This is a genomic window from Pseudomonas sp. 18175, assembly GCF_050432925.1.
GTDB lineage: Bacteria > Pseudomonadota > Gammaproteobacteria > Pseudomonadales > Pseudomonadaceae > Aquipseudomonas.
In genome coordinates this window covers 1-56489 of sequence record NZ_JBKFTO010000034.1, presented here as the reverse complement: position 1 = coordinate 56489, position 56489 = coordinate 1, and the positions used below count along the sequence as shown (strand labels likewise).

The 56489-nt window shown below is 61.7% G+C and carries 54 protein-coding genes and 1 pseudogene (1 of these 55 running past the window's edge); 23 read left to right on the top strand and 32 right to left on the bottom strand.

Annotation, left to right across the window (positions count from 1 at the left end; genetic code table 11):
* The 13 genes from gbpA to gspM all read left to right on the top strand — a co-directional run.
* On the top strand, positions 1–575 hold the end of the coding sequence (gene gbpA / locus ACLD1Y_RS29700; RefSeq protein WP_429481225.1) for an N-acetylglucosamine-binding protein GbpA. Its footprint begins 886 nt before the window's first position; the window shows 575 of its 1461 coding nt (coding positions 887–1461); its start codon lies beyond the left edge, outside the window; it ends in the stop codon at positions 573–575.
* 86 nt (positions 576–661) lie between these two features.
* Positions 662–1198 carry a cytochrome b gene (locus ACLD1Y_RS29695; protein WP_429481224.1) on the top strand — a complete coding sequence of 179 codons (537 nt, stop codon included), beginning with the start codon at positions 662–664 and terminating at the stop codon, positions 1196–1198.
* A gap of 38 nt (positions 1199–1236) precedes the next feature.
* Positions 1237–1701, top strand: coding sequence for a type II secretion system protein N (locus ACLD1Y_RS29690; protein ID WP_429481223.1), 465 nt, complete (start codon positions 1237–1239; stop codon positions 1699–1701).
* A gap of 4 nt (positions 1702–1705) precedes the next feature.
* Positions 1706–3571, top strand: a complete 1866-nt coding sequence (gspD, locus tag ACLD1Y_RS29685; RefSeq protein ID WP_429481222.1) for a type II secretion system secretin GspD — start codon at positions 1706–1708, stop codon at positions 3569–3571.
* Positions 3568–5016 (top strand): type II secretion system ATPase GspE, encoded by a 1449-nt coding sequence (gspE, locus tag ACLD1Y_RS29680; protein ID WP_429481221.1) that lies wholly within the window; start codon positions 3568–3570, stop codon positions 5014–5016. Before gspD ends, gspE begins: the two co-directional genes overlap by 4 nt.
* 2 nt (positions 5017–5018) lie before the next feature.
* Positions 5019–6224, top strand: a complete 1206-nt coding sequence (gene gspF, locus ACLD1Y_RS29675) for a type II secretion system inner membrane protein GspF (RefSeq protein ID WP_429481220.1) — start codon at positions 5019–5021, stop codon at positions 6222–6224.
* On the top strand, positions 6225–6668 hold the full coding sequence (gene gspG / locus ACLD1Y_RS29670) for a type II secretion system major pseudopilin GspG (RefSeq protein WP_429481219.1): 444 nt from the start codon (positions 6225–6227) through the stop codon (positions 6666–6668).
* 4 nt (positions 6669–6672) lie between these two features.
* Entirely contained in the window at positions 6673–7134 is a 462-nt protein-coding gene (gene gspH / locus ACLD1Y_RS29665; RefSeq protein ID WP_429481218.1) for a type II secretion system minor pseudopilin GspH, read from the top strand.
* Positions 7124–7516, top strand: a complete 393-nt coding sequence (gene gspI, locus ACLD1Y_RS29660) for a type II secretion system minor pseudopilin GspI (protein ID WP_429481217.1) — start codon at positions 7124–7126, stop codon at positions 7514–7516. The genes gspH and gspI overlap by 11 nt, the downstream gene beginning before the upstream one ends.
* Entirely contained in the window at positions 7509–8057 is a 549-nt protein-coding gene (locus ACLD1Y_RS29655; protein WP_429481216.1) for a type II secretion system protein GspJ, read from the top strand. The genes gspI and ACLD1Y_RS29655 overlap by 8 nt, the downstream gene beginning before the upstream one ends.
* Positions 8054–8899, top strand: a complete 846-nt coding sequence (locus tag ACLD1Y_RS29650; protein WP_429481215.1) for a type II secretion system protein GspK — start codon at positions 8054–8056, stop codon at positions 8897–8899. Before ACLD1Y_RS29655 ends, ACLD1Y_RS29650 begins: the two co-directional genes overlap by 4 nt.
* Before the next feature lie 2 nt (positions 8900–8901).
* On the top strand, positions 8902–9999 hold the full coding sequence (gene gspL / locus ACLD1Y_RS29645; protein ID WP_429481214.1) for a type II secretion system protein GspL: 1098 nt from the start codon (positions 8902–8904) through the stop codon (positions 9997–9999).
* Positions 9996–10442, top strand: a complete 447-nt coding sequence (gene gspM, locus ACLD1Y_RS29640; RefSeq protein WP_429481213.1) for a type II secretion system protein GspM — start codon at positions 9996–9998, stop codon at positions 10440–10442. Before gspL ends, gspM begins: the two co-directional genes overlap by 4 nt.
* On the opposite strand, the gene ACLD1Y_RS29635 is transcribed toward gspM, so the two are convergent.
* Positions 10439–11659 carry an MFS transporter gene (locus tag ACLD1Y_RS29635; protein WP_429481229.1) on the bottom strand — a complete coding sequence of 407 codons (1221 nt, stop codon included), beginning with the start codon at positions 11657–11659 and terminating at the stop codon, positions 10439–10441. The genes gspM and ACLD1Y_RS29635 overlap by 4 nt on opposite strands.
* A gap of 172 nt (positions 11660–11831) precedes the next feature.
* Here ACLD1Y_RS29635 and ACLD1Y_RS29630 point away from each other — a divergent pair, with 172 nt between their 5' ends.
* The gene (locus tag ACLD1Y_RS29630; protein WP_429481212.1) at positions 11832–12890 is read left to right on the top strand and encodes a LysR substrate-binding domain-containing protein; all 1059 of its coding nucleotides are present in this window, start codon (positions 11832–11834) and stop codon (positions 12888–12890) included.
* Between the two features lie 107 nt (positions 12891–12997).
* Here ACLD1Y_RS29630 and ACLD1Y_RS29625 read toward each other — a convergent pair whose 3' ends face one another.
* The 20 genes from ACLD1Y_RS29625 to ACLD1Y_RS29530 all read right to left on the bottom strand — a co-directional run bounded on the left by ACLD1Y_RS29625 (position 12998) and on the right by ACLD1Y_RS29530 (position 30475).
* Positions 12998–13417: a hypothetical protein gene (locus ACLD1Y_RS29625; protein WP_429481211.1), complete on the bottom strand. Its 420-nt coding sequence runs from the start codon at positions 13415–13417 to the stop codon at positions 12998–13000.
* A 26-nt stretch (positions 13418–13443) separates the two neighbouring features.
* Complete coding sequence (locus tag ACLD1Y_RS29620; protein WP_112193065.1) at positions 13444–14670, bottom strand: beta-ketoacyl-ACP synthase; 1227 nt, start codon at positions 14668–14670, stop codon at positions 13444–13446.
* Positions 14670–15398 (bottom strand): 3-oxoacyl-ACP reductase FabG, encoded by a 729-nt coding sequence (fabG, locus tag ACLD1Y_RS29615; RefSeq protein WP_429481210.1) that lies wholly within the window; start codon positions 15396–15398, stop codon positions 14670–14672. The genes ACLD1Y_RS29620 and fabG overlap by 1 nt, the downstream gene beginning before the upstream one ends.
* Positions 15395–15856, bottom strand: a complete 462-nt coding sequence (locus tag ACLD1Y_RS29610; protein WP_429481209.1) for a 3-hydroxylacyl-ACP dehydratase — start codon at positions 15854–15856, stop codon at positions 15395–15397. The genes fabG and ACLD1Y_RS29610 overlap by 4 nt, the downstream gene beginning before the upstream one ends.
* Positions 15853–17019: a beta-ketoacyl-[acyl-carrier-protein] synthase family protein gene (locus ACLD1Y_RS29605; RefSeq protein WP_429481208.1), complete on the bottom strand. Its 1167-nt coding sequence runs from the start codon at positions 17017–17019 to the stop codon at positions 15853–15855. Before ACLD1Y_RS29605 ends, ACLD1Y_RS29610 begins: the two co-directional genes overlap by 4 nt.
* Positions 17016–17498 carry a hypothetical protein gene (locus ACLD1Y_RS29600; protein ID WP_429481207.1) on the bottom strand — a complete coding sequence of 161 codons (483 nt, stop codon included), beginning with the start codon at positions 17496–17498 and terminating at the stop codon, positions 17016–17018. Before ACLD1Y_RS29600 ends, ACLD1Y_RS29605 begins: the two co-directional genes overlap by 4 nt.
* On the bottom strand, positions 17495–18229 hold the full coding sequence (locus ACLD1Y_RS29595) for a class I SAM-dependent methyltransferase (protein ID WP_429481206.1): 735 nt from the start codon (positions 18227–18229) through the stop codon (positions 17495–17497). Before ACLD1Y_RS29595 ends, ACLD1Y_RS29600 begins: the two co-directional genes overlap by 4 nt.
* Complete coding sequence (locus tag ACLD1Y_RS29590; RefSeq protein WP_429481205.1) at positions 18226–19473, bottom strand: NAD(P)/FAD-dependent oxidoreductase; 1248 nt, start codon at positions 19471–19473, stop codon at positions 18226–18228. The genes ACLD1Y_RS29595 and ACLD1Y_RS29590 overlap by 4 nt, the downstream gene beginning before the upstream one ends.
* A 33-nt stretch (positions 19474–19506) precedes the next feature.
* Positions 19507–21819, bottom strand: a complete 2313-nt coding sequence (locus ACLD1Y_RS29585) for an MMPL family transporter (protein ID WP_429481228.1) — start codon at positions 21817–21819, stop codon at positions 19507–19509.
* Positions 21809–22492: an outer membrane lipoprotein carrier protein LolA gene (locus ACLD1Y_RS29580; RefSeq protein WP_429481204.1), complete on the bottom strand. Its 684-nt coding sequence runs from the start codon at positions 22490–22492 to the stop codon at positions 21809–21811. The genes ACLD1Y_RS29585 and ACLD1Y_RS29580 overlap by 11 nt, the downstream gene beginning before the upstream one ends.
* Complete coding sequence (locus tag ACLD1Y_RS29575; protein WP_429481203.1) at positions 22489–22914, bottom strand: acyl-CoA thioesterase; 426 nt, start codon at positions 22912–22914, stop codon at positions 22489–22491. Before ACLD1Y_RS29575 ends, ACLD1Y_RS29580 begins: the two co-directional genes overlap by 4 nt.
* A complete protein-coding gene (locus ACLD1Y_RS29570; protein ID WP_429481202.1) occupies positions 22907–24448 on the bottom strand; it encodes an HAL/PAL/TAL family ammonia-lyase in 1542 nt (513 codons plus the stop codon). Before ACLD1Y_RS29570 ends, ACLD1Y_RS29575 begins: the two co-directional genes overlap by 8 nt.
* A complete protein-coding gene (locus tag ACLD1Y_RS29565; RefSeq protein ID WP_429481201.1) occupies positions 24432–25367 on the bottom strand; it encodes a glycosyl transferase in 936 nt (311 codons plus the stop codon). The genes ACLD1Y_RS29570 and ACLD1Y_RS29565 overlap by 17 nt, the downstream gene beginning before the upstream one ends.
* Positions 25364–26098, bottom strand: coding sequence for a glycosyltransferase family 2 protein (locus ACLD1Y_RS29560; protein WP_429481200.1), 735 nt, complete (start codon positions 26096–26098; stop codon positions 25364–25366). The genes ACLD1Y_RS29565 and ACLD1Y_RS29560 overlap by 4 nt, the downstream gene beginning before the upstream one ends.
* A 149-nt stretch (positions 26099–26247) precedes the next feature.
* On the bottom strand, positions 26248–27918 hold the full coding sequence (locus ACLD1Y_RS29555; protein ID WP_429481199.1) for an AMP-binding protein: 1671 nt from the start codon (positions 27916–27918) through the stop codon (positions 26248–26250).
* Positions 27915–28460: a hypothetical protein gene (locus tag ACLD1Y_RS29550; protein ID WP_135289222.1), complete on the bottom strand. Its 546-nt coding sequence runs from the start codon at positions 28458–28460 to the stop codon at positions 27915–27917. Before ACLD1Y_RS29550 ends, ACLD1Y_RS29555 begins: the two co-directional genes overlap by 4 nt.
* Positions 28457–28711: an acyl carrier protein gene (locus ACLD1Y_RS29545; protein WP_003187949.1), complete on the bottom strand. Its 255-nt coding sequence runs from the start codon at positions 28709–28711 to the stop codon at positions 28457–28459. The genes ACLD1Y_RS29550 and ACLD1Y_RS29545 overlap by 4 nt, the downstream gene beginning before the upstream one ends.
* Before the next feature lie 9 nt (positions 28712–28720).
* Complete coding sequence (locus ACLD1Y_RS29540; protein ID WP_071492342.1) at positions 28721–28990, bottom strand: phosphopantetheine-binding protein; 270 nt, start codon at positions 28988–28990, stop codon at positions 28721–28723.
* The gene (locus ACLD1Y_RS29535; RefSeq protein ID WP_429481198.1) at positions 28968–29780 is read right to left on the bottom strand and encodes a lysophospholipid acyltransferase family protein; all 813 of its coding nucleotides are present in this window, start codon (positions 29778–29780) and stop codon (positions 28968–28970) included. The genes ACLD1Y_RS29540 and ACLD1Y_RS29535 overlap by 23 nt, the downstream gene beginning before the upstream one ends.
* Positions 29756–30475, bottom strand: a complete 720-nt coding sequence (locus ACLD1Y_RS29530; RefSeq protein ID WP_429481197.1) for a beta-ketoacyl synthase chain length factor — start codon at positions 30473–30475, stop codon at positions 29756–29758. The genes ACLD1Y_RS29535 and ACLD1Y_RS29530 overlap by 25 nt, the downstream gene beginning before the upstream one ends.
* 349 nt (positions 30476–30824) lie before the next feature.
* Between ACLD1Y_RS29530 and ACLD1Y_RS29525 the strand changes: the two genes are divergently transcribed.
* On the top strand, positions 30825–31595 hold the full coding sequence (locus ACLD1Y_RS29525; RefSeq protein WP_429481196.1) for a ParA family protein: 771 nt from the start codon (positions 30825–30827) through the stop codon (positions 31593–31595).
* A gap of 75 nt (positions 31596–31670) precedes the next feature.
* On the opposite strand, the gene trxC is transcribed toward ACLD1Y_RS29525, so the two are convergent.
* The gene (gene trxC / locus ACLD1Y_RS29520; protein ID WP_429481195.1) at positions 31671–32105 is read right to left on the bottom strand and encodes a thioredoxin TrxC; all 435 of its coding nucleotides are present in this window, start codon (positions 32103–32105) and stop codon (positions 31671–31673) included.
* A 234-nt stretch (positions 32106–32339) separates the two neighbouring features.
* Here trxC and ACLD1Y_RS29515 point away from each other — a divergent pair, with 234 nt between their 5' ends.
* Together ACLD1Y_RS29515 and ACLD1Y_RS29510 are read left to right on the top strand one after the other, a co-directional pair.
* Positions 32340–32627, top strand: coding sequence for a type II toxin-antitoxin system HigB family toxin (locus ACLD1Y_RS29515; RefSeq protein ID WP_185704953.1), 288 nt, complete (start codon positions 32340–32342; stop codon positions 32625–32627).
* A gap of 5 nt (positions 32628–32632) precedes the next feature.
* Entirely contained in the window at positions 32633–33034 is a 402-nt protein-coding gene (locus tag ACLD1Y_RS29510; RefSeq protein ID WP_135289229.1) for a helix-turn-helix domain-containing protein, read from the top strand.
* Between the two features lie 30 nt (positions 33035–33064).
* Here ACLD1Y_RS29510 and selO read toward each other — a convergent pair whose 3' ends face one another.
* The 5 genes and pseudogenes from selO to ACLD1Y_RS29485 all read right to left on the bottom strand — a co-directional run.
* Entirely contained in the window at positions 33065–34528 is a 1464-nt protein-coding gene (selO, locus tag ACLD1Y_RS29505; protein ID WP_429481194.1) for a protein adenylyltransferase SelO, read from the bottom strand.
* A 48-nt stretch (positions 34529–34576) separates the two neighbouring features.
* The gene (gene mscK, locus ACLD1Y_RS29500; protein ID WP_429481193.1) at positions 34577–37915 is read right to left on the bottom strand and encodes a mechanosensitive channel MscK; all 3339 of its coding nucleotides are present in this window, start codon (positions 37913–37915) and stop codon (positions 34577–34579) included.
* 49 nt (positions 37916–37964) lie between these two features.
* Entirely contained in the window at positions 37965–39707 is a 1743-nt protein-coding gene (locus tag ACLD1Y_RS29495) for a potassium/proton antiporter (RefSeq protein WP_429481192.1), read from the bottom strand.
* A gap of 242 nt (positions 39708–39949) precedes the next feature.
* Positions 39950–40813, bottom strand: coding sequence for a methyl-accepting chemotaxis protein (locus ACLD1Y_RS29490; protein ID WP_429481227.1), 864 nt, complete (start codon positions 40811–40813; stop codon positions 39950–39952).
* Positions 40805–41560: pseudogene (locus tag ACLD1Y_RS29485) on the bottom strand (MCP four helix bundle domain-containing protein); the annotation flags it as partial. The gene ACLD1Y_RS29490 and the pseudogene ACLD1Y_RS29485, both read right to left, overlap by 9 nt.
* A gap of 292 nt (positions 41561–41852) precedes the next feature.
* Between ACLD1Y_RS29485 and ACLD1Y_RS29480 the strand changes: the two are divergent.
* Positions 41853–42083, top strand: a complete 231-nt coding sequence (locus ACLD1Y_RS29480; RefSeq protein ID WP_429481191.1) for a hypothetical protein — start codon at positions 41853–41855, stop codon at positions 42081–42083.
* The gene (locus ACLD1Y_RS29475; protein ID WP_429481190.1) at positions 42080–42376 is read left to right on the top strand and encodes a cell division protein ZapA; all 297 of its coding nucleotides are present in this window, start codon (positions 42080–42082) and stop codon (positions 42374–42376) included. Before ACLD1Y_RS29480 ends, ACLD1Y_RS29475 begins: the two co-directional genes overlap by 4 nt.
* 108 nt (positions 42377–42484) lie before the next feature.
* Here the strand turns inward: ACLD1Y_RS29475 and ACLD1Y_RS29470 are convergent, their stop codons facing one another.
* From ACLD1Y_RS29470 to putA, 3 genes are all read right to left on the bottom strand, one after another.
* A complete protein-coding gene (locus ACLD1Y_RS29470; protein ID WP_429481189.1) occupies positions 42485–42697 on the bottom strand; it encodes a hypothetical protein in 213 nt (70 codons plus the stop codon).
* A 163-nt stretch (positions 42698–42860) separates the two neighbouring features.
* Positions 42861–44663 carry an acyl-CoA dehydrogenase gene (locus ACLD1Y_RS29465; RefSeq protein WP_429481188.1) on the bottom strand — a complete coding sequence of 601 codons (1803 nt, stop codon included), beginning with the start codon at positions 44661–44663 and terminating at the stop codon, positions 42861–42863.
* A gap of 231 nt (positions 44664–44894) precedes the next feature.
* The gene (gene putA, locus ACLD1Y_RS29460; protein ID WP_429481187.1) at positions 44895–48848 is read right to left on the bottom strand and encodes a trifunctional transcriptional regulator/proline dehydrogenase/L-glutamate gamma-semialdehyde dehydrogenase; all 3954 of its coding nucleotides are present in this window, start codon (positions 48846–48848) and stop codon (positions 44895–44897) included.
* Between the two features lie 460 nt (positions 48849–49308).
* On the opposite strand from putA, the gene putP reads away from it, so the two are divergent.
* The gene (gene putP / locus ACLD1Y_RS29455) at positions 49309–50793 is read left to right on the top strand and encodes a sodium/proline symporter PutP (protein WP_429481186.1); all 1485 of its coding nucleotides are present in this window, start codon (positions 49309–49311) and stop codon (positions 50791–50793) included.
* A 77-nt stretch (positions 50794–50870) separates the two neighbouring features.
* Here putP and ACLD1Y_RS29450 read toward each other — a convergent pair whose 3' ends face one another.
* Positions 50871–51359, bottom strand: coding sequence for a DUF2165 family protein (locus tag ACLD1Y_RS29450; RefSeq protein WP_429481185.1), 489 nt, complete (start codon positions 51357–51359; stop codon positions 50871–50873).
* 173 nt (positions 51360–51532) lie between these two features.
* Between ACLD1Y_RS29450 and ACLD1Y_RS29445 the strand changes: the two genes are divergently transcribed.
* On the top strand, positions 51533–53356 hold the full coding sequence (locus tag ACLD1Y_RS29445; RefSeq protein WP_429481184.1) for a type VI secretion system tip protein VgrG: 1824 nt from the start codon (positions 51533–51535) through the stop codon (positions 53354–53356).
* Positions 53357–53382: 26 nt separating this feature from the next.
* Entirely contained in the window at positions 53383–54066 is a 684-nt protein-coding gene (locus ACLD1Y_RS29440; RefSeq protein WP_429481183.1) for a DUF4123 domain-containing protein, read from the top strand.
* Here ACLD1Y_RS29440 and ACLD1Y_RS29435 read toward each other — a convergent pair.
* Positions 54052–55329 carry an O-acetylhomoserine aminocarboxypropyltransferase/cysteine synthase family protein gene (locus tag ACLD1Y_RS29435; protein WP_429481182.1) on the bottom strand — a complete coding sequence of 426 codons (1278 nt, stop codon included), beginning with the start codon at positions 55327–55329 and terminating at the stop codon, positions 54052–54054. The genes ACLD1Y_RS29440 and ACLD1Y_RS29435 overlap by 15 nt on opposite strands.
* A gap of 220 nt (positions 55330–55549) precedes the next feature.
* Here ACLD1Y_RS29435 and ACLD1Y_RS29430 point away from each other — a divergent pair, with 220 nt between their 5' ends.
* Complete coding sequence (locus ACLD1Y_RS29430; RefSeq protein ID WP_016975658.1) at positions 55550–56386, top strand: 23S rRNA (adenine(2030)-N(6))-methyltransferase RlmJ; 837 nt, start codon at positions 55550–55552, stop codon at positions 56384–56386.
* The last annotated feature ends 103 nt before the right edge of the window (positions 56387–56489 follow it).

Below are 56489 nucleotides of genomic sequence, written 5' to 3'. Positions count from 1 at the left end.
GCCAAAATAACCTGTATGCCCAGAAAGACAGCGGCGTAGTTCGTTACGAAGTCGCTCCGCAGATGCAACAGGATAAGGACGCCAAAATGCTCTTATCATCGGTTGCTGAGGAGTATCAGCTGGAAAAAGGCCGCACGACCATGAACTTCACCGTGCTCGCCAACCGCGAAATGAACGTTGAAGCCACCTTGTACAACGCCAACAACAAAGCGGTCGGCACTGTGAAAACCCTGGTACAGGGTTCCGGCAACTGGCTCGCAATTGATGTGCGCTCCGAGCCTGGTGCTCACGTTGTGAAGCTGATTGGTACTACCACTGATGGTCGTACTGTTCTCCAGGATTCCAAGCCGCTCAATCTGACAGGTGAAGGCGGTGCGCACGACTACCATTTCGTGTTCCCGCAAGGCCTGGAAACTTACACTGCCGGTACTCGCGTGCTGCACCCGCAAACGGGTGAAGTCTACGAGTGCAAGCCGTTCCCTGTGTCGGGCTACTGCAAACAATACATCCCTACTGCCAACGGCTATGAGCCGGGTGTTGGTCACCATTGGCAAGATGCCTGGGACCAGCTCTAACCGTTAGTTGACTAAGCCTGGGCAAGTTCATCTGAATTTGCCCGGGTATTTTTAGTGTGTAATGTTTTTTAAGTACGGAACTTCAGTTGGAAAAGTGCACGCGCTATACGCCTGTCCAAATTGTGCTTCATTGGATCTCGGCGGCTGTTATTTTGTGGGCCATGTTGTCCGGTTTTTACGTTGCGCTCTTTGACGTTGCGCCAGTCACTAAAGCGTGGGTGGGCTTTGTTAATGTATCTCTGACGTCGCTTTATATTCCCGTGTTTGTGCTCAGGGTCTATAGCTCTTTCATGCATGGGTTTTCCACGTGTGGCCAAACGCGGTCCGTCAACGAATACATAGCCTTGTTAGTTCACAAGGCAATGTATGTGATGGTGGGTGTTGTGCTGGTGACGGGCGTTTTGATGATGGACCGTCCGATCAACATATTTGACGTCTTGGTGGTCGCCCAACTGTTAACTGACCCGGCGGCTATTGAGTATTTCATGCGGGTGCATATCCAGGCCTGTATCGCCTTGCTGGCCCTGATTGCCATGCATGTGGGGGCCGTTATCAAACATGAAGTGTGTGGCCGTAGGGTCCTCAAAAATATGTCTTTCTCCCAAGGGGCGGACGCCCGGTGATGCCGACAGGTTGGCGGGTACTCCTCCTGATGCTGCCCATGAGCTATGGGGGAGTGCTTGGGTGGCAGGAATGGCAGTTCCGCCGGGCGCAATGGGCCACTGTGCAAACCATGCCTGCACCGTTGCCCACGCTTACGCCACCCTCCGCGCTCAACACCCAGGCAGTGGCGACGGTGCTTGGCCTGACCACTCAAGGCAGTGTCTTGGACAGTGCTGAACCGCTGACCCTGCGGGCCACAGTGGTCGCCCGTGACAGCGAGTCACGCGCCTTGCTGGCCGGGCCCGACGGCGAGCGCTTTTATCGTGCTGGCGAGCGCTTGCCGGGTGGCAGTTTGTTGCGCCGTATCGAGCCTGCACATGTGGTGTTGTGGCGCCAAGGGCGTGAAGAGCGATTGAGCCTTTACCCCGCAGGCCCGCGTTTTCTCCAACCTGCCGACACCCACCGACAGGCGGCCGCGTCCCGTCATCTGCGGCCCACGGTCGAAACATCGAGGAGTGAATAGGTTCATGAACAGCATGATCGGGCAGCGTGTCCGGGCGGTCGCCTTTGTCGCGTTCGCCTTGTATGGCGGGCCCTCGTCAGGCACGGAGCAGCGCTGGCAACTGACGATGAATAACGCCGAACTGCGCGATGTGGTCGAGGAAATGTCGACCATCCTCGACACCACGGTAATCCTCGATCCGAAAATCCAGGGGCGCATTACGGTCATGTCCCGCCAGGCGCTGGACCGCGAAGGTGTGCGGCGCCTGTTCTACAGCGTGCTGGATGCCCATGACTTCAGCGTCATCGACCAGGGCGACCAGATCCTTATTGTTCCAGTTGCCCAGGCCAAGTCCCAGGCCAGCGCCACGGATGCGCGCGCGCCGGCTGCGCAGCAGTTTGTTACCCAAGTTTATGCGCTAGGTTCCAGCAACGCGTCGGACCTGGCGGGCCTGGTGCGGCCACTGATCTCGCCCAACGGTTATGTCGGCCCCTCGGTGTCTGCCAATGCCTTGGTGGTTACGGACACAGCGCGCAACGTTGGCCGAATTGGCGAGGTCATCCGGCAGCTGGATTCCGGGGCCAAAAATACCCATGAACTGATCGAACTGCGCCACGGCGTGGCGGCGGACATCGCACGCCTGATGGAAGCCTCACTCGGCAAACAGAATGCCGACAGCGCCATTCAGGTCCTGGCGGACTCGCGCAGCAACCGATTGGTCATCGTCGGTACACCAGAGGTGCGCCAGCGCCTGGTGCAACTGGCGCGTAGCCTGGACACGGCCACGCCTGCACGCCTGGACAATGCCCGGGTAATTCGCCTGCGCTACAGCGATGCCAAGCAATTGGCCGAGGTGCTGGACACCATGGGGCAGGGCACGAAGACAACGCCGACATCCACGGCTCTGAAAGACGCTGCCAACACCCAGCCGTTCATGGTGCGGGCAGATGAAAGCCAGAATGCCCTGGTGATCGTCGCCGAAGCCGCCCAGCTCGCCACGCTGGAAGCGATTGTGAGGGAGCTGGACCAGCCTCGGGCGCAAGTGCTGATCCACGCGGCGATTGTTGAGGTCAGCGGTGACATCAGCGAGGCGCTCGGCGTGCAATGGGCGCTCAATGGTGGCCGCGCCCAGGGCGTTGTAAATTTCTCGGGTAGCGGCATCCCGATTCTTGGCGCCCTCAAGTTCGACGAGAATACCGTTGCCCCCGATGGCGCTGTGCTAAAACTCGGCACTGATCGCTTTGGGGCCTTGATCTCGGCCCTGGCCAGCAACACCCATAGCAACCTGCTGTCGACCCCGAGCCTGTTGACCCTGGACAACCAGGAGGCAGAAATCATCGTCGGCCAGAACGTGCCGTTCAAGACCGGTTCCTACGCCACCACAGGCAGTGGTGCAGACAATCCCTTCACGACCGTGGAGCGCAAGGACGTCGGGATCAGCCTCAAGATCAAACCCTATATCAACGAAGGCTCGACCTTGCGCCTGGAGGTGGAGCAGGAGGTCTCGGATATTGCGCCGGCCGTCTCCGGCGTCGATTCCTCGGACCTGATCACCAATAAACGTGCGCTGAAAAGCACGATCCTGGCCGATGATGGCCAGATCATCGTCATCGGCGGCCTGATCAAAGACAGCGTACGCAGCCAAAAAAGTGGTGTGCCGTTACTGCGCGATATTCCCTACCTGGGCGCATTGTTTCGCTGGAGCCGCGATACCCAGACCAAGAGCAACCTGATGGTGTTCCTGCGGCCAACCATCGTACGCAGTGGCCAGGACCTCTCCGGCATCAGCCAGCAGCGCTACCAGGACTTGCGCGAGCAAAGCCAGCCGCGCCTGCCCGATGAACCGGCGCAATTGTTCGATGCGCGCAGGCCGGCGTCGGAGGCGCGATGAAGCCATTGCCCTTTGGTTTTGCCCGGCGCTTTGGTGTGTTGCTCGATGACGGCCAACTGGTGGTGCGCAGTGACACGCCCTTGAGCGCGATTGCCGAAGCACGGCGCCTGAGCGATCACGAGTTGCCGTTGCAAGTGCTGGCCGGCGATGCCTTTGCCGAGCGCCTGGCCCAGGCCTACAGCGATGGGCAAAGCGCCGCCGAACAAGTCGCCCAAGGGTTGGACGATGAACTGGACTTACTCAGCCTGGTGGACCAGGTGCCACAGGCCGCTGACTTGCTGGAGCAGCAGGGGGACGCGCCAATCATTCGGCTGATCAACGCCTTGCTCAGTGAAGCCGTGCGGGAAAAAGCCTCCGATGTGCACCTGGAAACCTTTGAACACACGCTGACGGTGCGCATGCGGGTGGACGGCCAGCTGCGCGAAATGCTCAAGCCACGGCGTGAACTGGCGACGCTGCTGGTGTCACGCATCAAGGTCATGGCGCGCCTGGATATCGCCGAAAAGCGCGTGCCCCAGGACGGCCGCATGGCCTTGCGCCTGGCCGGCCACGAAGTGGATGTGCGCGTTTCCACACTGCCCTCGGCCCATGGTGAACGGGTGGTGCTGCGCCTGCTCGACAAACAGGCCGGGCGCCTGCAACTGGCCCGCCTGGGCATGGCGCTGCCAACCCTCGCGGGCCTGCAGCAACTGCTGGGCAAACCCCATGGGATCTTCCTGGTCACCGGCCCCACCGGGTCGGGCAAGACCACCAGCCTGTACGCCGCGCTGACCCACCTCAACGACCAGACCCGCAACATCCTCACCGTTGAAGACCCGATTGAATATCACCTGCCGGGCATCGGCCAGACGCCGGTCAACCCCAAGGTCGAAATGACCTTTGCGCGCAGCTTGCGGGCGATCCTGCGCCAGGACCCTGACGTGGTGATGGTGGGCGAGATCCGTGACGGGGAAACCGCCGAGATCGCGGTGCAGGCTTCTCTCACCGGGCACTTGGTGCTATCGACCTTGCATACCAACAGCGCCATCGGCGCCATCACTCGGTTGGTGGATATGGGGGTGGATGCCTATCTGCTCGCATCATCCCTGGTCGGCGTGCTGGCTCAGCGCTTGTTACGCACGCTCTGCCCGGCCTGCAAGACCGCCGTTGTGGCGGATGCCGAAGTGTGTCGGCGGCTGGGCCTGGACCCTGATCAAGCGCCCCAGGTGTTCAAGGCCGCAGGCTGTGATCAATGTCGCCAAGGCTATCGCGGGCGTATCGGCATTTATGAGCTGGTCAGCATCACGCCTGCACTGTCTGCGTTGATTCATCAAGGTGCCAACGAGCAGGTGCTCGTGGCCGAGGCCCGACGAGCCTCCCCCAGCCTGTTCGAAGACGGTCGCCGCCTGGTGCTGGAGGGGTTGACCAGTGTGGACGAACTGCTGCGTGTCACCCAGGAGGACTAGCCATGCCCACCTACGACTATCGCGCCCAGGACCGCGACGGGCGAGCCTGCAAAGGCCGGCAAGAGGCCGACAGCCCGCGACATGCCCGGCAGTTATTGCGTGAGCGCGGGTTGTTGCCCAACCAAGTGCAGGCTGCCAGCGAACGCGCCGCCCGGGGGCCGGTGCGGGTAGCAGGGTTGAGTGCGGCAGACCTGGCGCTGCTTACCCTGCAGTTATCGACCCTGGTCCAGGCGGGCTTGCCCTTGGAGCAGGCACTGCAAGCCGTCGCCCAGCAAAGCCAAAAGCTGCGGGTCAGCAGCTTGCTTGCACAGGTGCGCGACCGGGTGATGGAGGGGCAGTCCCTGGCGTCGGCGCTTGGCGTGTTTCCCCGTGCATTTCCCGAGGTGTTCCGCGCCACCATCGCGGCGGGTGAACGCTCCGGCCATTTGGGGCATGTGCTTGAACAACTGGCGAGCTACACCGAAGCCCGCCAGGCCTCCCGGCAAAAAATCCAACTGGCCTTGGTGTACCCGGCGCTGCTGATGTTCGCCTGTGTGGCCATCGTCGGTTTCCTGCTCGGTTATGTGGTGCCGGATGTGGTGAAGATCTTTATCGACAGTGGCCAGCCGCTGCCTTGGCTGACCCAGGCCATGATCGCCTTCAGCCACGGCCTGCGCACCTACGGTCTGGTGTTGTTGGCGTTGTTGTTGGTCGCCGGGGCCGCGCTGCGTTGGAGCTTGAACCAGCCGCGTTGGCGCTGGCAGTGGCACCGCCTGGCACTACACATTCCGCTGCTGGGCGGCGTCTTTCGCGCCATGGAGGCCGCGCGGTTTGCCAGCACCCTGGCGATCCTCGGCAAAAGCGCGGTGCCCTTGGTGGATGCCCTGGAGATTGCCGCCGCTGTGATTGGCAACGTCACCATCCGTGCGCGCATGAGCGATGTCGCGCGCTCGGTCCGCGAGGGCGGCACGCTCACCCGCGGCCTTGAACTGGGGGGCGATATCCCGCCGCTGATGCTGCACATGATCGCCAGCGGTGAACGCGCCGGTGAACTCGACACGATGCTGGCGCGCGCCGCCGAGCAACAAGAAAAAAGCCTCGCCGCCCGTATTGCGCTGGTGGTGAGTTTGTTCGAGCCGGCGATGCTGGTGGTGATGGGCGGCGTGGTGCTGCTGATCGTCATGGCCATTCTGTTGCCGATCTTAAGCCTTAACCAACTGGTGAATTGAATGCTCAACGTGAGTAGGGGACAGCGGGGTTTTACCCTGATCGAAATCATGGTGGTGGTGGTGATCATCGGTGTGCTGGGGGCCATTGTGGTGCCGCAGTTCATGGGTCGCCCCGACCAGGCCAAGGCCACGGCCGCCAAGACCGATATCCAGGCCATCGCCACCAGCCTGGAAATGTACCGGCTCGACAACAGCCATTACCCCTCTACCCTGCAAGGCCTGGAGGCCTTGAGCAAGCGGCCCGCCGGTACGCCGCCCGCACGGAACTGGAACCCTCAGGGCTACCTGAAAAATATGCCGATAGACCCGTGGGGTACGCCCTACCAATACCTGAACCCCGGCGTGCGCTCTGCCAACGGCGGCTATGACCTGTATTCCCTGGGCGCCGATGGCGTGAGCGGCGGTGAAGGCCTTGCGGCCGATATCGGCAACTGGGGTGAATGAGCCGATGCACAGGCAGAGCCGCGGCTTTACCTTGCTGGAACTGATGGTGGTGATCGCCCTGGTCGGCATTGTGCTCGGCGCGGTGAGCCTGGCAACGGGTAGCAGCCCGGCACGCCAGGCGCGGCAGGAGGCAGGCTTGATGCTGCAATTGGTCCAGCAACTGCGTGAACAGGCCGTTAATGAGGGGCGCGAATATGGGCTGCGGGTGCAGCCTCACGCCTATCAGGTTTTTCGCCTTGAACCTCAGGGTTGGCAGCCGGCCGGTGCCCTTCATCACATCGCGCAGGACGTCCACATGCACTTGGAACAGGAAGGGCTGCGCGTGAGCCTGGACCGGCTTGCGCCGCAAGTGTTGGCGCTGAGCAGTGATGAAGTCAGTGCGTTTGTCCTGTCTTTTGCGTTCGCCGGGCAGGTTTTGACCAGTGTCGTCAGCGATGGCATCGGGGAGCCATGGATTGAAGGCTAGACAGCGTAGGCGCCGGACCCGGCCGAAACACCGTGGGTTCACCTTGCTGGAGGTGATGATCGCCCTGGCCATTTTCGCCACGCTGGCCGCTGCGGTGATCGCCGCCAGTCACTACTCCTTGCGCCAGAACGCCCGGCTCAAAGAACAGGTGCAGTGCGCCTGGGTAGCAGACAACCAACTGAGCGAGCTGCGGCTGCAATCGGCAACGCCTGGGCGCCAGCAACTGCTGCGGCATTTTGATGGACGTGACTGGATTGTCGAGCAAACCCTCGCACCGACAACGGACCCACGTTTGCTTGAAGTGGATATCAGTGTCAGCCCTGCCGACGGCGGGCCAGCGGTCTATCACACCCGTGGCTGGATACCCGCCGAGCATGAATAAACAGTCAGGGTTCACCTTGTTGGAGCTGGTTGTCGCCTTGGCCATCTTTGCCGTGCTGGGCCTTGCCAGTGGGCGCCTGTTTGACACGGTGGTGCGCGCCCAGCAGGCAACAACCAGCCACGGGCAGGACCTGCGGCGCCTGCAGCGAGCCCTTGGGGTTATCGAGCGCGATGCGTTGCAACTGGCGTCATCGGTCATTGTCCTCGGCCCCACGACCTTGCAACTGCAGCGCGAAAACTGGCGTAACCCACAGGATCTGCCGCGCAGTGAACGCCAGCACGTGCTGTACCGCCTGGATGACCGAGTGCTGTGGCGCGAAAGCCGCAGCCCCGAATCCACAACGGTCGAACGCCAAAAACTGCTCGACGATGTCGACCTGTTGAGCTGGCGCTTGTTCGCGCCGCAAATAGGTTGGAGCCACGTTTGGCCCGTGGGTAAGGACGCCGCCGCCAACCCTGCGCAGGCGCTGGAGGTGGTGGTGTCGGTTGGCCGTTTCGATCAGGTTCGCCGCGTCGTGTCATTGCCGCAGGCGCGCCCATGAAGGGGCGCCAGCGCGGTGTGGCCTTGCTCAGCGTGTTGCTGGTGATGAGCCTGGCGTTGCTGCTGACGGCGGGCATGCTACGCAGCCACCACTTGATGGTGCAGGGCAGTGCCCGGCAGATCCATCAGTTGCAGCTTCGCCAACTGGCATTGTCGGCAGAAACGTGGGCAATGCTGGCCTTGAAGGCGGCTGGTGACGATGAGCCCCTGGCGGTGCACCGTGGGCAACCATGGGCACATGTCACCTGGCCTTTCGACGCGCAGGGCGCCCACGTTGCACTGGAGATCGAAGACCTGTCCGGCCGCTTGAACCTCAACGCGTTACTCGGTGCAGGGCAAGTCGATCGGGTCACCCAGCAGCGCTGGTCGCGCCTGCTCGATTCCCTAGGGTTAAAACCGTTGGACCTGCAGGCGACAGGCGAGCGCCAGGCATTAAGCCACTTGCGCGTGTTGCCGGGCGTTGACGGTGAGACCTTGCGCCAGCTGGAACCTTGGGTAGCCCTGTTGCCTCGGGATGCGGGCTTGAACATCAACACCACGTCACCGCAGGTGCTGTCGACACTTGAAGGCCTTTCCCTGCCAACCGCCGAAGCCTTGGTACGCCAACGTCCGGCCGACGGCTACCGCAGCGTCCAGGCCTTCACCCTCGACCCTTTGATTGCCGGGCTTGGGCTGACGAGTCACGGGTTGGGGGTCGGCAGCCGCTGGTTTCGCATCACCGTTGACGTGAGCGTGGGTACCAGCCACTTGCGCCTGGCCAGCGAGGTCGAGCGTGAACGTAAATCCGGGCGCTGGCGCGTGGTGCAGCGACGCCTATTGCCCGCCCCTTTGAGTGAGATCTAGCGATGAAAACCTGGCTGCATTTGAGTGCCGAAGGCCTGGCCATGCCTTCGGGGCAATGGCCGTGTTGTGTCTGGCAGGCGGGCGGTGACAGCCGCCAGATGGCGCTGGTCGATGCGTCCCTGTTATTGACGGGGCAGCGGGTTGACCTGCTATTGCCAATGGAAATGTGCAGTGGCCTGCGCAGCGAACCGTGGCCTTCAAGGCGTCGTCCCAGCGCTCAAGCGATTGCCTTCGCCATCGAGGAGCAACTGGGTGAAGACCTTGAAGGCTTGCATGTATGCGCGGGGCGTCGGGACGCGGCAGGGTGTTACACGGTGTTGGTGACGCACAAGGCGCGCTTCAAGGCGCTGCTGCAACTGCTGGCCTCCCTTGGCATCGACGTTTGCAGCGTGCATGTGGATGCCGATGTGTTGCCCGCCGACTGCCACGCGGCCGTGGATTGGCAGGGGCGCCGGGTATTGGGTGCCCCTGCGCGCCTGGCCATGTCCGAGTCCGCACTCAAAGCACTGGAACCCTTGCTGGGTGAACCCTTGCAGTGGTTGGACGAAGCCCAAAGCCGGGAGGTGATCGAGCAAGCGTTGTGGGGTCAGGGGCAACCGATCAACCTGCTGCAAGGCGAGTTTGCTCCCACCCGCCAACCTTGGCCTTGGTCAACGGCCGTGCTGGCAGCGGCAATGACGTTCATGTTGGGTTGGGGGTTTATGCAGTTGCGTATCCAGTACTTTGAAACGCAGGCGCAACAGCTTTACGCGCAAAGCGTCGAGCACTTCCAGGCGCTGTACCCGGAGCAGGCTCGAATTGTCGATCTCGCCGCACAGTTCAAGGCCTTGCAGGGCACCCGTGCGCAGTCACCTGAAACCCCGTTGGCCCGCTTGGTCGGCCTTACCGAGCAAGTGGTCGGAGGAGGGGATGTGAATGTCGAGAGGATTGAATTTCGTCGCGGTGATGGCTGGAAAATCCAATTGACCACCCACGGTTTCAGCGAGCTGGAACAGTTGCGTGAACGCGGGCAGCTGAGTGGCATGCCCGTGCGTGTCGGCAATGCCAGCAAGGAAGGTAGCCGGGTGCACGCGGTGTTGATGCTGGAGGACCGATCATGAGAGCCAAGGTGATGCAGGGCCTTCACGCCTGGAAAGCGCTGGCCCCTCGCGAGCGTTTTTTACTGGGCGCCCTGGCGTGGTTTTTGATCGCCGTGCTGTTGTTCCTGTTGGCGTGGCAGCCGAGCCAGCAGCGGCTGGCCAGCGCCGAGCAGCACTACCAGCGACAGTGGGTATTGGCCCAGCAGTTGAAGCAGGCCCAACCAGGCTCGGCATTGCAGGCCCAAGGGGCGCCGCAGGCCTCGAAGATCAGCCAGAGCGCAGAGGCGGCAGGGCTGAGCCTGCAGCAGATTGAAGTTGAAAGCGATCAATTGCGCCTGACCCTCAGCGGCGATGCACAAGCCCTGCTGGCGTGGCTGGCGCAACTGGAGCGAGAGGCCGGGGCCTTCCAGATGCTGACCCTGGAAAAACGCGACAACCTGCTGGAAGCGCGACTGGTGCTTTAGGCCTTGGCCAATGGCGGCAGCTTCGCCAGCTTCAAGGCCACCAGCAACGCACCCAGCAACAGCGCCACGATAAATGCGCCGATGCCGTTCCAGCCTGCAAAGTGCCAGAAGAACCCACCCGCTGTCCCCGCAACGCTGGAGCCCACGTAATAGCTGAACAGGTACAGCGACGACGCCTGCCCCTTGGCTTTCACCGCACGGCGGCCAATCCAGCTACTGGCCACCGAGTGGGCGCCAAAGAAGCCGAAGGTGAAGATCAGCATGCCCGGCACCACCAGCCACAGAGGGGTGAACAGGGTCAGGACCATGCCCGAGAGCATCAGCACGATGGTGGCCCACAGTACGCGACGGCGGCCGAGACGGTCGGCCAGCGAGCCGATTTTCGCCGAGCTATAGATACCCGAGAGGTACACCAGCGACAGCAGCCCCACCACGGCTTGGCTCAAGTCATACGGATCGGCCAGCAGGCGGTAGCCGATGTAATTGAACAGGGTCACAAATGCGCCCATCAGCAGGAACGCTTCGAGGAACAGCCACGGCAGGCCCGCGTCCTTGAAGTGCATGACGAAGCCGTCCAGCAGGTTGCGTGGCTTGAGGCTGGTGGCGCGGAAGTTGCGCGATTCGGGGAGGATTTTCCAGAACACCGTGGCGGCAATCAGCGCCAGGGCGCCGATGATCAATGTGGCAGTGTGCCAACTGACGAAGTCGATCAGCACGCCCATGATCAAGCGCCCGCTCATGCCGCCAATGGCATTACCACCGATGTACAGGCCCATGGCCAGGCCGATGTGTTGCGGATGGATCTCTTCACTCAGGTAGGTCATCGCTACGGCGGCCAGCCCGCTGAGTGACAGGCCCACCAAAGCGCGCATCAGCAAAATCCCTTCCCAGGTCGGCATCAGGCCGCTGGCGATGGTGGCCAGCGCCGCGCAGAACAGTGCGCAGACCATCACCGGCTTGCGCCCCAAGCGGTCGGAGATCGGCCCGGTGATCAGCAGGCCCAGCGCCAGCATCGCTGTGGCCACCGACAGGATCAGGCTGCTCTGCGCCGCGTTGATGGAAAACTCGTGGGACAGCGCCGGCATCATCGGCTGCACGCAATACAGCAGGGCAAACGTCGCGAAACCACCGCAGAACAGCGCCAGCACCGTGCGCATGAACATCGGCGTGCCTTTTTCGATGAACGCGTCGTTTAGCTGGGCGACGACGTCATCCAGGGCGGTGGGTGGGACTTCTTGAGCGTGTGGAGCGACAGCAGAATTCACGGGGACCTCGGGGAGGGAGAGCGTGCCAGGACCGGCAATGCAAAAAAGAATATAGCTGGCTAATGATTCTTTCCAATATATTGTTCGACCTGTTTAAGAGCTTTTACGACCTAATGAGGTTTGCATGGAATTGCGTCATCTGCGGTACTTCATCGCCGTCGCCGAAGAGTTGCATTTCGGCCGGGCCGCGCAGGTCCTGGGGATCTCGCAGCCGCCGTTGAGCCAGCAGATCCAGGCCCTGGAACAGGAAGTGGGCGCGCGGTTATTCGAGCGTACCAATCGTCGGGTCGAGCTGAGCGAGGCAGGGCGGTTGTTCCTGCACGAGGCGCGGCTGGTGCTGGCCCAAGTGGACAAAGCGGCGGATGTGGCGCGGCGCGCGCAACTGGGGGAACTGGGTGAATTGAAGATCGGTTTCACCTCGTCGGCGCCGTTCAACGCCAGTATCCCCAAGGCAATCTTTGCGTTTCGCCAGGCGTTCCCCGCAGTGCACTTGAATTTGCAGGAAATGAGCAGCACCGAAGTCGCTGAATCGTTGGTGGATGAGTCGATCCAAGTGGGCTTGATGCGGCCATTGCCGTTGCCCGATTCCTTAAGTGTCGTTGAGCTGATGCGTGAACCGCTGGTTGCCGTGTTGAGCGCCGGTCACCCGTTGGTGCAAGGCACTGAACGCGGCCTGCACCTGGCGCAGTTGGCCGAGGAACCCTTCGTGTTTTTCCCGCGCAGCTATGGCAGCGGGCTCTACGCGCAATTGCTCAGCCTGTGCCGCGACGCCGGCTTCAGCCCACACTTTGCCCAGGAGGCGGGCGAGGCGATGACCATCATCGGCCTGGTGGCGGCGGGGTTGGGGGTGTCGGTGCTGCCGGCGTCTTACCAGCGCATACGGATTGATGGCGTGGTCTATCGCACCTTGTTGGACCCGGAGGCGGTGACGTCGGTGTGGCTGGTGCAGCGCAAGGGTGTGCAAACGCCGATGGCGCAAGCTTTTGTAGAACTGTTGGTGGCGNACCAGCGCATACGGATTGATGGCGTGGTCTATCGCACCTTGTTGGACCCGGAGGCGGTGACGTCGGTGTGGCTGGTGCAGCGCAAGGGTGTGCAAACGCCGATGGCGCAAGCTTTTGTAGAACTGTTGGTGGCGAGGGAGCTTGCTCCCGCTGGGCTGCGCAGCAGCCCTAAAACCTGACACCACGAACTGTCGGAAAGTCGCGGTGATCGTATTGGGGCTGCTACGCAGCCCAACGGGAGCAAGCTCCCTCGCCACAGGTTTTGCGAAACCTGATGGAGCAGATTTCAATTCTGCGGCGATGTATCCGACACATTCACCCCATTGCTACGCAACGCCGCCATGATGTCGCGGTCCAGCATGCTCACCCAGCGGTTGTAGTTGCGGTGGATCTTGCCGTCTTTGTAGCCCAGGTCGCGGCTGTCGCGGTAGGTGATGGCGTAGCTGTTGCGGGTGTAGCGGATGTCGATGGCGGCGTAGAACTGGTTACGCACATTGATCTCGGCCTGCACCAGTTGCGGGCTCAGGCGTTGCACCGTCCAGTCGCGCTTTTGCAGGGCGTTGACGATGATGGTTTTCATCTTTTCGTCGCTGACTTGGGCGTTGGCCGGCAGTTCGTGCTGGGTGTTGAGGATCGGCTTGTTGGTGCAGCCGGCGGTGGTCAACAGGGCCAGGGTGATCAGGGTGGCGCGTAGCAGGGAAGACATTGCGTATTCTCCAATCGGTTTAAAGGTCAGGACCAGCGGCGAAAGATCAGCGACGTGTTCACGCCGCCAAAGGCAAAATTGTTGTTCATCACGTAGTCGTGGTGCATCTCGCGGAACTCACCTTGCAGGTAATCCAGCTCGCCGCATTGCGGGTCGACGGACTCCAGGTTGAAGGTGTGCACGTACTGGTTGCGGTTCATCATCTCAATGCTGAACCACGACTCCAGCGCGCCGCAGGCGCCCAAGGTGTGGCCGAGGAAACTCTTCTGCGAGCTGATGGGCATGCGGCTGCCGAACAGGCTGCTGGTGGCCAGGGTCTCGGCGATGTCGCCCTGGTCGGTGGCGGTGCCATGGCCATTCACGTAGCCGATGGCGTCCGGGGTCAGCCCCGCATCTTCCAGCGCCAGCTCCATGGCACGGCGCATGGTTTTCTGCTCCGGGCGCGTGGTGTGCTGGCCGTCGGCGTTGCTGCCAAAGCCCACCAGCTCGGCGTGGATATGCGCACCACGGGCCAGGGCGTGTTCCAACTCTTCCAGCACCAACATGCCGCCGCCTTCGCCGATCACCAGGCCATCGCGGCCGCTGTCGTAGGGGCGTGGGCTGGTTTGTGGCGCATCGTTTTTCAGGCTGGTGGCGTACAGCGCGTCAAACACCATGGCTTCGGTGGGGCACAGCTCCTCTGCACCGCCTGCGAGCATCAAGGGCAGGCGCCCGAACTTGATCGCCTCATAGGCATAACCGATGCCCTGGCTGCCGCTGGTGCAGGCGCTGGAGGTGGGGATCAGCCGCCCGGTCAGGCCAAAAAAGATGCTGATATTCGCCGCCGTGGTGTGGGGCATCATGCGCACGTAGGAGTTGGCGTTCAGCCCCTCGGCCACCGAGTTCAGCAGCATATTGCCGAACGCCTTGATCTCGTCGGTGCTGCCAGTGGACGAGCCACAGGCCACGCCCATGCGCCCATCCTTGATCGACTCATCGCCGAGCAAACCGGCGTCCTGCAACGCCTGCTCCGCGGCCCACACCGCCAGGCGCGAGACGCGGCCCATGCTGCGCAGTTGCTTGCGGGTCCAGTGGGCCGGCACCACAAAGTCGTCAATCGGCCCGGCCAGGCGCGTGTTCAACTCGGTGAAACGGTCCCACTCATCCATGCGGCGGATGCCGCTGCGGTTGGCGCGAAAGTTGGCCGAAATGGTGGCCCAGTCGCCGCCCAAGGAGGTCATACCGGCCATGCCGGTCACTACGACGCGCTTCATCAGCACAAGCCTCCATTCACGGCCAGGACCTGGCGGGTGATATAGCCGGCTTCGGCCGACATCAGGAAATTCACCGCGCCCGCCACTTCTTCCGGGGTGCCCATGCGTTGCGCGGGGATCATCTTCATCAACTCTTCCACCGGTACGTTTTCATCCAGCATCGCGGTGTCGATCAGGCCGGGTGCGACGCAGTTGACGGTGATCTTGCGTTTGCCCAGCTCGATGGCCAACGCTTTCGCAGCGCCAATCAGGCCGGCTTTCGAGGCGCTGTAATTGACTTGCCCACGGTTGCCGATCAGCCCCGACACCGACGTAATGCACACGATACGCCCAGCGGCGCGACGACGAATCATCGGCATCATCACCGGGTGCAGCACGTTGTAGAAACCGTCGAGGTTGGTGCGCATCACCACGTCCCAGTCGTCTTCGGACAGGGCTGGGAACGCGCCGTCGCGGGTCAGGCCGGCGTTGAGCACCACGCCGTAATAGGCACCGTGTTGCTCAACGTCCGCTTCGAGGATCTGCTTGCACGCAGCGCGATCCGCCACATCGAATTGCAGCACCCGCGCCTGGCGGCCCAACGCTTGCACCTCGACTTGCACCGCGTCCGCTTCGGCACGACCACTGCGGCAGTGCAGCACGATGTCATGGCCGGCCTGGGCCAGGCGCAAGGCAATGGCGCGGCCGATACCACGGCTGGAGCCGGTGACCAGTACGGATTCAGTCATGGCGTTTCGTCCTTCGATTCATCTAAATAGTTGGCCGCCTGGGGCGGTCGAAATACGTTCAAGCGCGCGCTGGCCTGGATACCGTCACCGGTGAGGTGGCATTCGAACACCCCCATGCCGTTGTCGTCTTCCAGGGAGCGCAGGCCGTGGATGGTCAGCTCGGCACCTGCCGGGAAGTGCTCCACGTTGCACTCGAATTTACGTGTGCCCAACAGGAAACCCAGTTCCACCGCTTCGCCTTTTTGTCGCGCACGGCAACCGGCGTAGGCGGCAACGCTTTGCGCCATCAGCTCAATGCCGACCCAGGCCGGCAGGCTGCCGTCCGGGCGGTTGAACAGGCCGCCGGGCTTGACGGTTAGGCGGGTGTGGATCTGCTCTTCATCGAACGACAACACTTGGTCGATCAGGATCATGTCGCCCGCATGGGGCAGCAGTTGCGCGAGTGGCCATTGAGTCATGGGGCCTCTCCGATAATCAGGCTGACGTTATTGCCGCCGAAGGCAAACGAGTTGCTCATCAGGCAGCGTTTCTTCAAGGGTTCACCGCTGTGCGCCCATTGCAAGGCTGGTAATGCCGGGTCGGGCTGGCCGTCCCACACGTGGGGCGGCACCACGCCGTGGGCCAGGCTCAGCCAGCAGAAGGCTGCTTCCAGCGCACCGGCAGCGCCCAGGGTATGGCCGCTCATGGGCTTGGTCGATGAGCAGGGCACGCCGTCAGGGAACAGGCTGGCCACGGCCAGGCTTTCCATGGCGTCGTTGTGTTGGGTGGCGGTGCCGTGCAGGTTCAGGTAACCGATCTGTTCGGGCTGCAGTTTCGCGCAGGCCAACGCCTTGCGCATCGACTGCAACGCACCTTTGCCACTGGGTTCTGGCGCGGAGATATGGTGCGCATCGCAGCTGGCGCCACTGCCCAGCAGCGCGATGGGCGCCGGTTGCCGGGTCATCAAAAACAACACCGCCGCTTCGCCGATATTGATGCCGTTGCGGTTCACCGAAAACGGGTTGCAGCGCGCATTCGACACCGCTTCCAGCGCGCTGAACCCATTGAGGGTCAACTTGCACAAACTGTCGACGCCGCCGCAGATCACCGCATCGCATGCACCCAGGTCCAGCAGGCGCTGGGCACTCATCAGGGCACGGGCGCTGGAGGTGCAGGCGGTGGAAATCACGTAGGCCGGGCCGCAGAGTTGCAGCCAGTCGGCGAGGAAGTTGGCCGGGGCGCTGAGTTCCTGCTGCTGGTAGTCGTAGTCGCCGGGGAATTGGTTTTCCCGCAGGTAATGGGCGATGCCACGACTGGCCTCGTCGATGCCCGAGGTGCTGGTGCCGAGCACAATGCCGACCCGTGAGGCGCCGTAGCGTTGGATGGCCTGGCGGATTTCAGCCTCGATCTGCCGCGCCGCTTCCAGCAGCAGTTGGTTATTGCGGCTGCTTTGCTGGCCCAGTTCGGGCGGGATAGTCGCCAGCTCGCCGTGCACGCCGCCCACCGGCAATACGCGCTCCGGCACCCAGCCGCTTTCGGCACGCATGCCCGAACAGTCGCCGGCAAACAAGCTGCGGCTGACCTCGGCTTGGCCACGGCCAAGGGCGCAGATGACACCCAGGGCATTGAGGTAGGCGGTCATTGGGCAACCCCAAGCGGTGTGATGCGGTAGCTCAAAGGTTGGCCGCTCATGTTCACGCTGAACACTTCGGAGGATTGATAGACGATCTGCCAATGCCCGGGCAGGGTGCGCGTCAGGTCCCGGGCTTGTGCGGCCGGGTAGAGCGCACGCAGGTCATCGGCCGAGGCCAAGGCAAACAGCAGCGCCGCGAACAACTCGCGGGCCTGGGGATTGGGCGGCAACAAACCATCGGCCTGCCACTGCCCGTCGATCAACTTTTGCCGGGCTTGGGGGATGCCCAGCGGGTCCATCATCGACCAACGAATACCGGCGCCTTCGCGCTGGATCACCAACAGCCAGTCCTGGCTCTGACCATCGGCCAGGCGCTGCACATGCAATTGCATCGGCAAGGCCAGTGTCGGTGTTTTTTCGGGCAGCGGTGGCTGGCTGGCGCAGGCGCTCAGCAGCAACAGGCAACCCATCAGCAGCATGCGCATCATGTGCCGGCACTCGCCAGGGGTTTGCGCGCCACGCAGTTGACCAGGGTTTCTTCACGCTGGCCCACCGGCGGGGCCTTGCGCAGGCCCCAGCGTTCCAGCAGGCCAAAATCGCTGGAGCGGCTCCACCACAGGTACGGGTACGAGACGTTCTGCGGGCCGAACTCAAAGCCCTGCTCGCGGATCATCTCCAAGTACTCTTCGGCGCTTTTTTGCACATGCATGGGGTGGCGGAACAGCCAGCGAATCACCCAGGTGTCGATATAGGCTTCGGTGGACTCGGCAAACAGCAAGTAGCCCCCCGGCTTGAGCACACGGTAGAACTCCTTGAGGGCGCGGTGCTGTTCAACCAGGTGGTGAAAGGTTTGGTGGCAGAACAGGATATCGACACTTTCGTCCGGCACATCGAGGGTGGCGCAGTCGCTGCCGATCAGCTCCACCGCCATGCCCTGACGCACAGCCTCGGCCTTGCTCAACTCCAGGCTGTGGGGGTCGGCGTCCAGGCCGATCAGGTGTTTGGGGGCGAACACCTGGCGCAGATACTGGAACGACTTGCCCTGGCCGCAACCGGCGTCCAGCAACACGGGCGCCTCTGGCAGCGGGTCGGTGAACAGGCTACGCAGGTCGTTGATCGCCACGCGCAGCACATGGTGCTGCCAGGTGTGGCTGCGCAGGAACCAGAAGCCGAACTTGGTTTCTTCGACGTAGTTTTTACTCAGGTATTGGCTGCTCATACCGGCTCGCTCGCACAAATTTCCGACAACATCCGCAACCGCCGCTTGGGCTCGCTGACAAACGGGTTGCGCTCGTCCCACGCGTAACCGGCGAGGATCGAGCAGATCATCCGACGAATTTCCGGTGAGCTGTCCGGGTGATAAATCACATCCTGGAACGTGCCGGCGTACCAGCCTTCGACGTAGCAGCGGAAGGTGTCGACACCGCGCTTGAGCGGCTCGGCAAATTCGGTTTGCCAGTCCACTGTTTCACCGCTCAGTTGGCGATGCAGGAGGCCTGCGGCCATGCTCGCCGAACGCATGGCGATGGTCACGCCGGAGGAGAACACCGGGTCGAGGAATTCCGCCGCATTGCCCAGCAGCGCAAAGCCTGGGCCGTGCAGGGTTTTGACGTTGGCGGCATAGCCGCCGATGGTGCGCGCCGGGGTATCCCACACCGCGTTTTGCAGCACGCCGGACAGGCTTGGGGTTTCGTCGATAAAACTGCGCAGGCAGGCATCGAGGTCGCTGTCGCGGCCGTCGAAGTGTTCCTTGGCCGCTACCACGCCCACCGAGCAACGACCGTTACTGAACGGGATGGTCCAGAACCAGATATCGCGCTTTGTCGGATGGGTGGTCACCAGGATCTTGGTGCGGTCGAAGCCTGGGTGTTCGATGCGGTCTTCAACGTGGGTGAATACTGCCTGGCGCACCGGGAAGTCAGAGGGCAGGTCCAGGTCCAGCAGGCGCGGCAGTACGCGGCCATAGCCGCTGGCGTCGAGCACGAACTTGGCCTTGAGGTGGTACTCGCTGCCGTTCTCGCGGCGTACGTGCAGGTAGCGGCAGTCGCCCTTGAAGTCCACGCCGACGATGGTTTCGCCGTAGCGGATCTCCACGCCTTGCAGCGCCGCTTGGTCGGCCAGCAGCTTGTCGAACTCGCCGCGCTGCACCTGGAAGGTGGTGGGCTTGCCGTTGCTGAACGTATCGCTGAAATCAAACGCGCTGTAGCGCTCGCCCCAGGCGAACGCGGCGCCGGTTTTCAACTGGAAACCGGCGGCTTGCACGGCGTCGAGCATGCCGGCTTCTTCGATGAAGTCGATGCAGTGGGACAGCAGGCTTTCGCCGATCGAGAACCGTGGAAAATGCTGGCGCTCGATGATCAATACATCATGCCCTTTGCGCTTTAACAGCGCGGCGGCGATGGCCCCGGACGGACCGGCACCAATCACCACCACCTGGCGACGTTCCATTTCAACTGTGGGCACGAGGGCTCCTTGCCACATTGGCGATAATCACATTCATAAGGCGTGTTTCTGTTGCCCGGCCCAGGGCGCCAGCATAAAGCTGAATGCCAGGCCCAGGCTGACCGATAAGCCGAAATTGCTCACAGCCGGTGTACTGGAGACGGCCAGCAGGCCAAACGACAACCAGGTCGTCAGCGCTGCCAGCAGCGTGCCTAAAAGACTGACCGCCGGGCCGCCGATCTGCTCGCGCATCAAGATGGCGTAGTCGACGCTGATGGCCGTGACCAGCAGCAGCCCGAACAGGCTGAACAGGGTCAGTGGCTGGCCCAGCCAACCCAGGCTGGCCAGGCTGCACAACGCCGCCAGCAACGGCAGGGCGACGATGCGCAGGGCACCGCCAAAGCCAAACGGCAGGATCAGCAGCAGCACGATCAATACGCACGACATCAACTTCAATTCGGCCGCGCTGATCTGCGTGTCGGCAAAGACCCGGTTCAAATCCCCCAGGCGATCCACCAGTTGTACCCCTGGCAAATCCACTGCCTGCACCCGCAGCAGCGCGGGGTTGTTCAAGCCCTGCAAGCTGACCATCGCGGCGACGCCACCGTCCACCGGGCCTAGCCATAGCGTGCGCCAAGGTTCGGCCATGGGGCCTGCCAGCGCGGCATCAATGTCTTGGGTGGGCAGCGCTTGCAGTTGCGCGACCTCCGCTTGCAGGGCGCTGGCGGGCACGCCGAGGTCTAGCAGCGGTTGCCAGTGTTGCGGTAAAGCGTTTAACGCATCACGCAGCTGTTGCTGCTCGGCGGGCAGGCTGACCAGTTGATGGAGCGCCAGGTAGCCCTGCAGCTTGTCCATGTTCACCAGTTGCTCCAGGCGTTGGCCCAGGGCGCTTTCACGCTCCAGCAACTGTTGCTGGTTCTCCCCCCGCACCAGAAAAAACTGGCTGGTGGGCTGGAACCCGGTGATCCGCGCCACGGCTTGCGCCTCTTGCAGCAACTGCGGCGGCGCGCCGATCCACTGGCGAATATCGTTCTTGCTGTTCAGGTGCCACAGGCCACCGGCACAAAACAGTAGCACCAGCGCCAGCAGCACCGGGCTTGGCACACGCTTGAGCAACGAGGCGCGCACGAGCCACAGGCATTCGGCGATGCGCAGCGGCCATTGCGCCGGGCGCAGTTCGACACCCTTGAGCAGCGCCGGCAGCAGGCACACGGCCGACAGGTACGCACCCACCAGCCCGGCCGCCGAGAACACGGCGATTTGGGTCAGCGCCGGAAACGGCGTCCAGGCCAGCGCCAGGTAGCCGATGCAACTGGTGGCCAGGCTCAGGCTCAGCCCCGGCAGGGTGAGGCGCAACGCCGACCAACTGCGCCAAGGCTTCATGCTCCAGCTCTTGGACAGGTAGTGCAGCGGGTAATCCACCGCCACGCCGATCAGGCTGGAACCCAGCACCAGGGTCATCACATGCATATGGCCGAACAGCGCCACGCAGGCCACTGCGCCGAACAGCATGCCCACCAGCACCGGCACGAAGGCCAGCAACACGCGCCAGCGCCGGAACGCCAGCAATAGCAACAACAAGATGCCAACGGTCGCACCGCCGCCCACCCAAGTGATTTCCCGCGTGGCCTGCTGCTGGCCATTGGCGGCGTAAAGCAGCCCGCTGGCGGCGAGTAGTTGCGCGCCGTGTTCGCTTGCCTGGGCGCGGCTGGCCTGGAGCAGATCCGCCACTTGCAGCGGCAGTTTCATATCAAAGGCATTGCCGGTGGTGCGCGCTCGCAGCAGCACCCAGCTTTTGCCGTCGGCGTCGGCGATCAACGCGCCGCTGCCGATATCCAGTTGCACCGAACCGTGTTGCGGCTGGCTGTTCTGGATGCGTCCGGTCAGGCCCAGCCAATCGTCCTGGCTGGGCACCAGGCTGAAGCCGGTAAACGGATCGAACAGCGCTTGCACGCGCTGTTGGATAAATGCGTCGGGCTGCTTGATCAGTTGCTCGCGGTCCTTGGCCGACAGCATCGCCAGGCGCCCGCGCAGCAGCTGCTCGCGCAGTGCAGGAAGATCGGCTTGCAGGTTCCACTGCACTTTTTCAAACAGGCCGCTGGCTTGCCATTGCTCGCCCAATTGCTGGGCCACGGCCACCGCTTGTTGGCGGTCAGCATGCCCCACCAGTACCAGCATTTCGCGGTTGAGCGGCTCCTGCATGCGCTGTTCGGCTTGCAGCTCCAGGGCGTCCGGCGTGTTGCCCGGCACCAGCTCCATCAGGTTGGCCGACAGCGGCGCGCCATGGCGCCACTGCCAGCCGGCCAGGGCGAGCACGGCCACCAGCAGGATCAGGAACAGGCGCGGCAACAGGCGCTCACTGGGCAAAGTCATGTTGCTCGGCTTCGCTCAGGGGGAGGTCGGCGTGGCTGTCCTGCATGCGCAGTACGGTGCTGTCACCTTGGGTTTCCAGCAACTCGATGGTGTGCACCAGGTCGCCGCCATCGATGTTGATTTGGGTGAAGACCTGCTTGAGCAACAGCGAACGCGGAATCAGGGTCAGCTTCCACTGCTTGGCCTCGCCTTGCAGTTGCAGCTCGAAGTCTCGCTGCAAGCCACTGCTGTCGCCTTGGAGCACGGCGAGGAACAGGCGATTCTGTTCGGCACCGGCGCTCTTGTTTGGCAGCAATTGCCAGCCGCTGGCATCGCGGCGGGCAATGCCTTGGGCGCTGATGCGGTAGTCCTGTTGCAGCGGGGTTTTGAGCAACCACAGCAGGCCGTGGTCCTTGGCCAGCACGAAGGTGCCTTTGCTGACCAGCGGTTGGGGCAGGGCGCGCAGGTGTTTTTCCTGGGTGAAGCTGCCGTGGATCACGGAGGGTTTTGCAAGCTGGTCGCTGAGTTGCTGCAAGTCGAAAGCATGAGCACTGAAACTCAGCAACAACCCAACCCCTGTAGGAGCGAGCTTGCTCGCGAAAAACCTGAGGGCGCTGCGTAGTGTCAGGCAACCCGCGTTTTCGTTGGCGATCTTCGCGAGCAAGCTCGCTCCTACAGGGGGTCTCATGTCAGGGCCCTTTCGACGGCGTCGGTGAAGACTTTTGGGGAGGCCAACTGCATCTCGCGGCTGGCGACTTCCACTGCCACTTGGACGGTGCTGGCGCGGGTCAGACGCTCGCCGCTGGCCAGGTCGGTGATCAGGTAATTGACCTTCAAACGGTTCTCCCACTCCACCAAACTGGCGCGCACGTTGATGGTCTGGCCAAACACCGCGCCGCGCACGTAGCGCAGTTGCATGTCGATCACTGGCCACGCGTAGCCCGCTTCGAGCATGGCCGTGTAGTTGTGCCCGATCTTGTCCAGTAGCGCGCAGCGGGCTACTTCCAGGTATTTCACGTAATGCCCGTGCCACACGACGTTCATGGTGTCGACGTCAAAAAACGGCACGAGGATTTCGGTGTCGCAGTGCAACACGCCGGGGCTACGCATGCAGCCTCCAGTGTTGCGCGGCGATGCGTTGCAGGCACAGGCGCAGTTCGCCTTCCAAGGCGCGGTCTTCGATCACCGGCGGGAAGTCCTTAGCCAGTTGCTCGTGCATGGCGGCCAGGGCTGGCGGCAATGGGCGGGCGTCTGCGGCCTGGGCGCGCAGCCATACGCCTTGGTTGGCGGCCAGCAGGGTAGCGGCGGCGACCTGTTCGGTCAGCTCCAGCACGCGGATTGCATCACGGGCGGCGATGGTGCCCATGCTCACTTTGTCCTGGTTATGGCATTCGGTGGAGCGCGAGAACACGCTGGCGGGCATGGTGTTTTTCAGCGCTTCGGCGGTCCAGGCGCTGGTGCCGATCTGCACGGCCTTGAAACCGTGGTTGATCATGGCGCGATCGGCCGGAGCGCCGGACAGGTTGCTCGGCAGGCCGTGGTTGTAACGCACGTCCACCAGCAGCGCGAGCTGGCGGTCGAGCAGGTCGGCAACGTTGGCCACCAGGGTCTTGAGGCTGTCCATGGCAAACGCGATGTGGCCGCCGTAGAAGTGGCCGCCGTGCAATACGCGCTCTTGCTCGGCATCGATGATCGGGTTGTCGTTGGCGCTGTTGAGTTCGATCTCGATGAACGACCGCAGCCAGTTCAAGCTGTCGGCCAGCACGCCGAGGACGTGGGGCGCGCAGCGCAGCGAGTAGCGGTCCTGCAAGCGATGCAGTGGCGCGGTCGGAGCGTCGATGGCCAAGTCCTTGCGCAGCCAGGCGGCGACTTGCATCTGCCCCGGATGCGGCTTGGCGGCGAACAGGCGCTCGTCGAAGTGTTCCGGGTTGCCTTGCAGCGCCACCACGTTCAGCGCGGTGATGCGCGTGGCCAGTTGCAGCAGGTAGTCGGCGCGGGCGAAAGCCAGGCAGGCGAGGCCGGTCATCACGGCGGTGCCGTTCATCAGCGCCAGGGCTTCCTTGGGGCGCAAGACCAGCGGGTCCCAGCCCAGTTCGCGGTGTACATCAGCGGCTTGGCGACGTTCGCCACGGAACATCACTTCGCGCTCGCCGGACAAGGTGGCGGCCACGTAGGACAGCGGCGTCAAATCACCGCTGGCGCCCACCGAGCCTTCTTCCGGGATCAGCGGCAGTACGTCGTGTTCAAGGAACGCGTGCAGGCGCTCGAGCAACTCCACGCGCACGCCGGACACGCCGTGGCACAGCGACTGCAAACGTGCGGCCAGCACCGCGCGGGTGGCTTGGGCGTCGAGCAACTTGCCCAGGCCGCAACCGTGGAAGGTGTACAGATGACGCGGCAACGCTTCGACGTGCTGCAACGGCACCGCCACCACACATGAGTCGCCGTAGCCGGTGGTCACGCCATAAATCACGCCTTCCTTGTCCAGCAGCGAGTCGAGGAACTGCGCGCCCTTGGCGATACGCTGGCGATACGCAGCATCGCCCTGCAATTGGGTAGGCACCTGACGGTTGGCCAGGGCCAGCACGTCTTCGATGCGCAAAGGGCGTTCGCCAAAGGTTACCGGCTCAAGATGCGTCGTCATCGGTCTTCCAGAAAGGGTAAAAGTTGAACCATTGTTGGGGCGCTTCCAGGCAGAACTGGCCCAGGCGTGCGGCGTAGCGTGCGGTCCACAGGGCTATGACCTGCTCGCGGGTATTACGTTTCCATTCGATCAATTGCGCGAAAGGCTCAATGGTCAGGCGGTAGCGGCCCTGGTGCTTGAGGCACATCAGCAGGTTCACCGGGCATTTGAGCAAACCGGCCAGCAACCACGGGCCTTGGGGGAAGGCGGCGTCATGGCCGAGGAAGTCCACCCGCACCGTGCGCCCGCCATGCAGCGGCACGCGGTCGCCGGCGATGGCCAGCCACTCACCGTCGTCCAGGCGCTGGCTGAGCAGCAGCATGGTGGCCGGGTCCAGCTCGCTGACCTGGATCAGCCGCAAGTGCGTCGCACCGGCTTCGCCCAGCAGGCGATTGAATTGTTCGGCGTGTTTGGTGTGCACCAGCACGTTCATGGTCACTTGTTCGCCAATCTCGGCGAGGGCGCGGCACACTTCCAGGTTGCCCAGGTGCGCGCCCACCAGCATCTGCCCGCGTTCGCCACGCAGTTGCCCGCGCAATTGTGCGGGGTCGTTGATTTCGATTTGTTCCAGGCGCAGCTTGCCGTTCCACACGTCGAGCTTGTCGAGCAGTGAGTCGGCGAAGGCCATGAACTGGCCGAAGACCCGGCGGTGAGTGGGGCGCAGTTCGTCGCGCCCGCTCCAGTCGGCCAGGCGCTGCTGGTATTGCCAGGCGCTTTGGCGCGCCGTGCGCCCGAACAGGAAAAAGTACAGCACGATGCCATACAGCACCGGGCTCAACAGGCGGCGGCCAAGCACCTTGGCGGCGAAGGCGGTGAGTTTCATCAGCCAGTAGCTGCCGCGTTCCTCGCGGTCGGCCCAGTGCTTGGTGCTGTCGCTCATGCCTGCCACCGTCGCCACAGGATCATCGGCGCACGTACCAGCATGCCGAAGAACAACCGGGTGTGCATGGCCGAGATGCGCACGTTGTCGCGGAACAAACGAAAGTGCGACAAGCCATCGGCAGGGTAATGCACCCGCGTCGGCAACCAGCGCATCGGCTGGTTGCGCCAAGCCAGGCGCACCAGGATGTCGGAGTCGAAATCCATGCGCGTGCCGATGTAGGCCGAGTCCATCAGCGCCAGGGTGGGGGCCAGCGGGTACACGCGAAAACCGCACATCGAGTCGCGAATCTGCAGCGACAGGGTGTTGATCCACACCCAGACGTGTGTCAGGTAGCGTGCGTAAAGGCGGCCCTTGGGCACGCTGTCGTCGTATTCGGGGTAGCCGCAGATGATCGCATTGGGGTGCGTGCGGGACGCGGCGAGGAAACTGGCGACGTCGCGCAGGTCATGCTGGCCGTCGGCGTCCACTTGCAGGGCGTGGGTAAAACCCAGGCGCGCCGCTTCGCGAAAGCCCGCCATCACGGCGCCGCCCTTGCCTTGGTTGGTGGGCAGGGTGAGCAGGGTGACGTTGGCTTGGGTAGCCAGTTGCGCCAGCACCGCTGCGCAGGCCGGGCTGCTGCCGTCGTCTACCAACAGGCACGGCAGGCCGCTGTTGAGCAGGCTTTGCACCACGGCGGGCACGGCCGCTTCGTGGTTGTAGACCGGGATCAGGGCGCAGGGGTTATGCATGAGATGACCCCCTGTGGCGAGGGAGCTTGCTCCCGCTGGAGCGCGCAGCGCTCCCAACCCAGGCATTGCGATTGCTCAGAGTGATCTCGGTCGTCAATGTTGGGGCTGCTTCGCAACCCAGCGGGAGCAAGCTCCCTCGCCACAGAAGCTTATTCACTTGGCATCTCCAACAGAATGCGCCCACTGGAGCACGCCGCGACGCCATTGCGGTAGGCGAAGTACAGCTTGCCGCGCTCCTGGTCGAAACGCAGGTGCAGTTCGATCCGGTCGCCTGGGCGCACCAACTGCTGGAACTTGAGCACTTCCATCCCGGCAAAGGTGGCGGGCAAGTCGAGCAACAGTTGGCCCAAGTTGAACGCCCATTCCACCTGTACCACGCCCGGCAGCACCGGTGTGACGGGGAAGTGGCCGCTGAAATAGGCCAGGTCCGGTGGGATGCTCAGTTGCAACGTCCATTCGCCATCGATTTGGACCTGCTCCAGTACTTCCGGGGCTTTGGGGCGCGGTGCGAGCAACAGCGCCTCGACTTGCGCCTGGGGCAGTTTGCCTTGGCTATTGAGCGGCAATTGGCGCAGCAAACGCCAGCGACGGGGCAGGGCCAGCGCTTCGCAATGTTGGCTCAAGTGCTGGCGCAGGGTTTGGGTGAGGGTGCGTCGGCCCTGGTTGCGCAGGGCATGCAGGCCCTCGGCACTCAGCACCACCAGGGCGCCGAGGGACGCACGGTTTTCCTGCACCACGCCCAGGCGCGTTTCAGCGACCCACGGGTGGGCCATCAGCGCTTGTTCGAGCATGGGCAGGGAGATGCGTTTTTCTTCCAGCTTGACGATGCGGTCCAGGCGCCCCAGCAGTTCGAAGCGGCCATCGGCGTGGATGCGCGCAGCGTCGGCAGTCTGTTCGATGTGCCCGGCGGGCAGGTACGGCGAGGCGATGCGCAAGGCACCGTCGGCGTCCTGGCTCAGTTGCACATCGGCAAACGGCTGCCACGGCTGTGCGCCCTGGCGCCAGGCGATGCCGCCGGTTTCCGAGCTGCCGAGGATTTCCGTGGGCCATTGCTGCAAGCGGTCGTAAAGCTCGCCAGCGGCCTCGATGGGCAAGGCGCCGCCGGAGGAAAATACCCGTGATACCTGGCTCAGCGCAGGCCAATCCAGGTTGTCACCCATGCGTTTGAGCAGCGCCGGGCTGGCCACCCAGGCGAATTGCGCATGCTCACGGCTGGCGCGCTGCAAGTCCTCGGGAAAGGCCAGTTGCTTGCGCATAAAGGTGCGCCCGGCGCACAACGGCCACAGCACGCGGAACAGCAAACCGTAGATATGTTGGGTGGCAACGCTGCCAATGATGCAGGCGTCGTTGAGGTCCTGGCCCCATAAGGTTTCCAGGGCTTGGACTTCGTTGGCCAGTTGGCGCAAGGTCTTGTCGATACGCTTGGGCTCGCCGCTGGAGCCGGAGGTACACAGGCTCAGTTGGCAGGTGTCCAGATCCAATTCGGCAGGGCTCAATGGCGCTTGATACAGCGCATCAAGGTCGACCGCTTCGCTCAACCAGGCGTCGACGTCCCCATCCCAGCGTTGCCGGGTCTGGGGTTGCAGGTCTGCGGGCAGCAGCACGCCCACCCCGGCCCGCCAGGCGCCCAGTAGGGCAATCGCCAGCAGGCCTGCGTCTTCCAGGTGCACCGCCAGGCGCTGGATACCGCGTGCTTGCAGGCCCGCCGCCAGGCTCAGGGAGTGTTCCCACAGCTGTGCGTGGCTCATCGCAGGTTCAGTGGTGACCGAACGCTGTTCCAACGGCTCAAGCAGCAAGTGCTCAAGTTTCAACCCTTTCATACGCGGCCTCGAACCCTTTGTCGTACCAGCCATTCCACGGCAAACAACAGCCCCATCAGCCCGTAGGCGATGAGGCCGTTGTACAACGTCCACCAGCTCAGCGGCGCCCACAGGGTGAGGGCGGCGGCGAGCAGGCCATTACATAGAAAAAACACACTCCACACCACGGTCACCCGGCGGGTATACACGATGGCATGGGGCGGCAGTACGGGATCGGTCATGCGCGCCAGGCGCTCCACCATCGGCGGGCCATATTTGAGGCTCAAGCCGAACAGCGACAGCATGAACGCACTGACCAGGCTCGGGTACCAACGCAGCAGGTGCGGGTTGTCGAACCAGGCCAGCAGCAGGCAGAACACGATCACCGCCAATGCCATCCAGCGGCTTCCGGGGCGCCGAGCGCCGGTGAGCGCGCGCAATAGCCATAGGCTGCCCAGCAACAGGCCGAACTGCCACGGTGCAAAGTGCTCGGTGCCGTAATACACCGCAAAGGGGTACAGCAGCCCCGCCAACAACAGGCCAAGGCCGATCAGCCGGCTCATGCGGCCGGTTGCACCAGGCGGTACACCGCCTCAACCACGTCGTTTACGGTGCGCACCGCCTTGAATTCCTCGGCGGCGATCTTCTTGCCGGTCTGGCGCTTGATATGGTCGATCAAGTCCACGGCGTCGATGCTGTCGATTTCCAGGTCCTGGTACAGGTTGGCGTCAAGGGTGACGCGTTCCGGCGGCAGTTCAAACAGTTCCACCAAGGCGTCGCGCAGGGTGTTGAAAATATCGTCACGAGTTTGCATGGTACGGTCTCAGGCTGCCTGTCTGGCCGTGACGAACGCCGCAAGGCTGGCCACGTTGGTGAAGTGATTGCGGGTGTCCTTGGCGTCGGCATCTATCTTGATGCCGTACTTTTTCTGGATCGCCAGGCCCAATTCCAGGGCGTCTACCGAATCCAGGCCCAGGCCTTCGCCGAACAGGGTCTGATCGCTGCCAATGTCGTCGACACTGATGTCTTCCAGGCCCAAGGCCTCGATGATCAGTGCCTTTATGTCGTGCTCAAGGCGGTGTTGGTCGCTCATCTTCGGCGAGCTCCTTAATAAAATAGTGGTGCAGGTAATCGTTTAGCTTGCGTGAAGCCTGGGGCGCGGGCCCCAGTGTTGCGAACGCCTGTGGTTCTATATCGGCACCCACGCGCAAACTAAAGTGAAAGCGGCATTTTGGGATGCGATACCAGGGTTCGGCTTTGGTCAGGGTGGTGGGGCTGACCTTGATCACCACCGGGGTCAGGATTGTCGCACCACGCAACGCAATGGCGGCGCCCCCGCGATGAAAGGCAGGCGCTGCACCGGGTGTGGTGCGGGTGCCTTCGGGAAAGATGATCAGGGTCTGGCCTTCGCGCAGGGCGTTGGCGGCAGCATCGAGCATGTCGGCGCTGCCATCGTTGCTGATATAGCCCGCATCGCGCACTGGGCCGCGCATGAACGGGTTTTGAAACAGGCTCTGCTTGACCACACAGTTGGTCTGGCGCATCAGGCCGATCAGGAACACTACGTCGATCAGCGAGGGGTGGTTGGCGACGATCATCTGGCCTGGGCGGCCGAGCTTTTCCGCACCCTCGACGCTGTAGGTGAGCACGCCTGCGCGTTGCATCATACGGATAAACAGCCAGAACAGCCGGCTGATGGTATGCCGGGCGCGACGCCGATGGGTTTCGGCACTGCCTGGCAGGCAGCCAAGCAACGGGAACACCACCAAGCGCAGGCACAGGCCGCCGACGCCGAACAGCAAGAAGCTGGCGGCGGTGGCGAACAGGCGCCAGTAGTAGGCGTCCCGTGGTTTGTCGTTTACGGCTTGCGTTGCCAGTTCCATACACGGTTCTTCCAGGCATGTTGGCAGGTGGCCTGCTGGTTGAGCAGGGCGCGCAGCAGGTTAAGGGCGTGGGGCCACTGGGTTTGAGTGGGTTGGACAGTGCCTGCGCTCAGTTCCAGCTGCCATTCGTCGCCCGGAGTCAGCAACAGGCCGAGGGCGTACGGAAAGGGCACGTCAGTGATCCAACTGGCGTAGGCCGCGGGGGGCTGTTCTTCGGTGATCACCAGTAACACGGCCGGCGCGCCTTCATTGAGCAATGCGGCAGCTTCGAGCATGCCGTGTTCCAGGCCGTCGCCCGCGGCGGCGAGGGCGGTCATTTCACTGGTTTCATTGCGCAGGATCGACCACAGGCCGATCACCGCGTTATGCACCGACAGGCTGAATTGGGTTGGCGACAACGGCTGGTCGTTGGCCAGGTCGCTGAGGATGTCGAGGGTGCGCGGGGTTTCGCCGTGCCGGGAGATAAACACCAGCGGCAGGTCCTGCAGGCCTTCGACCAGTGGCCAGCCCACACTGAACGCCATGCGCGCCAGGCGGCTGAGGCGGCGGCGCTGCATGGCGGGCAGGAAGGAGACGTCGGGGCACGCTTCACTGACGGGCAGCAACGCCGGGGCCTGGCACCAGGCCTGCCAGTCGTGCGCGCTTTCGAGCCCGGGAGCCCAGGCGCGCCATTGGGCGATGTTGAAAGTGATCACTGAGAAGTTATCCCGCCCCTGCGGGCTTCCATGTGCGGCTGTTGGCCCCGAATACCGGGACAGGGAGCAATAGCCGAATGGCGCGCATTATCCCGGTGCCGTGGGGTTCTAGCAAACTTTGGTAAAGAATTGTTCAAGGCTGATTACAAATGGGTAGAAAAGATTTGCGGATTGTCCTTTACATGAGCGCCGAATGGTTTGTCGGACCCTTCTCTTTAATGTGTCGGGCGCGTATGACAGCCAAAAGCGTCGATGGCCTGCGATGCAGTAATGGATGGATGAACAAGGTAGCTAACAGGCGCTTTTGCCCTCTACACTCGGACATTCATTGATACACGGAGGTTTTTCCATGCGGCGTGTGGTGTTCAATCAGAAAGGCGGGGTTGGCAAGTCCAGCATCGCCTGCAACCTGGCGGCGGTCAGTGCCAGCGAAGGCTATCGAACCCTGTTGGTCGACCTCGATGCACAAGCCAACTCAACCCAGTACCTCACGGGGCTGACTGGCGATGATATCCCGATGGGGATCGCAGATTTTTTCAAGCAAACCCTGTCTTCCGGGCCGTTTTCGAAGAAGAACAAAGTAGATATCTACGAAACACCGTTCGACAACCTGCATGTGATTACCGCCACCGCGGAATTGGCCGATTTGCAGCCCAAGCTTGAGGCCAAGCACAAGATCAACAAGTTGCGAAAATTGTTGGACGAGTTGGCCGAGGACTACGACCGGATCTACCTCGATACGCCGCCGGCGCTGAATTTTTATGCGGTTTCGGCGTTGATTGCCGCTGATCGCGTTTTGATCCCTTTCGATTGCGACAGTTTTTCGCGCCAGGCGCTGTATGGGCTGTTGTCTGAAATTGAAGAACTGAAGGAAGACCACAACGAAGGCCTGGAAGTGGAAGGCATTGTGGTCAACCAATTCCAGGCCCGGGCAAGCCTGCCGCAACAGATGCTCGACGAGTTGATCGCAGAGGGCTTGCCGGTGTTGCCGGTGTACCTGGCCAGCTCCGTGCGCATGCGCGAGTCGCACCAGGAGAGCAAGCCGCTGATTCACCTGGACCCACGGCACAAGCTGACGCAGCAGTTTGTGGAGTTGCATAACCTGCTGGAAAACGCGTGATCTGACAGGCAACTGAAATCCCCTGTGGGAGCGGGCTTGCTCCCACATTTGATCTGTGTTGTTCTCAGGGGCGAGTTACACGCCCTGGCTACGCAGCCACGCCATCAACTGCGGCAACGGAAACGCCCCACTCTGGCGCGCCACTTCGCGGCCATTTTTGAACAGAATCAAGCTGGGGATCGAACGAATCCCCAACTGCGCCGACAACTGCTGATTGGCCTCACTGTCCAGCTTGGCCAACCGACACTTACCTTCCAACTGCCCGGCCGCCTGCTCAAACACCGGCGCAAACGACTTGCACGGCCCGCACCACTCGGCCCACACGTCCACCAGCAACGGCAAGTCGCCCTTGATCTGGCTGGCGTAGTCGCCTTGTTTCAGTTCGAAAGGCTTATTCAACAACACCGGTTGCTTGCAGCGCCCGCACTTGGGCGCATCGCCCAGGCGTTCGCCGGGGATGCGGTTGAGGCCGTTGCAGTGTGGGCAGGGAATGACGACAGGTTCGGACATGGGGGCTCCAACAAAACAGACCAGGAAGGTCTTATTTGGAGTCGTTTTCGAGCGTTATCAAGCTCAAGTTGGCGTTGCAAATGCTCACAGATTTTTAGGTGGCGATCGCGCCTGTCTATCTAGGCTGTGAAGGCGGGTTCGACAAAGCGCCATTGGTCCGTTCAAGGCTATAGCAAATTGCGATAGTCAGTGTTCGGGTTTAACCTTCATAGCAAGATGCGATAGGGACGTTGCATGCGAGTAATCAGTGCGAAGCAAATCCGAAATGCCAAGGAAAAATGGCCTTATTCAGCCAGTGCATTAGATGAGTGGTATCGGAAGGTCAAAGTCATCAGCCCTGAAGATTTTGCCGCGTTGAGATCGGTTTTTCCTGCGGTGGATAAGGTGGGTGCGTTGCACGTCTTCAACATCGGTGGCAACAAGTTGCGGCTCATTGCGGTTGTGCGTTATCGAATGCAACGCCTCTATATCCGGCATGTGCTGGACCACCGGGAATATGACAAGGGTAAATGGAAGGAGTGAGTGCAGTGACAGCATTGATCGAGCAAGTAGCTGAGCATTGGCAATTCGTGGCGCCTCTGCTGCGCAAACCTAAAACCGAGGCTGACTACGATGTTCTGGTGGCAGCGTTGGACGAATTGTTGGACATCGTTGGCGAGGACGAAGCTCATCCGCTGATGGGGCTGGTCGATATCATCGGTGATTGGGTGGAGGCCTATGACTTAGAGCATTGGCCAATGCCCGAGGCGAGCGGTGTCGATGTATTACGGTCAATGATGCAGGAACATGGTTTGACACAAAGTGACTTGCCTGGGGTCGGCGCTCAATCGGTTGTCTCGGAAATACTGAGTGGAAAACGCCAGCTCAACGTTCGGCAGATTCGTTGGCTGGCGGAGTTCTTCAAGGTGCCGGTGGACATGTTCATCTGACTGCGATCAAGGCGCTGGGTGAGCGTCTTCTTAGGACGAACAACTAATCTCCAAATGCTTGCCCCAATCCGGCGGCCGTTGCGCGTATTGCTCCATCCCCGCTTGCTCCTCAAACGGCTTGGAAAGCACCTCATGCAGCCGCCGCACTTCGCTGTAATCGCCGGATTCTGCGGCGGTGATCGCATTCTGCGCCAGGTAGTTGCGCAGGATGTACAGCGGGTTCACCGCGTGCATGCGCTCCCGACGCTGTTCCTGGCTGTAATCGCCGTCTCGCTCAACGCGGGCCTTGTACAGCTCTGCCCAGGCATCAAACCCGGCCATGTCGACAAAATCATCGCGCAGCTTTGTCACGGCCAGCGCCGCCGGCTCATCCCCCAGGCGACGGAAGAACAAGGTGTAATCCACGCCGCTGTTCTGCATCAGCTTGAGCAAGCGCTCCACCAGATTTTGGTCATCATCTTCTGCGGTGGTCAGCCCCAGGCGGCGACGCATCAGGTCCAGGTAATTGGCCTGATACAACGGCAGGTACAGCCCAAGCGCTTCCTTCAACGCATCCACGCTGATAAACGGCGTCAACGCCTGTGCCAATGCGCTGAGGTTCCACTGCCCGATGGGCACTTGGTTGCTGAAGGAATAACGCCCTTCATGGTCCGAATGGTTGCAAATGAAGTGCGCGTCAAAATCATCCAGGAATGCAAACGGCCCGAAGTCGAAAGTGATGCCCAGGATCGACATGTTGTCGGTGTTCATCACCCCGTGGCAGAAACCGTAGGCCTGCCACTTGGCGATCAGCTCGGCGTTGCGTTCGACAATTTCACGGAACATCGCCAAGTACGGCTCAGGCTGTTCACGGCATTCAGGGTAGTGAAGGTTCAGCACATGCTCAGCCAACAGCGCCTGCTGCTCGGGCTTCTTGGTGTAGTAGAAATATTCGAAATGCCCAAAGCGGATATGGCTCGGCGCCATGCGCAATACCATGGCGCCGCGTTCCTGCTTCTCGCGCCACACCGGGGTGTCGGAGCCGATCACGCACAATGCGCGGCTGCTGGGGATGCCCAGTGCATGCAGCGCTTCAGACGCCAAAAACTCACGAATCGATGAGCGCAACACGGCGCGACCATCGCCCATGCGTGAGTAAGGCGTCATCCCGGCGCCCTTGAGGTGCAAATCCCAGTGCTCGCCCGCTTCGTTGTACACCTCGCCCAGCAACAACCCCCGGCCATCGCCTAACTGAGGGGTGTAGCCGCCGAACTGATGCCCGGAATAGACCATCGCCCGTGGTTCCGCCTCCGCCCACAGCTTATGCCCGCCAAACAGCTCGGCAAATACCGGCGTTTCGGCCACGACGGGGTCGAGGTCGAGCAGCGCCATGGCGGCGTTGCTCGCCACTACAAGGCGCGGCGCGTCGAGGGGTTCGGGCAAGACGTGGGTTGAAAACGCGTCGCCCAAGCGTGCGAAGCGGTTGTCGAAGGTCAGTTCGTCGAGGGCTTTCACCGGCCATCTCCAGCAGAATGTCCGAGCATTCTGCTGGGGATAGCGCGGTTAGTCGAGTTTGCTCGGTGGCGGCTCTTGCACGCCGCCGTCGTTGGCGGGTTTGGCGGGGGAGTCGACTTCCATCAGTTTGTATTCCTGGCCGTGAAGGTTCTTGAGATAGACCTCCATCTGGCGGAACGAGATGTTGATGTTGTGGTTCTTGAACTCGCGATTGATAAAGCGGTTCACTTCGTCGATCACCGGGTTGCGGTCACCCAAGTCGCGCACGTGCATGCGCAGTTCATGGTCCAGGGTGCTTTCGCCGAAGTTGAGGAAGTACACGTGGGGCTCGGGCTCTTTGAGTACCCGTGGGTTTTCCCGCGCCGCCTTGAGCAGCAATTCCTTCACCAGGTCCAGGTCAGAGCCGTAGTCCACGCCCAGCTTGAGGGTGACGCGGGTGATGGTGTCGGTCAGCGACCAGTTGATCAGTTGCCCGGTAATGAACGTCTTGTTCGGGACAATGATGTCCTTGCGGTCAAAGTCGGTGATGGTGGTGGCGCGGATGCGGATCTTGCTCACCGTGCCCGACAGGTTGCCGATGGTGATGGTGTCGCCAATCCGCACCGGGCGTTCGAACAAAATCATGATGCCGGAGATAAAGTTGGCGAAGATCTCCTGCATGCCGAAGCCAATACCCAACGACAACGCTGCCACCAGCCACTGCAACTTGTCCCAACTGACCCCCAGGGTCGACAGGGTGGAGACAATGCCGAATCCGGCGATCACGTAGGACAGCAACGTGGTGATCGCATAGGCGCTGCCTTGGGCCAGCTCCAGCTTGGACAACACCAGCACCTCCAGCAAACCGGGCAGGTTGCGCGCTAGGGCAAAGGTGATGCCGACGATGATCAGCGCCCCCAGCAAGTCGCCGATGCTGATGGGCACCATGCTGATATTGGCGCCGGTGCCGCTGGTGTATTCGTAGAGGGTGACGTTGTCCAGGTAGGAGAACACCGAGATCAGATCCGACCACACCCAGTACAACGCGGCGATAAAGCCGCCGAGCAACGCCAGGCGGATCAGGCGCATGGACTGCTCGTTGACCTGTTCGATGTCCAGGGTCGGTTCCTCGATCACCGCCTCGCCTTCACCGGCCTCCTTGGCCGCCTGGCGTTTGGCCAAGGCCCGCGAATAAGCCAGGCGCCGTGCGGCCACGCCCAGGCCGCGCACGAACGTCGCTTCGATCACCAGCCAGAACATCAACAAGTACAAGGTATTGATCAACCGGTCGCTAAGCTTGAGCGCGGTGTAGTAGTAGCCGAACAGCACCGCGATAAACAGCGCGATGGGCAGGGCAGTGAACACCAGCCCTACGAACTTGCGAAACAGCGAGGCTTTTTCATGGGTAGGGCTATTGAGCAGCAAGCGGCCCAGCAGCCAGGCCATCAACGCGTAGCACAGCAGCACCACGCCAATGCCCAGCACGTCGTCGGCCAGTGCCGCTGGTTGGTGTTCGGCGATGGCCACCACGGCCACCAGGGCCAGCACCACCAGGCCGAGTTTGCGTACCCAGCCTTGCAGGAACTCGACCTGAGGTTTTTCCCAGCGAAAGTGCACTTCGGCCACGCCGCCCGGCGCGAGGATGCGGTAGGCGGTATAGAACACCATCCACGCCTGGGCGATTTGCAGCAGCGCCGCGCCCAGGTTGGCGTTCTGCCCGCGTGCGTCGATCTGCAACGCGTAGCCACACAGCGCCAGGCCGAGAGCCACCGGCATCGCCAGCAGGATATTGATCAGGATGGCCTGGGGCGTATGCCACTGGCTGTCGCGCTTGAAGTGGCCAATGTCCTGGTGGACCTTGTTCAGGCGCTGATACAGGTTCTTGCGCCGCCACAGCAGGGCGCCGATCAACAGCAGCAACGGCAGGAACAACAACGGACGCTGGGTCAGGCCGTCATACAGTTCGCTGACGCTGGAGGCCCAGGGTAGGGTCGTGACCTGTTTGCTCAGGTGCGCCGGCACGGTTTCCAGCCACTCGGTGTCCAGCGGCTTGTTGCTGGGGATCCAGAACATTTGCTCATCCAGCGTTGCGCGCAACGTGGTGGCGGTGCTCAGCAGTTGTTTCTGGTTCAGTTGCAGGGTGATGGATTCATTGAGCAGCGCGCTCAGCTCACGGCTCAGGCGCTCCAGCAGGTCGCTGCGGGTGATCGCCAGTTCCAGCAGGGTGCGGCGCAGTTGCGGGGTGACGTCTTCCGGCGATTGGTTCGCCAGCAAGTTATCCACATAGGTGCTGGGCGAGCTTATCAACTCGCGCTGCTGGTTCACCTCGAACTGGTACAGGCGAATGTTGGCGATGTCGTCCGCCAGGTCACGGTCCACGGTGAGGCGTGGCAGGGCCTGCTTTTGCTTATAGAGGATCTTGGACAGCAACAGGCTGCCCTTGAGCACGTTGATCTGTTCATCCAGGGCCGAATCGCTCTGGGTCACGGTGTCCAGCTGCTGCTTGGTTTGTAGGTTCTTTTGGGTCAGGTCGTTGAGGCGGTCGGTGCTTTTAAGCAGATAGTCGGAGAGTTTCAGGTTGGCCGCGCTTTCCGTGGCCAGGATGCTGCTGCCGCCGGCCTTTTGCGCCTCGATGGACTGCTGTGTCACGGTCTGCTGGGACTGGGCCAGGCGCTTCTGGTTGATCAGGGTTTGCAGGTCCTGGATCTCTTGTTCCAGGCGTGCGGTTTTTTCCAACACCAGGTCGTGCTGGCTGTTGCCCAGGTCTTGCAGCTGGCTGTTGCCCGCCAGTTCCTGGCGGCGCAGGGGGATCAGTGCGTTGAGGGCCGCGAGTTCGGCGTTCAATTGGTTGCGCTGGTCGCCGGTGAGGGCTTTGCCGTTGTCTTTGCCGGCCTTGAGGATCGAATTGATCTGCAGGATGCGTGATTGGCTGCTGCTGATCTCGGTCTGGGCGCGCTCGGGGCGGGTCTGGGCCGCGATGGTCAGGCTGTTGGCGTCGGCCAGGTCTTTTTGCAGGTCGCCTTGCTGGGTGGTGCGCTGCACCAGCAATTGCTCAAGTTGCGGCACTGGCAAGGTGGCGTAGCGTTGGGCCACGGGGATGACCTTGGTGGCCTTGAGCCTGGTCAGTTCGCGCTGGTTGTCGGCGGTCTGGCGCGGGGCGTCTTCCAGCTGGCGCTTGAGGTCAACCAGGCGTTGCTCGTAATCCTGCTTGTTGCCCAGGTACGTGAGGGTCTGTTGCAGGATGGTCTGCAACGCCTTCATGTCGGCATCGGGCAGCTTGCGGTCGGGCAGCTTGTCCAGGGTTTGCTGGATGGCGTCGGCGCTGGGCGGGTCAGCGGCGTGAACGGTGCCGACACAAAGGGTCAGGCCCAGCAGGGCAGTGGCGAGAAACGTGCGCAGGATTGGCATAGAGACCGGTCGAAGCAGGTGAAGAATCGGGGCGTCGTCGCCCCGCAGTTTAGAGGAAGAGTCCGGGGCCCGGGCGACTTCCTTCGGGGAATCTGACGCCTACTTTGCCGATCTTGTTCCCGTCCATGACCGCGACGGTCCAGATGGTGTTGTTCCACTCTACCTGGTCGCCGACGATAGGCGCGCCGCCGACTTTTTGGGTGATAAAGCTGCTCAGCGGCATATCCGGGTCGATGCCTTCGAGCTTGAGGCCATACAGGGCCGACACCGCGCCCAGCTGGGCGTCGCCTTCCAGTACGAAGTCGCCGAAGAAGCGCAGGTCCAGGCCACGTTGTGGCGCCTGGCTGAACAGCTTGCCCAGGGCTGGCAGGTTGTGTTCGTGGCCGATGACGCAGAGCAAATCGTCGACTTCCAGCACCGTACTACCCGACGGGTGGAGCAGTTGCTGGCCACGGAACAATGCGGCGATCCGTGTGCCCTCAGGCATTTTCAGCTCGCGCAGGGCGGCACCGATGCACCATTTTTCCGCGCCGAGGCGGTAAACAAACAGCTCCCACTCGCTGGTGACATGCACTTCCAGGGCTGCACGGGAGATCGGCGCCGGGTCCGGCGGTACGGTCACTTTCAGCAACTTGGCCACCCACGGCAGGCTCGTGCCCTGCACCAGCAGCGAGACCAGCACGATAAAGAACGCCAGGTTGAAGTACAGCTGGGCATGGGGCAGGCCGGCCATCAGCGGGAACACCGCCAGAATGATCGGTACTGCACCGCGCAGGCCAACCCAGGCGATAAAACCTTTTTCGCGGCCGTGGAACGCCTTGAACGGCAGCAGGCCGACCATCACCGACAGCGGCCGCGCAAACAGGATCATCCACAGCGCCAGGCCCAGGGCCGGCAAGGCAATCGGCAGCAAGTCATGGGGCGTGACCAATAGGCCCAGCACCAAGAACATGCCGATCTGTGCCAGCCAGGCCATGCCATCAAGCATATGCAAAATGCCATGACGGCTGCGCACCGGGCGGTTGCCGATCACCAGGCCGCACAGGTACACGGCCAGGAAGCCACTGCCGTGCAAGGCGTTGGTGACGGCGAACACAAACAGGCCGCCGGCGATCACCAGGATCGGGTATAGGCCAGTGGCCAGGTTGATGCGGTTGACCATCTGCAACATCAACCAGCCGCCGCCCAGGCCGACGATGCCGCCGATGCCGAACTCGCGCACCAGGTGCGTCAGCAGGCTCCAGTGCAGGCCGGTCTGGCCGCTGGCGAGCATGTCGATCAGGGTGACGGTGAGGAACACCGCCATCGGGTCGTTGCTGCCGGATTCGATTTCCAGGGTGGCGGTGACCCGTTCGTTCAGGCCCTTGCCGCCCAGCAGCGAGAACACCGCGGCGGCGTCGGTTGAGCCGACAATCGCGCCAATCAGCAAGCCTTGGATGATATTGAGGTCAAACAGCCAGGCCGCCGCCATGCCGGTGAGGCCGGTGGTAATCAACACCCCCACGGTGGCCAGCGACAACGCCGGCCAGAGTGCCACGCGAAAACTCGCCACCCGCGTGCGCAAGCCGCCGTCCAGCAGGATCACCGCCAGTGCGAGGTTGCCCACCAGGTAGGCAGTCGGGTAGTTATCAAAGATGATGCCGCCGCCATCGACGCCGGCGACCATGCCCACGGCCAGGATGATCACCAGGATCGGAATCCCTAAGCGGGACGAAAGGGAACTCACCAGAATGCTCGCACTCACCAGCAACGCGCCGATCAAGAACAGGCTGTTGATGGTCGTCGCATTCAAAGGCAGTACTCCATGAGCAAACAAGACGGGGCGCAAACTGACCATGCAGTCTGCGTGCCAGCGATTCTAACCTGTTGAATTGCTGTGCTGTCAAAAGCTTTAAAGGTGTGCATCGATCTAATGTGGAAGTGATCCATGTGGGAGCTGGCTTGCCTGTGATAGCGGCGGGCCAGCTTGCATCTCTTTAATTGACAGACCGCTATCGCAGGCAAGCCAGCTCCCACAGGGGATCGGCGTAGGTTTCAGAGGCGAAAGCGGCCGACCATCCCATTCAAATCCACCGCCAACCGCGACAGTTCATTGCTCGCTGCACTGGTCTGGCTGGCACCCGTCGCCGACTGCACCGACAAATCCCGAATATTCACCAGGTTGCGGTCCACTTCCCGCGCCACCTGCGCCTGTTCTTCCGCCGCGCTGGCGATGACCAGGTTGCGCTCGTTGATTTCCACAATCGCGGTGTTGATGGTGTCCAGCGACATCCCCGCGCCTTTGGCGATATTCAGCGTCGATTCCGCCCGCTCGGTGCTGTTGCGCATCGAGTCCACCGCGTGATCGGTGCCGGCCTGGATGCTGCCGATCATCCGCTCGATCTCGCTGGTGGACTGCTGGGTGCGGTGGGCCAGGGCCCGCACTTCATCGGCTACCACCGCAAAGCCACGGCCAGCCTCACCGGCACGCGCTGCTTCAATGGCGGCGTTGAGGGCCAGCAGGTTGGTCTGGTCGGCCAGGCCGCGAATCACATCCAGCACCTTGCCGATATCCCGCGACTCATTGGCCAGGTCGCCAATCAAGGTGGCGGTGGCTTGCACATCGCCGCTCATGCGTTCGATGGCACTGACGGTTTCCTGTACCAAATCGCGGCCGTCGCCGGCAGAGGTGGTGGCGTTGCGCGAGGCTTCGGACGTGCTCACGGCATTGCGCGCCACTTCTTCCACGGCGCTGGTCATCTCGTTGACGGCGGTGGCGGCCTGTTCAATTTCGTTGTTCTGTTGGGTCAGGCCGCGAGCGCTTTCGTCGGTGACGGCGTTCAGTTCTTCGGCGGCCGAGGCCAACTGAGTAGCGGAACCGGCGATGCGTTGCAGGGTGTCGCGCAGTTTGTCCTGCATCTTGGCCATGGCAGCCAGCAGGCGCCCGGCTTCGTCGTTGCCATCGACCTTGATCGGGCGCGTCAGGTTGCCTTCGGCGACTTCTTCGGCGGCTTCCAGGGCTTGGGAAATCGGCAGGGTGATGCTGCGGGTCAGCAGCCACGCGAACAGCACGGTCAGTGCGGTAGCCAGTATCAGCAGGCCTACCACCAGTTTGAAGGCCAGGTCGTATTGATCCTTGGCCTCTTGGTTGGTCACCAGCGCCATTTTGTTATTGATGTCCAGCAGGCGCGCCAGCACCGCGTTGACCTGCTCGGAGTTGCTCAGCAGTTCGGTATTGATCAGGGTGCGCAAGGCTTCCACCTGGTTGGCCTGGGAAAGGCCCTTCATGCGCGATTCAATCTGGCGGTACTGGCCAAGCAGATTGACGTACTCGTCATAAGCGGCGCGCTCTTCGCGGCTGTCGATCAGCTTTTCGTAGATGGCCTGGGCGGCACGGATCTGCTGGTCGCGCAGTTCAAAGGTTTCCAGGGTCTTTTGCTGTACGTCCGGTTCGCGGTTGGTCAGCAAGCGATACGACAGCACGCGCAGGCGCAGGGTCAGTTGGGTGAATTCATCCAGGGCACGAATGCTGGGCACGCTGGACAGGGTGATGTCTTCGGCGGCGCCGCGGATCTTGCTCATCTGGTTCAGGGCGAACACACCGAGAAACAACATGAGCGCGCCGATAAACGCGAAGCCTAAAAAGGCGCGCGGCGCGATATTCATATTACGAAGGGACATGCTGGAATCCTGGGGAGAAGCGCGATCCGTGCGGCCGTGAGACGGGGTGTGCATTAGCTATCGGCCCTACGACTAAAGTCTTAAATGGGCGTGCGCTTTTGTCGCATCTGACGAGGGGTTTGGCCGATTCAGGAACCAGATGGGGTAATTGCAGTCACTAAGGCTCGAAAGTGTGGCCCGGCCCTTAAAAAACGGGCTGCGCGCCGGGGATAACCCTGGCATCCGAGGTGAATTTTCTTTATCGTCACCGCCCTTTGAAAAAGCCCGAGAAATCAAAATGTTAGAAGCATCCCTCAGCCAATTGGAACAACTGGTCAGCGACCTGGTACAGCAGAATCAGGAGCTACTGGGCAGCAACGAATCCCTCAAGGTGGAACTTGCCCGCGCCAAGGATGAAAACGACAGCCTGCAATTGAACTTGATGGAACAGGAAGAGAAGCACGGCGCCACCGCCGCCCGTATTCAAGCGTTGGTTGAGCGTGTGAGCGCAGGTCCTGTCGGCGCATGAATGAAGGGATAAAGGTCGTTTCAATTCTCGGAGAGGATTACTCGATCAAGGCACCGGCCGGTGAAGACAAAACCCTGATGCACGCCGTGACCATGCTCAAGGCCTCCCTGGCCACCACCAAGAAAAAGTACCCGACGCTGATCGGTGACAAATTACTGGTGCTGGCGGCGCTGAACCTGTGCGCCGAGCAGATTGAAATGCAGCAGGCGCACCAAGAGGAACTCGACCGTTACCAAGAGCAAGTCAGCGCCACGGTTGATGTGATTTCGCGGGTAGTTAGCCAAGTCGAATGAGCTGCCAGGCTGGTTGCTGAATCAGTGGCGCCTGGCGGGTGCAGGCGTCAACGGATTAATTTGAACGGCTCTTCGTATCGATGCTCCTTGACCGACGCCTTTGACGGTTCAGTTTTCCTCTCTAACTGTGTGGATAATCACATTTGCCTGGTCACTGCCGGCAGTTAGTTCCCAGGTCTTTCCGGTTACTAACAACGTCGTTCCACCGGTTATATAACGTTCTCCAATGGAGATATGGGCCGCAAATTCTGTTTTAGGGACCAGCTTGGCATTTGCCTTTTTTTTTCCGATGAATACTTTCACTTTGCCCACTAAGCTCATGATGATTTTCTCCAGTTCAGACTGTGTTCGTTTTCGGTGCCGAAGGACAACTAGAACAACCATCCGGTTTCTGGATGCTAGCGCGCTATAAAATCAAGCACACCTGTCAACTCTGACAGGTGTGTGCCTTTTTCATCGTATTACAGAGCTTGGATCGGCGCTGTCAGAACCACTCATCCCGCATCCCCAAGCACGTATCATCCCGTGCCTCCAGAATCGCCAGTTCATGATGGCAGCCCGGTACTTCCCAGGTCAGGAAGTAGCGGGCGGCCTGGAGCTTGCCTTTATAGAAGGCCGCGTCGGCAGCATTGCCCTTGGTCAGCCCTTCTTCGGCGCGAATGGCCTGTTCCAGCCAGCGCCAGCCAATCACCGTATGCCCAAACACCTTCAAGTACAGCGCCGAGTTCGCCAGGCTGCTGTTGACCTTGCCTTGGGCGAGATCCGTCAACAGGCCAATGGTCACGCCTTGCACGCGGTTTACCAAGTGTTCCAGCGGTTCGCGTAGGGCGGTCAGTGACGGGTATTTTTGTGCCCGGGCGCCGCTTTCGGCGATCAGTCTTATCAGCTGTTTCAAACCCGCACCGCCGTTCTGCGCCAGCTTGCGCCCCAGCAAGTCCAGGGATTGGATGCCGTGGGTGCCTTCGTGGATCGGGTTCAGGCGGTTGTCGCGGTAGTACTGCTCCACCGGGTATTCGCGGGTGTAGCCGTGGCCGCCGAGGATCTGGATCGCCAGTTCGTTGGCCTTGAGGCAGAACTCCGACGGCCAGGATTTGACGATGGGCGTGAGCAGGTCCAGCAGTTCGTGGGCTTGTTTACGTTCGGCTTCGGTGGCCAGGGTGGTGGTGTCGTCGAACAGGCGCGCGGCGTACAGGCCCAGGTCAAAGGCGCCTTCGACGTAGGCTTTTTGCGTTAGCAGCATGCGCTTGATATCGGCGTGCTGAATGATCGAAACCGGTGCGGTCGTAGGGTCTTTGCTATCCGGTAGACGGCCCTGCGGACGTTCGCGAGCGTATTCCAGGGAGTACAAGTAACCGGCGTAACCGAGCATTACCGCGCCCATGCCCACGCCGATACGCGCCTCGTTCATCATCTGGAACATGCAACTCAAACCCTGGTGCGGTTTGCCCACCAGATAGCCGACGCAGTTGCCGTTGTCGCCGAAGTTGAGCGCGGTGGACGTGGTGCCGCGCCAGCCCATCTTGTGGAACAACCCGGCCAGCAACACATCGTTGCGCTCGCCCAGGCTGCCGTCGTCGTTGACCAGGAATTTGGGCACGATAAACAGCGAAATGCCCTTCACTCCGGCGGGCGCGTCCGGCAGCTTGGCCAGCACCATGTGTACGATATTTTCCGAAAGCGGGTGGTCGCCGCCGGAGATGAAGATCTTGTTGCCCTTGAGCCGATAAGTACCATCAGCCGCCGGTTCTGCGCGTGTACGAATATCCGACAGCGACGACCCGGCATGGGGCTCGGTCAGGGCCATGGTGCCGAAGAAACGGCCGTCGATCATCGGTTGCAGGAAGCGCTGTTTCTGCTCCTGGGTGCCGAAGCTTTCGATGAGGTTGGCGGCGCCCATGGTCAGGAACGGGTAGGAGGTGGACGCGGCATTGGCGGACTGGAAGTGTGCGAAACACGCCTGGGACAGCAACGTCGGCAACTGCATGCCACCGGCTTCGAAACTGCGTGCCGCATTGAGAAAGCCTGCTTCAAGGAAGGCATCCACGGCCGGTTTGACTTCCGGGATCAGGATGGCTTTGCCGTCCTCAAAGCGTGGCTCGTTTTCGTCGTTCTTGCGGTTGTGGGGGGCAAAATACTTTTCGGCAATGCTGCGCGCGGTGCTGATGGCGGCATCGAAGGTTTCCCGATTGTGCTCGGCAAACCGCTCGCGCTGGGTCAGGCCCTCGGCATCGAGGACTTCGTACAGCTCGAAAGCCAGATTGCGGGAACTGAGCAGCGTCTCGGACATGGCGGATTACCTATGTGGGAATAGGGCCGAGTCTAAGTGCGCAAATGGAGGGTGGATAGCAAGATTGATCTGGGTGATGGAGCTGCAAAACGCGGATGGGGGAGATAAACGCGGTCCACATGTGGGAGCGGGCTTGCTCGCGAATGCAGCGTGTCAGTCACTGAACTAGTTGACTGACCCACCGCTTTCGCGAGCAAGCCCGCTCCCACATTTCTGACCGCGTTGTGCCAGTTAGCCGATGGTCATCAGGCTGGCGTTACCACCCGCCGCAGCGGTGTTAACACTCAACGCCCGCTCAATCACCAGACGCTCCAGCGCAACCGCCGTCTCGCCTTGGGACAAACCATGCACCCCGACAATCGCACCACCACGCTGGGCCACTTGCTGGCACACCGCACGCAGTTGATCGGAGTCACCGTGGTGCAGGACTGCGTCGAACACCACATCGTCCTTGGTCCAGTCGGCAACACGCTTGATCTTCGCCTGAATCTCTTTCGGCAGGCGTGGGAACAAGGCCTTGGTCAGTTCGGTTTCCGGCCATACTGCCGAGCCACCTACCGCCAATACCGCAGCCAGCTGGGTCAACAGGTCGCCCTCTACTTCCGCCAGGCACAACACGTGCTCGCGGGGCAGGATGGCATAGCTGTTGCGCTCACCGGTCGGGCCAGCCAGTTGGCGGGTGATACCGCTTTGCGACTGCGCAGCGAACTGGCTGCACAGGGCGCTCAGGTCGCTGAACTGGTTGCTGTCAGCCCAGGTTTTGAGGGCGTTCAGCGGTTGGCTCATGGCGTCGCGCAGACGTACATCTGGCGCGGCCAGTGCGTCGCCCCGTACAAACGATTGCTCGATAGCATCCGTAGGACGCGTCGACAGCAAGCGATACAGGTACAACGGACCACCGGCTTTCGGGCCGGTACCCGACAGGCCTTCGCCGCCGAACGGCTGCACACCGACCACGGCGCCGACGATGTTGCGGTTCACGTAGACGTTACCGGCATGGACGTTGTCGATCACCTTGGCGATGGTCTCGTCGATACGGGTGTGCACGCCCAGGGTCAGGCCGTAGCCAGAAGCGTTGATCTGGCCGATAAGCTGGTCGATCTCTTTACGCTTGTAGCGCACCACGTGCAGCACCGGGCCGAAGATCTCCCGTTGCAGTTCGTCGAAACTTTCCAGTTCGATCAGGGTGGGCATCACGAAGGTGCCGCGCTTGATCTCTTCGCCGTCGGCAATCGCCACTTGGTACACATTGCGGCCTTTGTCGCGCATGGCCTGGATGTGTTTCTCGATGCCAGCCTTGGCTTCGGCGTCGATCACTGGGCCGATGTCCACCGACAGGCGCTCCGGGTTGCCCAGGCGGCATTCCGCCATGGCGCCCTTGAGCATTTCGATGACGCGGTCTGCCGAATCTTCCTGCAAGCACAGCACGCGCAGGGCCGAGCAACGTTGGCCGGCGCTGTCGAAGGCCGAGGACACCACATCGATGACCACTTGTTCGGTGAGGGCCGAGGAGTCGACGATCATCGCGTTCTGGCCGCCAGTTTCGGCGATCAGCGGGATTGGGCGACCCTGGGCATCCAGGCGGCCAGCGACATTGCGTTGCAGCAGGCGCGCAACCTCAGTGGAGCCGGTGAACATCACACCTTTGACGCGATCATCGCCGACAAGGCGGGCACCGACTGTTTCGCCCTGGCCCGGCAGCAGTTGCAGCACGCCTTCCGGAATGCCGGCTTCCAGCAGGATGCGCACGGCTTGTGCAGCCACCAGCGGGGTTTGCTCGGCGGGTTTGGCCAGTACCGGGTTACCGGCGGCCAGTGCTGCAGCGACTTGGCCGCTGAAAATCGCCAGCGGGAAGTTCCACGGGCTGATGCACACCACTGGGCCCAGCGGGCGGTGGGCGTCGTTGGTGAAATCGTTACGCGCCTGCACGGCGTAGTAGCGCAGGAAGTCTACGGCTTCACGCACTTCGGCGATGGCGTTGGCGAAGGTCTTGCCGGCTTCGCGGGCCAACAGGCCCATCAGCGGCTGGATTTCAGCTTCCATCAGGTCGGCGGCGCGTTCCAGGATCGCGGCGCGCTCGGCGGGTGGGGTGGCCTGCCAGATCGGACCGGCGCTGATGGCGCATTGGATGGCGTTGTCCACGTCCTGAATAGTGGCTTCTTGCACGTGGCCAACCACATCACGCAGGTCGGACGGGTTCAGGACCGGTGCAGCAGGCTGCTCGCTGGAGGCACAACCGAGCATCGGCGTGGCTTTCCAGTTGTTGTGGGCAGTCGCCAGCAAGGCGCAGGACAGCGACGCCAGGCGGTGTTCGTTGGCCAGGTCGATACCCGCCGAGTTGGCGCGCTCGCTGCCGTACAGGTCACGGGGCAATGGAATACGCGGGTGTGGCAGGCCGAAACCGCCTTCTTGCGTAGCCATTTGCTCGATGCTGGCTACCGGGTCGGCTACCAGCTCCTGAATGGAGATGGACTGGTCGGCAATACGATTGACGAACGAGGTGTTGGCGCCGTTTTCCAGCAGGCGACGTACCAGGTAAGCCAGCAGCGTTTCGTGAGTGCCGACCGGTGCGTACACGCGGCACGGACGGTTCAGCTTGCCTTCGGAAACCTTGCCTACCACCTGCTCGTACAGCGGTTCGCCCATACCGTGCAGGCACTGGAACTCGTACTGGCCGGGGTAATAGTTCTGGCCGGCAATGTGGTAGATGGCCGACAGGGTGTGGGCGTTGTGGGTGGCGAACTGCGGGTAGATGACTTCCGGCACCGACAGCAGTTTGCGTGCACAGGCGATGTAGGAAACATCGGTGTACACCTTGCGGGTGTAGACCGGGTAGCCTTCCAGGCCTTCGACCTGGGCGCGTTTGATCTCGCTGTCCCAATACGCGCCTTTTACCAGGCGGATCATCAGACGATGGCGGCTGCGGCGCGCCAGGTCGATGACGTAGTCGATCACATAGGGGCAACGCTTCTGGTAAGCCTGGATCACGAAACCGATGCCGTTCCAGCCGGTCAGTTGCGGCTCGAAGCACAGGCGTTCCAGCAGGTCCAGGGACAGTTCCAGGCGGTCGGCTTCTTCGGCGTCGATGTTCAAGCCGATGTCGTATTGCTTGGCCAGCAGGGTCAGGGACAGCAGGCGCGGGTACAACTCATCCATTACGCGTTCGTACTGCGCACGGCTGTAACGCGGGTGCAGGGCCGAGAGCTTGATGGAGATGCCCGGGCCTTCATAAATCCCACGGCCGTGGGAGGCTTTGCCGATGGAGTGAATGGCTTGCTCGTACGAGGCCAAATACTTCTGCGCATCGTGTTCGGTGAGTGCAGCCTCACCGAGCATGTCGTAGGAATAACGGAAGCCCTTGGCTTCGAACTTGCTGGCGTTGGCCAGAGCTTCGGCGATGGTCTCGCCGGTGACGAACTGCTCGCCCATCAGGCGCATGGCCATGTCGACGCCCTTGCGGATCATCGGCTCGCCGCTCTTGCCGATGATGCGGCTCAGGGACGAGGTAAGGCCGGCTTCGTTATGGGTGGCGACCAGTTTGCCGGTCAGCAACAGGCCCCAAGTGGCGGCGTTGACGAACAGCGACGGGCTGTTGCCCAGGTGCGGCTGCCAGTTGCCGGTGCTGATCTTGTCGCGGATCAGTGCGTCGCGAGTGCCCTTGTCCGGGATGCGCAGCAGCGCTTCGGCCAGGCACATCAGCGCCACGCCTTCCTGGGACGACAGGGAAAATTCTTGCAGCAGGCCCTGAACAATACCGGCACGGCCGCCAGCACTCTTCTGGTTACGCAGTTTTTCGGCAATCGAGGCGGCCAGCTTGTTGGTGGCTTCGGCCATCGGGGCCGGCAGGCGGGCCTGTTCGATCAGCATCGGCACCACTTCCGGCTCAGGGCGGCGGTAAGCGGCGGTGATCGAGGCGCGCAGCACCGATTGCGGCAGGATGCTCTCGGCGAACTCCAGGAAGCACTGGTGGGCGTGGTCGGTCTGGACCTCGCCTGCGTCGTCAGCGTCCTTGCTGCTCAAACCATTGAGTTCGGTCAGGGTTGCACCCCCCTCCAGTTTCTCCAGGTAATTGAAAATCGCCTGCTTGATCAGCCAGTGCGGCGTGCGATCAATGGAGGTCGCGGCAGCCTTCAGGCGTTCGCGGGTCGGGTCGTCGAGTTTGACCCCAAGGGTGGTCGTCGCCATTTTCTTATCCTCATGGGTGCCACTACCGAGTGGCATCAGCTGGCGGCAAGATTAGCTTTGCGCTGACAGAGGTGCAACCGGGTGCAACCCTTTTTATGCATGAAATTTTCGAAGGCTTGCATGAAAAAAAAGCACCCTCGACCGAATCCGCTTCAGGGTGGTGCATTTGCTTCTGAGATCGGCTGTTCTTGCTCCGAAAAGGAGCAAAAACGCGGTGTTTTCCGTAATTGGTACCGGGGTGCAACTTATTCTCAAGAAACTGGTTGCACCTTATTTGCTTTGTTGAATAGCATTCGCGGCCAAGGTGCAACCACCTCAACGAGTCGGTTCATCGGCTGACGGCTTTCCTGGGGAAACGTCAGTCATAAATGCGCGGCACGCAGTTACGTCTACCTACTTTCAGTGGGTGGCCGTCTGACAGACCGCTGCTACATAAAAACAAAGCCAGGGCGTCACTCATATGAGCGTTAGTAATCCAACCCTGATCACGTTTGTGATCTACATCGCAGCAATGGTGCTGATCGGCTTCATGGCCTATCGCTCCACCAACAACCTTTCCGATTACATCCTCGGCGGTCGCAGCCTCGGTAGCGTGGTCACCGCCTTGTCGGCCGGTGCCTCGGATATGAGCGGCTGGTTGTTGATGGGCCTGCCGGGCGCGATCTACATGTCCGGTTTGTCGGAAAGCTGGATCGCCATCGGCCTGATCGTCGGTGCTTACCTCAACTGGCTGTTCGTGGCCGGTCGCCTGCGGGTGCAGACCGAACACAACGGCGACGCCCTGACCCTGCCGGACTACTTCTCCAGCCGTTTCGAAGATAAAAGCGGCCTGCTGCGGATCATCTCCGCCGTGGTGATCCTGGTGTTCTTCACCATCTACTGCGCCTCCGGCATCGTCGCCGGTGCCCGCCTGTTCGAAAGCACCTTCGGCATGTCCTACGAGACCGCGCTGTGGGCCGGTGCTGCAGCGACCATTGCCTACACCTTCGTCGGTGGTTTCCTGGCCGTGAGCTGGACCGATACCGTACAAGCCACCCTGATGATCTTCGCGCTGATCCTTACGCCGATCATCGTGCTGCTGGCCACTGGCGGCGTCGACACCACCTTCCTGGCCATCGAAGCCAAGAACCCCGACAACTTCAACATGCTGAAAAACACCACCTTCATCGGCATCATCTCGCTGATGGGCTGGGGCCTGGGTTACTTCGGCCAACCGCATATCCTGGCGCGCTTCATGGCGGCGGACTCGGTCAAGTCGATTGCCAACGCACGTCGCATCTCCATGACCTGGATGATCCTGTGCCTGGGCGGCACCGTGGCGGTAGGCTTCTTTGGTATCGCCTACTTCTCGGCGCATCCGGAACTGGCAGGCCCAGTCAACGAGAACCACGAGCGTGTGTTCATCGAGCTGGCCAAGCTGCTGTTCAACCCGTGGATCGCTGGCGTACTGCTGTCGGCCATTCTGGCTGCAGTAATGAGCACCTTGAGCTGCCAATTGCTGGTGTGCTCCAGCGCCCTGACCGAAGACTTCTACAAGACCTTCCTGCGCAAAAACGCCTCCCAGGTTGAACTGGTGTGGGTCGGCCGCGCCATGGTGCTACTGGTTGCGTTGATCGCCATCGCCATGGCCGCCAACCCGGAAAACCGCGTACTGGGCCTGGTGAGCTACGCCTGGGCCGGTTTCGGCGCCGCGTTCGGCCCTGTGGTGCTGATCTCGGTGATCTGGAAAGGCATGACCCGCAACGGCGCGCTGGCCGGCATCCTGGTCGGCGCGATCACCGTGATCGTGTGGAAACACTTCGAATTGCTGGGCCTGTACGAAATCATCCCAGGCTTTATCTTTGCCAGCCTGGCGATCTACTTCGTGAGCAAGCTGGGCGCACCGACGGCGGGTATGGTCGAGCGTTTTGATGCGGCGGAAAAAGACTACAACCTCAACAAGTAAGTTGGCTGGCGTTAAGCGCTGGTACAGCTGAAGAAAAACGGCCCGCCTCTTTTGGAGCGCGGGCCGTTTTTTTGGGTTCAGTTCTTGTCTGGTTGATTCACAAAAATCAGTACGCCCAGAATCGCCATGTAGAACTTGAATGCTGCGTCCTGGCCATTCCACTGCCGGGATTGCCACATCAGAAACCATTCTGCCCCCACCACCATAAAACCAAAAAACCACACACCGAAGCCGAGGGTGAGGCCCAACGTGGCGAGTTTTTTCGCACGATTGAAGGTGTCACCGCTGCCGTGCCGTGCGCGCCACAGCGCCAGTGCACCGCTGGTCAAACACAGCGCCGTGACGGCCTCCCCGGCGATGATCAGCCAATAGGCACCGTGCCACATCCAGGGAGTGGTGATGGCGCGGTACATGGCGGCATTGCCTGGAAAGGTTGTGTCCATGCTCAGTACATGTTGCACGAATACAAAGTTGGAGCCGTAGTCAGTGAGGTTGTTGATGCTTGCGAGACCGGCGAAGGCCGCCAGTGCGAGGACCAGCAGGATTTTTGCGTAACGGGTGGTCATGGGCTTTCCATTGTTTGCCTGAGAAACGCATAACAATGGACTGGCTTCCACGAACGGAAATGACGATTCGGGAACGCTTCATGTAGGCCTTTACTGATTTGCTGTCGGCCTGCTGAGTTGGGCGCAGAGCTGATGCAGACTCCCTCGTTCACCCCTTCGCAGAGAAACACCGGATGTTCGCTCCTGCCAATCAAAGTGCCTTCAATCTGACCCTGGATGGGGTTGCCAGCGATCTCAGGGTCTACACCTTCAAAGGTTCTGAAGCGCTCAGCCAACCCTACTGTTTTGACCTTGAGCTGGTTAGCGAGCAGCCTGACCTGGACTTGGAAAGCCTGCTGCATCATCCGGTCTACCTAAGCTTTGATGACCAAGGTCGTGGAGTTCACGGTCTGGTGTACCGGGTGGCGCAGGGGGATTGCGGGCGGCGTTTGACCCGTTACCAGATCAGCCTTGTGCCGCAACTCGCTTATCTGAAACACCGTAGTCACCAACGTATTTTCCAGCAGCAGACGGTGCCGCAGATCATTGAGCAGGTGCTGGTGGATCAGGGGGATTGCATCGAGTTCCGGCTCAGCGGCACTTACCCCAAGCGCGAGTATTGCGTGCAGTTCGGCGAGAGCGACTTGGCGTTCATTCAACGGCTGTGTGCCGAGCAGGGCATTCACTATCACTTCCAACATTCGGCAGAGCGGCACCTGTTGGTATTTGGTGATGACCAGACGGTGTTCCTACAGACCGACCAGCCCACCCCTTACACCCCAGGTTCCGGGTTGGTCGCAGGTACGCCAGCGATCAAGGGCTTTGCAGTGCAGTTGCAAACCCGGACCACGGCCATAAACCTTCGCGACTACGATTTGCGCAAGCCGCGCCCGCAACTGGAAAGCGCAGTGTCCAGCGAGCAGTTGCCCCGTCTCGAGGAGCAAGGTTACCCCGGCCATTTCAGCGACCGGGCCCATGGCAAGTACCTTGCGCAACGCGCGCTGGAGCGCCACCGCAGTGACTATCGAATCGCCCATGGCAGCGGCGACGAGCCGGCCTTGGTCAGCGGCCGCTTCTTCAAATTGTCCGGCCATCCGCGCGAAGAGTGGAATGACTTGTGGTTGGTGACCCAGATCACCCATGAGGGTAAACAACCTCAGGTGCTGGAGGAGGCCGTTATCGATGCGGCCGATGGGGATTTTCGCCAGGGTTATCGCAATCAGTTCGCGGCGACCCCGTGGGATGTGATTTTCCGTCCGTCCCTGCCTGAGCTGCCGCGCCCCAGCATGGCGGGCTACCAGAACGCAGTGGTCACCGGCCCCGCTGGCAGTGAAATCCACTGTGACGAGTACGGCCGGGTCAAGGTGCAACTGGCCTGGGACCGCACCGGTGAACCCAGCGACCACTCCAGTTGCTGGCTGCGTGTGGCCAGCGGCTGGGCCCATGACCGTTATGGTGCGGTGCTGATCCCGCGTGTGGGCATGGAAGTGCTGGTGGGGTTCGTCAACGGCGATATGGACATGCCCGTGGTGGTGGGGTGCCTGCCCAACGCCGAAACCCGCGTCCCCCTCGACCTGCCTGCGGATAAGACCCGCAGCATTTTCCGTAGCCGGAGCAGCCCCGGTGGCGGTGGCCACAACGAGCTGCGCATCGAAGACCGCAAGGGTGCCGAGGAAATCTACCTGCATGCCCAGCGGAACTGGACTCAGGATGTGTTGAATGACCAACGGGTGACGGTGGGGCGGGCCATTCAGATCGGCGCGGGGCAAAGCGTGGTGATCGACGCTGGCGCCAGCGTGATGATCCAGGCCGGTGGGCACTCGATTTCCATTTCTGCCGCCGGGATTTTCAGCAGCGTGCCGATCGAGCTCGGCGGTGCGCCTGCGCCCTTGATACCCGGTTTGACCGAAACGTTGCTCGCCCCCCTGAGCCGCTTGCAAGTGGCCACCTTCAAGCGTAGCGCGCCGTTTTGCGAAGAGTGTGAACGCTGCAAGAACGGGCTTTGCAAGATCGCCTGATTTTCACTTTAAAAGGACTTACGTCGATGCTTGAACCCTTGTTGGCTGGTGAACAGATCTTTGTCGTCCTGGGGGCTGCCAGCGACGCCAAGCCATTGCACGCTTGGCGAGCTCATGCCGCCGGAGCGCCCTTGCAACCTGTCTGGGCCGGCACGGCCTATGGGGCATGGGACGAGGTGATGCCCTACGTTGGCATCGTCGAGCCGGGCAGTGCTTTTCTCGATTGGGCCGCTTCCACCCACGCCACGGATTGGGGGTGGCTGGCCGTATCGGCCTGCCCACTGGAGACCGTGCTCGGGCACCTGCAAGGCTTGACCAAGGTGTACCTGCCCGATGGTCGGGACGTGTTTCTGCGCTTTTGGGACGGGACGCAGTTTTTGCCGATCATTCAGCAAATAGGGGGAGAGGTGCTGCCGGTATTCCTGCGCTATCTGATCAATGGCCAGTCGCTGAGCGTCACAACAGGCTCAATCACTGGCGCAAAAACCAGCCCTTGGTGGCGGGTACCTGCGCCGTTGCTCCGGCAGTTGGCCGAGCAATCCCCACAGACCCTGATCGACAACCTGCTGCAATGGCTCGAAGAGCAGCGCCCCGACCTGTATAGCGCGTTCACGCCGACGACCTTGCAACACAAGGTCGCCTACTTTGCGCGTAGCCCGGCGGCCAGCGTTGAGGGGCTGGCCGGCTACCTCGCCTCAGAGCTGAGTTGAACCCAGCGCCTGCTGCAAGTCGTCGATCAGGTCTTCGATCGCCTCGATGCCCACCGACAGGCGAATCATCTCTGGCTTCACGCCAGCCTTGGCCTGTTCCTGTTCGTTCATCTGCCGGTGGGTGGTGGAGGCCGGGTGGCAGGCCAGGGACTTGGCATCGCCGATATTCACCAGGCGCTTGAAGATTTGCAGCGCGTCGTAGAAGCGCACACCGGCTGCATAGCCGCCCTTCAAGCCAAAGGACAGGATCGCCGAGGGTTTGCCTTGCAGGTATTTCTGCGCCAGGGCGTGGTGCGGATGATCCGGCAGGCCGGCATAGCTCACCCATTCCACATCGGCATGGCCTTGCAGGAACTGTGCAACCTTCAGGGCGTTTTCGGTGTGGCGCTCCATGCGCAGCGCGAGGGTTTCCAGGCCTTGCAGCAGCAAAAAGGCATTCATCGGCGCCAGCGCCGCGCCGGTATTGCGCAGCGGCACGGTGCGGGCGCGGGCGATAAAGGCCGCGGGGCCGAATTTCTCGGTGTAGACCACACCGTGATAGGCCGGCTCGGGGTTGTTGAGGCCGGGGAATTTTTCCGGGTAGTCGGTCCAGGGGAAGGTGCCGCTGTCGACAATCACGCCGCCTAGGGAATTGCCGTGGCCGCCGATGTATTTGGTCACCGAATGCACCACGATATCGGCGCCGAACTGGATCGGCTTACACAGGATCGGCGTGGCCACGGTGTTGTCCACCATCAGCGGCACGCCACGGGCATGGGCCACGTTGGCCAAGGCCTCCAGGTCGACGATATTACCCGCCGGGTTGCCGATGCTCTCGCAGTACACCAGCTTGGTGTTGTCGTCGATCAGCTCGGCAATGGCGGAGGCAGAGTCGTCGCGGGCAAAGCGCACATCCACGCCGAAGCTGGGCAGCAGGTGCGCGAACAGGGTGTAGGTGCCGCCGTACAGCTGGGGCGTGGTAACGATATTGTCACCGGCGCGGGTGAGGGTCTGGATCGCATAGTGAATCGCCGCGCTGCCCGCTGACACGGCAAGCGCCGCAATACCGCCTTCAAGGGCAGCAATGCGCTGCTCCAGCACATCGTTGGTAGGGTTCATGATGCGCGTGTAGATATTGCCCGGCACGTCCAGGTTGAACAAGTCGGCGCCATGTTGGGCGTTATCGAATTCGAAGGCGACGTTCTGGTAGATCGGCACGGCCACGGCCTTGGTGGTCGGGTCCGATTTGAAACCGTGGTGCAATGCGATGGTGGCGTCTTTCATGATTGTTATTGACCTCCTTGGACAGTGTGGGAGCTGGCTTGCCTGCGATAGCATCGCCGCAGTGTGCAGGTAATACAGCGTCGCCTGCATCGCGGGCAAGCCCGCTCCCACATAACCGGCTAGATCATTTTCAGCGAAGTTCCTGCGCTTTAAGCATAAGCACCGCACTGCACCAAAGCCTGCGTAAAAGGTAAACTTCGCCCCCTGCGCAGGAGCAACCATGAATTATCGTCACGCCTTTCACGCCGGCAACCATGCCGATGTCTTCAAACACCTGACCTTGACCCGCCTCATCGCCTTGATGTCGCGCAAGGAACAGCCGTTCGCCTACCTCGACACCCACGCCGGCATCGGTCTGTACGACCTGCAGGGCGACCAGGCCAACCGCACGGGTGAATACCTGGAAGGCATCGCACGCCTGTGGGGCGAGAGCGACCTGCCGCCGCTGACCGCCGACTATATGCGTGTGCTGCACGAGATGAACCCGGACGGCCAGTTGCGCTACTACCCAGGCTCCCCGGAACTGGCGCGGCGCCTCACGCGGCCGCAGGACCGTGTGTTGCTCAATGAAAAGCACCCGGAAGACGGCGTGTTGCTCAAGGACAACATGAAGGGTGACCGCCGCGTCAAAGTGCACCTGGGCGAAGGCTGGCATGTGCCGCGTGCTTTGCTGCCGGTGCCGGAGAAGCGTGCACTGATGCTGATCGACCCGCCGTTCGAGAAACTCGACGAGATGCAACGCTGCGCCGCTTCCCTCAAGGAAGCCGTGAGCCGCATGCGCCAGACCGTCGCCGCCATCTGGTACCCAGTGAAGGACCAGCGCATGTTGCGCCGTTTCTACCAGGACCTGGCTGGCACGGGGGCGCCGAAGTTGCTGCGTGTGGAGTTGCTGGTGCATCCGCTGGACACGCCGAACACCTTGACGGGCTCGGGCCTGGCGATTGCCAACCCGCCGTGGGGGCTGGAGGAGGAGTTGCGTGAGCTGCTGCCGTGGCTGTCCAAAAAACTTGGCCAGACCCAGGGTGGGTGGCAGATGGATTGGCTTATAGCTGAGTAATCCGCTCTACGGCCAGACACAGAACCAAATGTGGGAGCGGGCTTGCTCGCGAAAGCGGTGAGTCAGCCAACTAATTATGTGACTGACACTCCGTATTCGCGAG

Coding starts and splice junctions, on each gene's coding strand:
- ACLD1Y_RS29435 (WP_429481182.1), bottom strand. CDS start 55,329: ATGAAAGACGCCACCATCGCATTGCACCACGGTTTCAAATCGGACCCG.
- ACLD1Y_RS29555 (WP_429481199.1), bottom strand. CDS start 27,918: ATGAAAGGGTTGAAACTTGAGCACTTGCTGCTTGAGCCGTTGGAACAG.
- ACLD1Y_RS29480 (WP_429481191.1), top strand. CDS start 41,853: ATGTTAGAAGCATCCCTCAGCCAATTGGAACAACTGGTCAGCGACCTG.
- ACLD1Y_RS29655 (WP_429481216.1), top strand. CDS start 7,509: ATGAATAAACAGTCAGGGTTCACCTTGTTGGAGCTGGTTGTCGCCTTG.
- ACLD1Y_RS29525 (WP_429481196.1), top strand. CDS start 30,825: ATGCGGCGTGTGGTGTTCAATCAGAAAGGCGGGGTTGGCAAGTCCAGC.
- ACLD1Y_RS29450 (WP_429481185.1), bottom strand. CDS start 51,359: ATGACCACCCGTTACGCAAAAATCCTGCTGGTCCTCGCACTGGCGGCC.
- ACLD1Y_RS29535 (WP_429481198.1), bottom strand. CDS start 29,780: ATGGAACTGGCAACGCAAGCCGTAAACGACAAACCACGGGACGCCTAC.
- gspM (WP_429481213.1), top strand. CDS start 9,996: ATGAGAGCCAAGGTGATGCAGGGCCTTCACGCCTGGAAAGCGCTGGCC.
- gspH (WP_429481218.1), top strand. CDS start 6,673: ATGCACAGGCAGAGCCGCGGCTTTACCTTGCTGGAACTGATGGTGGTG.
- ACLD1Y_RS29650 (WP_429481215.1), top strand. CDS start 8,054: ATGAAGGGGCGCCAGCGCGGTGTGGCCTTGCTCAGCGTGTTGCTGGTG.
- putP (WP_429481186.1), top strand. CDS start 49,309: ATGAGCGTTAGTAATCCAACCCTGATCACGTTTGTGATCTACATCGCA.
- ACLD1Y_RS29610 (WP_429481209.1), bottom strand. CDS start 15,856: ATGACTCAATGGCCACTCGCGCAACTGCTGCCCCATGCGGGCGACATG.
- ACLD1Y_RS29550 (WP_135289222.1), bottom strand. CDS start 28,460: ATGAGCCGGCTGATCGGCCTTGGCCTGTTGTTGGCGGGGCTGCTGTAC.
- ACLD1Y_RS29690 (WP_429481223.1), top strand. CDS start 1,237: ATGAGCTATGGGGGAGTGCTTGGGTGGCAGGAATGGCAGTTCCGCCGG.
- ACLD1Y_RS29600 (WP_429481207.1), bottom strand. CDS start 17,498: ATGATGCGCATGCTGCTGATGGGTTGCCTGTTGCTGCTGAGCGCCTGC.
- ACLD1Y_RS29575 (WP_429481203.1), bottom strand. CDS start 22,914: ATGCGTAGCCCCGGCGTGTTGCACTGCGACACCGAAATCCTCGTGCCG.
- ACLD1Y_RS29470 (WP_429481189.1), bottom strand. CDS start 42,697: ATGAGCTTAGTGGGCAAAGTGAAAGTATTCATCGGAAAAAAAAAGGCA.
- ACLD1Y_RS29445 (WP_429481184.1), top strand. CDS start 51,533: ATGTTCGCTCCTGCCAATCAAAGTGCCTTCAATCTGACCCTGGATGGG.
- putA (WP_429481187.1), bottom strand. CDS start 48,848: ATGGCGACGACCACCCTTGGGGTCAAACTCGACGACCCGACCCGCGAA.
- ACLD1Y_RS29465 (WP_429481188.1), bottom strand. CDS start 44,663: ATGTCCGAGACGCTGCTCAGTTCCCGCAATCTGGCTTTCGAGCTGTAC.
- mscK (WP_429481193.1), bottom strand. CDS start 37,915: ATGCCAATCCTGCGCACGTTTCTCGCCACTGCCCTGCTGGGCCTGACC.
- ACLD1Y_RS29515 (WP_185704953.1), top strand. CDS start 32,340: ATGCGAGTAATCAGTGCGAAGCAAATCCGAAATGCCAAGGAAAAATGG.
- ACLD1Y_RS29545 (WP_003187949.1), bottom strand. CDS start 28,711: ATGCAAACTCGTGACGATATTTTCAACACCCTGCGCGACGCCTTGGTG.
- ACLD1Y_RS29440 (WP_429481183.1), top strand. CDS start 53,383: ATGCTTGAACCCTTGTTGGCTGGTGAACAGATCTTTGTCGTCCTGGGG.
- ACLD1Y_RS29430 (WP_016975658.1), top strand. CDS start 55,550: ATGAATTATCGTCACGCCTTTCACGCCGGCAACCATGCCGATGTCTTC.
- ACLD1Y_RS29565 (WP_429481201.1), bottom strand. CDS start 25,367: ATGAGCGACAGCACCAAGCACTGGGCCGACCGCGAGGAACGCGGCAGC.
- ACLD1Y_RS29625 (WP_429481211.1), bottom strand. CDS start 13,417: ATGTCTTCCCTGCTACGCGCCACCCTGATCACCCTGGCCCTGTTGACC.
- fabG (WP_429481210.1), bottom strand. CDS start 15,398: ATGACTGAATCCGTACTGGTCACCGGCTCCAGCCGTGGTATCGGCCGC.
- gspE (WP_429481221.1), top strand. CDS start 3,568: ATGAAGCCATTGCCCTTTGGTTTTGCCCGGCGCTTTGGTGTGTTGCTC.
- gspG (WP_429481219.1), top strand. CDS start 6,225: ATGCTCAACGTGAGTAGGGGACAGCGGGGTTTTACCCTGATCGAAATC.
- ACLD1Y_RS29570 (WP_429481202.1), bottom strand. CDS start 24,448: ATGACGACGCATCTTGAGCCGGTAACCTTTGGCGAACGCCCTTTGCGC.
- ACLD1Y_RS29580 (WP_429481204.1), bottom strand. CDS start 22,492: ATGAGACCCCCTGTAGGAGCGAGCTTGCTCGCGAAGATCGCCAACGAA.
- gspL (WP_429481214.1), top strand. CDS start 8,902: ATGAAAACCTGGCTGCATTTGAGTGCCGAAGGCCTGGCCATGCCTTCG.
- gspF (WP_429481220.1), top strand. CDS start 5,019: ATGCCCACCTACGACTATCGCGCCCAGGACCGCGACGGGCGAGCCTGC.
- ACLD1Y_RS29475 (WP_429481190.1), top strand. CDS start 42,080: ATGAATGAAGGGATAAAGGTCGTTTCAATTCTCGGAGAGGATTACTCG.
- gspD (WP_429481222.1), top strand. CDS start 1,706: ATGAACAGCATGATCGGGCAGCGTGTCCGGGCGGTCGCCTTTGTCGCG.
- trxC (WP_429481195.1), bottom strand. CDS start 32,105: ATGTCCGAACCTGTCGTCATTCCCTGCCCACACTGCAACGGCCTCAAC.
- ACLD1Y_RS29540 (WP_071492342.1), bottom strand. CDS start 28,990: ATGAGCGACCAACACCGCCTTGAGCACGACATAAAGGCACTGATCATC.
- ACLD1Y_RS29490 (WP_429481227.1), bottom strand. CDS start 40,813: ATGCAGGACAAACTGCGCGACACCCTGCAACGCATCGCCGGTTCCGCT.
- ACLD1Y_RS29620 (WP_112193065.1), bottom strand. CDS start 14,670: ATGAAGCGCGTCGTAGTGACCGGCATGGCCGGTATGACCTCCTTGGGC.
- ACLD1Y_RS29595 (WP_429481206.1), bottom strand. CDS start 18,229: ATGAGCAGCCAATACCTGAGTAAAAACTACGTCGAAGAAACCAAGTTC.
- ACLD1Y_RS29560 (WP_429481200.1), bottom strand. CDS start 26,098: ATGCATAACCCCTGCGCCCTGATCCCGGTCTACAACCACGAAGCGGCC.
- ACLD1Y_RS29605 (WP_429481208.1), bottom strand. CDS start 17,019: ATGACCGCCTACCTCAATGCCCTGGGTGTCATCTGCGCCCTTGGCCGT.